We start from the raw sequence: 57,010 nt of genomic DNA on the forward strand, positions 1-57,010 counted from the left end.
GCGTGCCGGCATGACGGGCGGCACCATGATGCGTTTCTTCCGCTTCGGCGAGGGCACGGGCGAAGTGCCGGCCTCGCACATCGTTTCGCGCCGGCTGCTGGTGGCGCCCGCCGAGGTGGCGCGGCGCCTGGGCCTGGCACGCGGCGATATGGCGCTGCGGCTGCAACGCGTACGCTCGCTCTCGGGCCAGCCCTGTGTTTATGAGGAAATCTGGCTGCCGCCGGCCCTGTTTGCCGAGCTCGCCGAGAGCGATACCGGCAGCTGGGGCGACCTGCTCTACCCGATGTTTGCCGAGCGCTGTGGAGTGCACGTGGCCCGCGCGGTCGATGAAATTGGCTTCAGCGCGCTCACGGCGGTGCAGGCCGGCCACCTGGCCTTGTCGGCCGGCCACCCCTGTGCGCTGGTCACGCGCTGCGCCTACGACCTGGCCGGCCATTGCGTGGAAGTGCGTTACACGCGGGGCGATGCCCATGCCTTTCACTACACCGTCACCATCACCTGAACACCCCCTGGAACCGGAGAAAACCATGCCACACCCAAGCAACAAGCCTTCAACTGCAGCGCAGCCGCTGAACCGCTCACGCCGCCTCATGCTGCAGGCCACGGGCGCGGCCGTCGCCGCACCCTGGACCTTTGCCGCCCATGCCGCGGGCCAGATAGCCGGCGGCAAGCCGATCACGCTGGTTGTGTCCTATGCTGCGGGCGGCGGCGCCGACCTGATGGCGCGGTTGATCGCACCGCGCATGGCGGAGTTCCTGGGCCAGACCGTGTTGGTCGACAACAAACCCGGCGCCGGCGGCCAGATCGCCGCGACGCAGGTGGCGCGCGCCGTGCCCGACGGCACGCAACTGCTGGTCGATGCCTCGTCCTTCGCCGTCAATCCCGCGCTGTATCCCAAGCTGCCCTACGACACCGACACGGCTTTCACGCCTCTGGCCGTGTTGGCGCAGTTCCCCAACGTGTTGGTGTGCACGCCCGGTTTTGAAGCCAAAAATGTCAAGGACCTGATACGCCTGGCCAAGGCCAAACCGGGGCAGATCGCGTATGCCTCCTCCGGCAACGGTTCGGCCCAGCACCTGGCCGGTGCGCTGTTTGAGGACCTGGCAGGCGTGAAGCTGGTGCATGTGCCTTACCGCGGCGGCGGTCCGGCCATGAACGACGTGATGGCCGGCCAGGTGCCGCTGTTCTTCGCCAACGTGGCCTCCTCGTTGGGGCAGATCCAGTCGGGCCGGCTGCGCCCGCTGGCGGTGACCAGCCGGCGCCGCACGCGCTCGCTGCCCGACATGCCGACCATGGAAGAAGCCGGCGTGCCGGCTTATGAGGTGCTCGAGTGGAACCCGGTGCTGGCGCCCGCCGGCATAGACGCCAAATCCAAGGCCGCGCTGGTCGCCGCCATCCGCAAGACCATGGCCGACCCCGAAGTGCTGGGCCGCATCCGCAGCCTGAGCGGCGAAGCTTTCCCTGAGGGCCCCGAAGCGCTGACCCAGGCTTTCCTCAAGGCCCAGCAGCTCAAATGGGGCCGCATCATCAAAGACCGCAAGATCACCACGGGTTAAGCGGTGCTGAGCTTCACGCCCGACCCGGTGGCGTCCGGCTGGGACAGCCACGTCCACGTCTTTGACGCCGCCGCGGCTGTCGCGACTGGCCATTACCAGCCCGCGCACCGGCCGCTGGCCGACATCGAGCAACTGGCCCAAAGCCATGGCTTCGGCCACCTGGTGCTGGTGCAGCCCAGTGTCTATGGCACCGACAACAACGTGCTGGTGGACGCGTTGCGCGCCGGCGGCGGGCGGCACCGCGGTGTGGTCGTGCTGCCGCCTTCCATCGGCGATGCGGCGCTGCAAGCCATGCATGCGCTCGGCGTGCGCGGTGTGCGCTTTAACCTCGTGTCTCCCGTCGGGGACAGCCTGAAAGCCGGGGAGGGTGACGGCGCCCGGGATAGCTTCCAGGCCCTGGCGCCGCGCCTGCGCGCGCTGGGCTGGCATGTGCAGTGGTATGCCGCGCCCCAGGACCTGCCCGTGATCGCGGCCCTGCATGCGGCCAGCCCGATACCGGCGGTGCTGGACCATCTGGCGGGGATGCACGCGGGCGTGGCCGCGGATCACCCGGCCTGGCTGGCGCTGGAGCAGCTCGCCGCCCAGGGCGCCTGGGTCAAGCTTTCGGGCTGGTACCGCCTGGGCGCGCAGGCGCCGTACGAGGCGCTGGACGAGGTCATCCGCAAGGTCGCGGGGCTGTTCGGCAGGCGCCTCGTCTGGGGCTCCGACTGGCCGCACACCGCTTTTGCGCCCGACGCGCTGCCTGCCTATGCCAGCACCTGGGAGCCCGTGTCGCGCGTGTTGACGGAAGCCCAAAAGCAGTGCGCCAGGGAGCAGGCGCCGGCTTCCCTGTACGCCTGATCAGGCGCTACCGGGGCTAGGGCCCCGGAGTGGCTTAAAATCACGGGCTACGCCATTTTTAACCCGGAGTCTTCCATGCCCAAGAAAATCAGAGTCGAAGCCGACATCTGCGCCCCCAAGCCAGTCCCTCCCAAGGGCTACACCATCACGACCGGCCGCGGCCAGAAGATCAGCCTGGAGCGCGGTTCGCACACCCGCAGCAAAAAGAACCCAGGCAAGCGCCCTCACCAGGGTTGAGCCGGTTTGCCGATGCGGCCCCAGGCCGCATCCTTGAAAAAAGCGCCTCTTCAGGCGCTTTTTTCATGGCCAAAATGGCTGGCGTCCGGTGAATTGGGTTCGATGCGGTATCCAATCCAGCTAAAAAACTCCTCTTGATGGAAGACGGCCATGATGTTTAATCCATGGATAACGTCAACGGGGGAGTACTGAAAATGTTGTCCAGAATTGCAGTTTTTTTGGCATTGATCCTGGGACTTGGATGTTTTTCCATTTCAAGCAGCCAGCCAGTTGCAAAACCCGTCGTAACAATAAATCCCTGGGTGCCGCACGCATTCCCCGTGGCGATTTACCGCAACATCAGAGCGGATCATTTGAGTCAAATGCTGGTTGATTCATTTTCGGAATTCAATTTTTCCCTGCTTGCTAAAAGAAAAGATGCGGATGACAGCACGGTCTTCCAGTTCTCCTATCCCATGGATAAGAACGGCAAATCCGGAACCGTGATTTTTGAATTCAAGGTCGACGGCACCGTTGTCAAGAACAAGTGCATGAATTGCTTCTTGCGCAGGGGACGAATACTGAATGAAAGGGACATGGGGAAACTGCCATGGATGGCCCAGTACGATCTCAGCAGCCGGCTCTACCCGGACATCGATCAGGCGTATGCGTCGATTAAAAACAAGTCGCAGAACTACCTGGATCCCCAACACGGGTTTGAGTACAAAAACATGTGGAGCGGGGAGCGTAACCGCCCGGGTTACGACAACTCCTACGTCAAGGTCAAACTGCCGGATCTGAAGCGGGAGGTAGCCCGTGCCTTCACGGAGTCCGGATTCATTTTGCTGCGTGACAGCAATCCTGCCGCCGATGCGGCTGATTCGGTTCTGGCGTTTTCATTCCCGATTGACAGCGACAGTCCCAATGGTGTGGTGTATTCGATTCAATTCGCAAGCCAGTTTGATGCCGACGACTTTTGTTTCCCTTGCGAAACAGTGCGGCTGTATGACCCCTATCAAACACTGCAGCCCGCTGGTTTGTCCGCCATGTCCGGCAGGCTGACACTGGCTTCGCGGTTTGAGTCCGGACTCAATGGCGCCTACGAGAAAACCAGGGCGTCAACGGAACGGTATCTTCGGCCGGGAACGCAGTACATTCGGCCGCCAAAAGCTGCTTCGCTGGGCTCCGCACGGCCACCACCACCTCCTCCAACATGAGTCTGCGCTTGCTGGTTGGTCCAGCCAATCACGGCCCGCTCCTCTATGGGCCGTGGTTTGACAGGCTGTTCCTCTTTGGCACCGCCGGCATCGCGCTGGTCCTGGGCGCTTTGGCAACCATCTCGCCCGCGATGTTTGTGGCGGTGGTGCTGGTCGACGTCTGGCTGTTCGCCAGTCCCCACGTCATTGCCACCTATACCCGCATCGGGTTTGACAAAGCCCATGTCAAAAGGCACTGGTTCCTGATTTTTGGGTTGCCGCCCATCGTGCTTGTCGGGGTCACGATGGTGGCCCTGGCCTATGAGTTGGGTGGCTTGTTTACTTTGTATTTCATCGCCCAGACCTACCATGTCACCCGGCAGTCCTTCGGCATTGCAAGGGCATACAGAAGGGCCGACCCGCAAGCCGCGGGACCGGATCGTCTGGCGGAGAGCCTGATCTACCTCTTTCCGCTTTGGGGCTTGATGCACCGGTGCACAACGGCCCCTGAATTCTTCTATGGCTACCCCATCTACCTTCCTCCTGTCGACGCCGCGCTGACAGGCGCAACAGGCATCGTCGCCGTCTTTTCGTGCGCGTGGTGGGGGTACCGGCAGCTGCGCCTTGCGCTGGCCGGGCGGCTCAACGCGGGGCATTGCCTGTTTGTGGCATCGCACCTGCTTGTCACCGCGGTTGCCTACCTGTGGGTCACCGACATCACGTCGGGGTGGCTGGTGGTGAATATCTGGCACAACCTGCAATACCTGCAGTTTGTCTGGCTGCAGAATGTCCGCCGTGACGCACAAGGGCCCATAGCTACCCAGGAGCTTCAACGCCTGGTGAAGCCATTCAAAAATGCGGCCAAATACCTCGCCGTATGCCTGGTGCTGGGCGCGGTGATGTACGAAGCGCTCTCGGTGGCCGGCCGGCAACTGATCTGGCTGGGCTTGCCCACCGTGTTCATCTTGCATTTCACCGTGAATTTCCACCACTACCTTGTGGACGGCGTGATCTGGAAAAGGCCTAAGTTCGCTGCTTGATGCATCCGGAGCAGGCGTACGTGGTGAATGCGAGTTTGCGTCAAGCCTGCGCCCAGCCTTGGGCAATCTTCACAAGGGCATCCACCGACGCATTCGGCCTGTGCCTGTTCCAGGCAACCGCGATGGTCACAACGTCGACCGCATCCCGCAGCGGCTTGATGCTCACCCCTGTTGTATTCATCTTCCCCAGCGCGGAAGGCACGACGGCCACGCCCTGTCCGCACGCCACAAATGCCAGCTGGGACGCGACCGACATCGCTTCGTGAAGAATCCGGGGGGAAAAGCCGGCATCCCTGCACGCGGTCACCACGTCGTCGAAGTATGCGGGGCTGATGGAGCGGGGGAACAGCACGAAGTTTTCCTCCGAAACATCCGCCAGCTTGATCGACTTGTGCCTTGCCAGTTTGTGGCCGGACGGCAGGGCCACGGCCAGCCGGTCCTTGATCAAGGGCACCGCGGTCACGGCGCCGTAGCTGCCGTTTAGCCGGACAAACGCGACGTCCATGTCGCCGCTCTCCAGTGCGGCGAGCGCGCTGGCTGTGTCCGCCTCCTTTAGCGAGACTGTGATGCCCGGGTGATCTTTCTTGACGAGTTCAATGATCTCGGGAAGCACATCGAACATCGCCGAGGTGATGGTTCCCACTGTCAGCACGGCGGTGCGGCCGCCCGTCGCCTCCCTGACGGAAAGCTCAAGGCGCTGCACCTGCTCCGCAAATTTCTGCACGGCTGGAAGAATCGCCAGCCCGGCCGCCGTCAGCGTCACTCCACTTTGCGAACGCTCAAACAGCCTGGCCTTCAGGGCATGTTCCAGGACCTGTATCTGCTTGGTCAGGGGCGGCTGGGACATCCCCAGGCGCTTGGCCGCCTTTCCGAAATGGCGCTCTTCCGCAACCGCCAAAAACAGCCACAGATGCCGAAGGATTCTGAAGTTGATCATTTCGATTCCTTTTGTGTATGGATTCAATAGTCTCAAGGCAATAGACACCCCTCTTCAAGAGAGAGAGACTGATGTCATGCAAAGGAATCGATTTGATCCATTGCAAGAAAAATGTAGCCGAAACAGCGCAGACATCCAACTTCAATCCAACACATGACCGAAGAAAAACTTCTCCAGCGGCTCTACCAGCTCGACACGAACACCGTCTCCGACGCGCTTGATTTCCTTGAACTCAAAGGCGCCACTTTCGGCCTGCGCCCTCTCTGGAACTGTCCCAAGATCGTCGGGCTCGCCACCACGATCCAGCTGGGGCCCAAAACCGATCCCCGCGCCACGGTCCACCCCATCACGCCCGTGATCGCCGAGGTCAACTCGGCGAACCGCGTCCTGGTGATTACAGGGGGACTTGAAGGCATCTCCTCCTGGGGCGACCTGGTGGCGAACGCGTCCCAACTGAAAGGCATCAAGGGCACCGTTCTCGACGGCGTCTCGCGGGACATCGAGGGCAGTGAATCCATTGGCTACCCCGTTTTTGGGCGGGGCATCACGATGATCAGCGCCAGGAACAGGGTCGCGCAAATCTCCTCTGGCGAACCGATTCAAGTGCAGGGCGTGACGGTCCACCAGGACGACTATGTGATCGCCGACCGCTGCGGAACCGTGTTCGTTCCCGCCGGCCGTATTGAGGAAGTGGTCGCCCTGGGCGAAAAGATCGCCGCGCGGCAGGATGGCATGGTCCAGGCCATCCGCGCCGGCCGCTCCGTCTCCGAAGTCATGCATGACAAGGAGTTCGCCGCCATCGTGGTGGAGAAACAAAAATGAGCATGGAAATGAGTATCGAAGACAAAGACCTTGTGGCGCTGTTCGAGGGCCTGGATACGCCGGGTGTGTCGGACGCCATGGACAGGCTCGGCCTCCCAGGTCAGTGCCTGGGCATCGCGCCCTTGGCCAACTACGCCAAAACCGTCGCTGGCCCGGCCTTTACGGTGCGCTACGTTCCAACCAGCAACCCGCCCGGCACGGCCGGCGACTTTATTGACGACGTGGCCGAGGGCGACTTCGTCGTTATCGACAACAGCGGCCGGACGGATTGCACGGTCTGGGGCGACATCATGACCCAGGTCGCCGGCACGCAGAAGTTCGCGGGCACCGTCATCGACGGCGTGTGCAGGGACGTGATGAAAGCGATTTCCGACGGCTATCCCATGTTCACCCGGGGGCGCTATATGCGGACCGGGAAAGACCGGGTCGAATTCCTGGAAGCGAACGTCCCCGTCTCCATAGGCGGCGCCCGGGTCAGGCCTCGCGACATCGTTGTGGCCGACGCGAACGGCGTGGTCGTGGTGCCGCGGGAGAGAGCCAGGGAAGTCGCCGAGGCGGCCCAGAAGATTGAAGGCGTTGAGCGGAAGATCAGGGAGGAAATTTCCGGAGGCAAGACGCTGAAAGAAGCCCGGGCGGCTTTGGGGTACCACACCCTGCAAAGGAAGGCCTGATGAACTCCAAGCTGTTTGCAACGGCCGGCGAGCTCGGCTCTTCGACGCTTTTCGAGGCATCGGGCCTGAGATGCGCACTGGACCGGAATATTCGTCCCATCCGCCCCGGCCAGGTGCTCGTAGGCGAGGCCTATCCGCTGTCGTGCGCACCGGGTGACAACCTCGCCATCCACATTGCCCTGGAAAAAGCGCCGGCGAACAGCGTCTTGGTCGTCGACGCCAGTGGTTTTGTCGCCGGCTACTGGGGAGAGGTATTGACCGTCGCCGCCCAGGCCAGGGGCATCGCCGGACTGGTCATGGACGGCGGCGTGCGCGATATCGCGGCCATGAATCGGCGGAGTTTCCCCGTTTTTACGAGAGGAATTTCAGTCCAGGGAACGGCCAAGGCAAGGTTTAACTCCGTCGGGGAATCCATTCAGATAGCGGACTGCGGTATTTCCCGGGGTGACCTGGTGGTCGCCGACGACGATGGCGTCGTGGTGATTCCCCGGATGCACGTCGAACGCGTCATCAGCGCCGCAAAGGAGCGCGCCGGCAAAGAGGCCCTGATGATGGAACAGCTCGGAGCAGGCGCCACGACCCTCGAACTTCTGGGCTTGCAGAAATGGCGCTAGAAACTACCCTGGCGGATGGCGGCCCGCTCAGCGCACGGCTGGCGGCCGTCCAGCCGTCCGCGACCTACGGGATGCTTGCGCGGGCCGCCGCGCTGAAGGAATCCGGCCGCGATGTGATCTCGCTGAGCGCGGGAGAGCCGGACTTCGACACGCCTGCCAATATCCGGGAAGCCGCCATCGCGGCCATCAACGCGGGCCACACACGCTATCCGCCGGTTGCGGGGATAGCACCTCTACGTGCGGCCATCGTTTCAAAGTTCGAGCGCGAAAACGGCTTGCGCTACGGCGCCAACGAGACCATGGTGTCGAGCGGCGGGAAACAGGTCATCTTCAACGCCCTGATGGCAACGCTCGATCCGGGCGACGAGGTGGCCATTCCGGCGCCTTACTGGGTGAGCTACCCCGAAATCGCGCTGCTCTGCGGCGGCCGGCCCGTGATCATCCCGACCCGAATGGAGAACGGCTTCAAGCTGGCGGAGAAAGATTTACGTGCCGCGCTCACACCCCGGACCAAATGGCTGATCCTCAACTCCCCCTCGAATCCCTCGGGCGCGGTCTACAGCCGGCAGGACCTGCAGGTGATCGTGAATGTATTGCGGGACTACCCCAAGGTACTGGTCATGTCCGATGACATCTATGAGCATCTCGTCTTTGACCAGCAACCCTTTCACACCATTGCCCAGCTCGGAGAAGACATCCAACGCCGGACCTTGATCGTCAACGGCGTCTCAAAAGCTTACGCGATGACCGGCTGGCGGATTGGCTATGGCGCCGGGCCTGAGTGGCTTCTAGGCGCAATGGAAAAGATCCAGGGGCAACAGACCTCCGGCGCCAGCTCGGTCTCGCAGTACGCGGCCCTCGAGGCGCTCAACGGGCCGCAAGATTTCATTGCGCTTGCCAGGAAATCCTACGAGCGAAGAAGGGATCTCGTCGTTTCGATGCTCAATACGGTCCCTGGACTCAGCTGCATCAAGCCGGAAGGCGCGTTCTACGCCTACCCCTCCTGCGAAGGGTTGATCGGCAAGAAGACGCCGGATGGCGCGCACATCGCGGATGACGAAACCTTCGCCAATCAGCTCCTGCTGCAAACCGGTGTCGCGGCGGTTCACGGCAGTGCCTTTGGCCTGGGCCCGCATATCCGTGTCGCCTTCGCCGCGGATGACCAACTGCTGGTGGAAGCCTGCAATCGCATCAAGCACTTTTGTTCGTCCCTCACCTAGTTTTTACCTGCAACCTGGAGCACTTATGAAACGACTCAAACCAACGGCATTGCTGGTCGCCGCGGCGATGTTTGCAATGCCTGTCCTTGCGCAGGTCAGCACACTGGAGAAGATGCGAACCACCGGCAAGCTGACGATGGGGGTGAGGGACGGATCCGTCCCGCTGTCGTATACGCTGGGCGACGGAAAGTACGTGGGGTTTCACATTGATATCTGCCAGCAGATCATCAATGCCGCCCGGCGACAACTCAACCTGGGCATGATCGAAGTCGGCTACCAGCTGGTCTCGTCCCAAAACCGCATTCCACTCGTGCAAAACGGCACGGTTGATCTTGAGTGCGGTTCCACGACCAACAACGCGGCACGGCAGAAAGACGTCGCATTCGCCGTGACAACCTACATCGAAGAGGTTCGAATGGCTGTCAGGGTCGATTCGGGGATCACCTCCATAAGCCAGCTCAACGGAAAGACAGTCGTCACGACGACGGGTACCACCTCGGTGCAGCACCTGCGGAAACACAAGAGGGCTGCAGGCCTGGACTTCAAGGAAATTCAGGGAAAGGACCACCAGGACAGTTTCCTGCTTCTGGAGACCGGCCGGGCCGATGCCTACGTCATCGACGGTGCCATGCTGGCAAGCCTGATCGCCACATCCAAGACACCCAGGAACTTCGCGGTGGTGGGAGAAGTCCTGAATGTGGAGCCCATCGCCATCATGATGCGAAAAGACGATAAGGAACTCAAAAAGATAGCGGATGAAACCATCCGGTCCATGGCCGCGTCGGGCGCCCTGCGCGACCTGTGGACGAAGTGGTACCTCAAGCCCATTCCGCCAAAAGGCGTGGCCATAGGCCTGCAAACCCCCGAATCGATCAAGGCAGCATGGGCCAAACCCAATGACAGGCCGATGGAGGACTACCAGGCGGCGCCGGCGGCGGCGAAACCCTAACCAGTCCCTCCCAAGGGCTACACCATCACGACCGGCTGCGGCCAGAAGATCAGCCTGGAGCACGGTTCGCACACCCGCAGCAAAAAGAACCCAGGCAAGCGCCCGCATCAAGCCTGGCCAGTTTCAGGTCTCGAGCGCAGCCGCCATGCGGTGCGGCATGAGGCGTTCGCGCGGCGCTTCGCCGCCCCACAGGCTCAGCATCAGGTCCACGATGACCGGTCCGAAATCCTGATGCGGAATTTCGACCGAGGTGAGCCACGGGGCGAGCCAGGCATTGATCGGGTTGCCGTCGATGCCGACCAACTCGCAATCGGCGGGCACCCGGATCCCGCTCTCGCGGGCCACGCGGTGCAGCCCATAGGCGACCTGGTCGCTGATGCACATCGCGCCACGCGGCCAGGCGCCGGGCGCCGCGAACTGGGCCCCGGCGGCGTAGCCGATTTCCAGATGCGAGATGCCCGGGGCCTCCACCCGGCGGATCCGGTCGGCTGACAAGCCTCTTGCGCCGGCCCGCTCGCAGAAGCCCTGCACGCGTTCCCTGGTCGTGGACGATCCGCGCGACGGAAATACCACGGCCGGCGCGTCGATGCCGCGGTCGAGCAGGTAGTCTGCGGCGGCGGCGCCGGCCGCCAGGTTGTCCGGCCCCACGAAGGCGCAGGTGCCGAACGGGCTGCGCCGGCTCACGAAGACTATCGGCGCACCGCGCTCCACGAAGTCGCGCAGGCCGGCACTGGGCTGGGCCGCGACCATCACGTAGCCCTGCACGACCTGCGAACGCATGGCGTTGAGATAGTCGTCCTGCAGCTCCGGCCGGTCGTGCGTGTCGCACAGGATCATCGTATAGCCGGCCTCGCGCAACGCGGCCTCGGTGGAGGCGGCCAGCGTGGCCATCACCGGGTTGTCGAGGTTGGCGGCCAGCATCGCGACCAGGCGGCTCTCACGGTTGCGTAGCGCGCGCCCCAACTGGTTCGGGTGGTAGCCCACGGTCTTGATCGCCTCGCGCACGCGCGCCAGCGTTTCCGGCGAAGCCCGCCGGGTCTCGCCGTTCACGATGCGCGAGACGGTGGAGATTGAGACGCCGGCCTGCACGGCGACTTCGCTCAGCGAAACCGGGCCGACGCCCTTGCGCCTGCGCGGGGTGTCGTCGGTCATTGGTGCTGGCGGCAGGCCTGCCGGGTCTGGACGCCGCAGCGAATGACGGGTTGGCGCGAAGGCCGGTCGTGCGGAGGGCCAGGCGGGAGTCCGGCGAGGGGAAAGCGAAGCATCGATGGGTCGTATTTTGGGAAAACAGGGGGTGACGGCGAGGGCCGACCGGTGGCGCGATTAGTGCGGGCCAAGACAAAACATATAACCGAGAAAGCCGCGACTGACAAGTATGGCAAACGATTGCCAAGCGTTGGCAAACGTTTGCCATAATAGCCAAAACCGCCAACGATCGCAACACAACGGCACAGGACGACATGGTTTTCACTTCCAGCAGCACGCACAGCGACGGCAAGTCCCTGTCGGTGCGCCTGCTCGATCCGTATCCGCGCGCCGAGGAAATACTGCCCTGCGCGACTGGCGCGAGACGCCCGCGGATTTCGCCCTTGCGCCGGCGGCTGACGCGCATTCATGAAGCCGACGACCGATCGGCCCCTCCCTTCCTTTTTTCCAGAAAGAGACAACCATGAACTTCCAGCTTCGTTCCCTCGCCAGGCGCGCCACGCGCGCCGGCCTCCTGGGCGCCGCCGTCGCCACGCTGGCCACCAGCGCCTTCGCCGACATCCGCGTCATGTGCTACCAGGACGGCAATGAATGCGATGTCACGGCCGACCTCATCAAGCGTTATGAAGCCCAGAACGCCGGCGCCAAGGTGATCCTGGATGTGGTGCCTTACAAGACGGTGGTCGAGCAGCTGCCGGTGCAGCTCGCGGCCGGCCAGGGGCCCGACATCGCGCGTGTCGCCGAAATCGGCGGCCTGTCGAAGAACTACATCGACATCAGCGCCCACGTGAAGGACCGCAAGTACTGGGAAGACAACTTCGGCAGCACCTTGCCCTGGATGCGCAACAAGGCGGGCGACAAGGGCATCTACGGTTTCCTGTCGCAAATGACCATGACCGGCCCCTTCGTCAACAAGACCTTATTCGAGCAGGCCAAGGTACCCATGCCCGGCCCCAAGGCCACCTGGGAAGAGTGGGCCGACGCAGCGCGCAAGGTGGCCAAGGCCACGCAGACCCCGGCGGCCATGGCCTGGGACCGTTCGGGCCACCGCTTCGCCGGCCCCGCCGTGAGCTACGGCGCGAAGATCTTCGACGCCAAGGGCAACCTCACGGTTGACACCGGCTACAAGACCGCCGTGGGCAAGTTCGTCGCCTGGCACAAGGATGGCACCATGCTGAAAGATGTGTGGGGCGGCTCGGGCGGCTCCAGCTATGCCGATGCGGTGGGCGAGTTCAAGAACGGCCGCGTGGTGATGATCCTGTCGGGTTCCTGGCAGATCAACCGCATGCAAAAGGAAATCGGCAACGCCTTCGACTGGGTCGCCGTGCCCAACCCCTGCGGCCCTGCTGCCTGCTCGGGCATGCCCGGCGGCGCGGCCTGGGTGGCGCTGAAAACCACCAAGTCCCCGAAGGAAGTGGGTCGCTTCCTGGACTTCATGGCGCAGGAGGCCAATGTCGCCGAATTCGCGTCCCGGACCAACAACATCCCGGCGCATGCCGGCGTGGCCAAAAAAGGCGTGGACTACCCGAGCGCCGGTCCGGCGGCGCGCGCCGCGCTGGGCGTGTTCACCAGCGGCACCGCCACCATCGCGCCGCCGGCCTACGCGCTGCAAGGCTACAAGTACAACCGCGCCCTGATGCTGCCGACCGTGACCCGGGTCACCCAGGCCATCGTGGGAGAAATCAGCGTGGACGAGGCCGTGACCAAGATCGGCACCGACATGGCCGAGGCGGTCAAACAAGCCGAGAAGTAGAACACCCCCGTGGCGCGCACTGCGTGCGCGCCTCCCCCCTTGCAGGGGGCGACACCTGCGGCCTGGCGGAGCCAGTTCCGCGCTGTCACTGGCATAAGGCAATGCGCTAGCGGCGTCATAGGTACAGATCGGAGTCGGTATGTCGGTTTTTTCGGCCTTCCTGGGCTTTTTGTTCAACCTGTTCGAGCCGGTCTTCCGGCTGGGCCAGAAATGGCTGGGCGCCTCGCGCATAGGCTGGTTGTTCGTCGGGCCCAACCTGGTGGTGATCAGCCTCTTCACCTTTTTGCCCATCGTGGTGAACCTGGTGTATGCGGTCACGGGCGGGGTGAACCTGCTGCCCACGCAGCGGCCATTCACCGGGCTGGAGAACTTCGCCATCCTGCTTGAATGCCGCGACTACACCGACCTGCAGACCTGCCGCACCGACATCTTCTGGCGCTCCATCGCCAACACGGTGAAGTTCAGCCTGATCCAGGTGGCCTTGATGGTGTTCTTCTCGCTGGTGACGGCCCTGGTGCTGAACCGCAAGATCATCGGCCGCGGTTTCTGGCGCGGCGTGTTCTTCTACCCGGTGCTGCTGTCGCCGGTGGTGGTGGCGCTGATCTGGAAATGGCTGCTGCAAAGCCAGGGCGTGTTCAATGCCGCGCTGGTGTCCATGGGCGCCTCGCCGATGGACTGGCTGCTGGACCGGCACTGGGCTTTTTTCTGGGTGGTGGTGGTGTCGATCTGGGCCCACATGGGCTTTTACACGCTGATCCTGCTGGCCGGCCTGCAGGCCATTCCGAAAGACGTTTATGAAGCCGCCGAGATGGACGCCGCGCCGCCGTGGCGTGTGCTGAGGCGCATCACGCTGCCGCTGCTCATGCCCAACCTGATCGTGGTGCTGGTGCTGGTGATGATCCGCGCGGTGCAGAGCTTTGACGAGGTGTTTGTGCTCACCGGCGGCGGCCCGGGCTCGGCCACCACCTTCATCGTGCAGTACATCTACCAGACCGGTTTCGCCGAGCAGATCCACCTCTACGGCCTGGCCGCCGCGGCCTCGCTGATCCTGGCCGCCGGCCTGATGGCCCTGACGCTCGCGCAACTGCGGCTGTCCAAAGCCGGCGAGGCCGGAAAAATCAAGAAGTAAGGAAAAAGCCATGGCCAATTTCTTTACCCGTACCCAGGGTCACAAGCACGGCGGCAGCCGCCTGCATTGGACCGACTGGGTCTCTTACGCCTACCTGCTGGCCGGCCTCATCGTGATGTTCGGGCCGGTGCTGTGGCTCGTGATGTCGTCCTTCAAGACCGAAAGCGCGCTCAGCCAGTTCCCACCGACCTTCCTGCCCTACAGCCAGAAGGAAGCGGTGGTGGCCGGTTACGACAAGCCCCTGCCGCTGTTCCGTGCCAAGGACGAACAGGGCAACATCCGCGAACTGGCCCAGGTGCGCCGCATCGGCCTGGTCGCCACCATGGTCGACCCCGCCGCGCCGCAAGCCGAGCTCCGCGTCAACATCAACGACCGCAAGCCGGTGAATGAACTCAAGTTCGCCGGCGGCAACTACACCGAGCTGTTCGGCAAGTTCGCCTTCGGCACCTACCTGTGGAACAGCGTGTTCATCACCGTGGTGGCGACCATCCTCACGTTGCTGTTCAACTCGATGGCGGCCTTCGCGCTGTCCAAGTACCAGTTCACCGGGCAAAAGACGGTGTTCGTGCTGATCATCGCCACGCTGATGATCCCGCCCACCATCATCCTGGTGCCGGCCTTCCTGGTGATCTCGGAACTGAACCTCTTGAACAACCTCTGGGGCGTGATCCTGCCCGCGGTGGCCACGCCCACCGGCGTGTTCCTGCTGCGCCAGTACATGCTGACCATTCCCGACGAATTGCTGGAGGCCGCACGTATGGACAACGCCAGCGAGTGGCGCATCTACTGGAAGATCATCCTGCCGCTGGCGGCCCCCGCCATGGCGGTGCTGGCCATCTTCTCCTTCATGTGGCGCTGGAACGATTTCCTCTGGCCGCTGATCGTGCTGTCCAAGTCTGAGCACTTCACCCTGCAGCTGGCGCTCAATGCCTTCCAGGGCGAACTCAACACGCAGTGGCACTACCTGCTGGCGATGACCGTGATCACCCTGATCCCGATCACCCTGGTCTTCGCCTTCCTGCAGAAATACATCGCGACCGGCATCGCCAGCGCCGGCGTCAAATAAACCAAGGACTCTCCCGTGGCCACTCTTGAACTCGCCAGCGTCGTCAAAACCTTCGACAAAGCTACCATCATCCATGGTGTGGACCTGACCGTTACCGACGGTGAATTCGTAGTCTTCGTCGGCCCCTCGGGCTGCGGAAAATCCACGCTGCTGCGCATCATCTCCGGGCTGGAGCCCGCCAGCAGCGGCGACATCCGTATCGACGGCCAGCGCGTCAACGAGGTCAGCGCCGCGCACCGCGGCTGCTCCATGGTGTTCCAGTCCTATGCGCTGTACCCGCACATGAGCGTCTACGACAACATGGCTTTCGGCCTGGAGAACCTGGGCGTGGCCAGGCCGGTCATCGAAAGCAAGGTCAACGCCGCCGCCGCCCTGCTGCAGCTCACTCCGCTGCTGCAGCGCAAGCCCACCCAGCTTTCCGGCGGCCAGCGCCAGCGCGTGGCCATAGGCCGCTCCATCGTTCGCGAACCCAAGCTCTTCCTGTTCGACGAGCCGCTGTCCAACCTCGACGCCGAGCTGCGCGTCTCCATGCGCGCCGAGATCCGCGACTTGCACGCCCGCCTGGGCGCGACCATGATTTACGTCACCCACGACCAGGTCGAGGCCATGACCATGGCCGACAAGATCGTGGTGCTGCGCGCCGGCCGCATCGAGCAGGTCGGCTCGCCGCTGGAGCTGTACAACCGGCCCTGCAACCAGTTCGTGGCCGGCTTCATCGGCAGCCCACGCATGAACTTCGTGCCGGCGGCGCAGCTGCCCGGCGCCAAACCCGGCGCCCAGACCGTGGGCATACGGCCCGAGCACGCGCGGCTGTCGGACGACGGTCCGCTGCAACTGGCGGTAACCCAGGTCGAGCAGCTCGGCAGCACCAGCATCCTGCACGGCAAGGTGGTACCCGATGCGCCTTTTGAACTGATCCTGAACGGCCAGACCACGATCAAGCGCGGCGACACCGTCAGCGTGAGCGCGCCCGCTGAGCAGCTGCATTATTTCGACGCCAACGGCCTGCGCCTTTGAGCGCCATGCCCGGCTGACCCCATTTCCCTCCGATTCCCCCACCATGCGCCTGGACCATCCCCCCGTATTCGCCCTGCAATCTCGCACCGACAACCACCTTGTGCTGACCAGCGACGGCGCCGCCGTGGCCCACATCTGGGTGCTCGAAGAGGACATCGTCCGCGTGCTGGTGCTGCCGCAGGGCCGGCTGCAGATGCCGCGCAGCTGGACGGTGGCGCCCGGCCTGGAAAACCTGCCCGTCGAAGGCCGCGACCGTTTCGACGTGAGCGGCTTTTCGCTGCCCGCGTTCGAGCTCAAGGAAGAGGGCGCACAACTGCAGATCACCACCGGTGCTGTGCGCCTGAGCATCGCGCTCAAAGGTTTTTTCTGCCACTGGGAAAGCCGGCACCAGGGCCGCTGGCAGGCCAGCGCCGCCGACCGTTCCACGCAAAGCTACAACTTCGGCTGGTGGGACGAAAAGGTCTACCACTACCTGCAGCGTGATCGCGGCGAGGCTTACTTCGGCCTGGGCGAGCGCGCCGGCGACGCCAACCGCGCCGGCCAGCGCTACCGCATGTGCAACCTGGACCCCATGGGCTACAGCGCGCGCAGCACCGACCCGCTGTACAAACACATCCCGTTCTACATCACACGAAAACCAGGTGATGGTGGCGAACAGGACGCGGGCCTTTGCTACGGCCTGTTCTACGACACCTTGTCCGACTGCAGCTTCGACATGGGCCGCGAGATGGACAACTACCACGGCCACTACCGCTACTTTGTGGCCGACCACGGCGACCTCGACCTGTATTACATCGCCGGCGACGGCCCGGCCGCCATCACGCGCCGCTACACCTGGCTCACCGGCCGGCCCATCTTCCCGCCGCGCTACGCGCTGGGCTATTCCGGCTCGACCATGAGCTACACCGACGCGCCCAACGCGCAGGAGCGCATGGGCGAGTTCCTCGAGCGCTGCGAAGAGCATGACATTCCCTGCGACTCTTTTCACCTCTCGTCGGGCTACACCTCCATAGGCAACGGCCGCTACGTCTTCAACTGGAATCGCGAGAAATTTCCCGACCCCGCCCGCTTTGTGAAGAGCTACCTGGATCGCGGCGTGCGCCTGGTGCCCAACATCAAGCCCGCGCTGCTCGGCAACCACCCGCACTTTGAGGAAGCCAGGCAGGCCGGCCTGTTGGTGCAAGACCCGGACGGCCGGCCCACCGCCATCCAGTTCTGGGACGGCACCGGCGCCTACCTCGACTTCACCAATCCCAAGACCATCGCGTGGTGGAAGCAGCAGGTCACGGAGCAGCTGCTCGACTACGGCATCCCCGCCACCTGGAATGACAACAACGAATACGAAATCTGGAGCGACAAGGCGCTGGCCCACGGCTTCGGCGCGCCGCGTGCCGCGCGAGAGGTGCGCCCGCTGCAGACCCTGCTGATGATGCAGGCCTCGCATGCCGCGCAGTCCGAGTTCGCGCCCGCGGAGCGGCCCTACCTGGTGTCGCGCTCAGGCGCCGCCGGCATGCAGCGTTATGTGCAGACCTGGTCGGGCGACAACTACACGTCCTGGGAAACGCTGCGCTACAACATCCGCATGGGCCTGGGCCTGGCGATGTCCGGCGTGTCCAACACCGGCCACGACATCGGCGGCTTCTCCGGCCCCGCGCCGGGGCCTGAGTTGCTGCTGCGCTGGGTGCAGCACGGCATCTTCCTGCCGCGCTTCAGCATCCATTCATGGAACGACGACAAAACCGTCAATGAACCCTGGATGTACCCCGAGGTGACGCCCCAGGTGCGCGAACTGATCCGCCTGCGCTACCGGTTCATGCCCTACCTCTACGACCTGGTGTGGCGTTACCACACTGCCTACGAACCCATCATCCGGCCGACCTGCCACGACTTCCCCGAAGACATACGCTGCCTGGAAGAAAACGACGACATGCTGCTGGGCGGCAACCTGCTGGTGGCCTCGGTGGTCGAGCCCGGCCAGACGCAGCGCCGCGTATGGCTGCCCGGCACCGGGGGCTGGTACGAAGTGCACACGGCGCGGCACTTCGACGCCGGCCGATCGGTGACGCTGGAGGCGCCGCTGGACGGCGCGCCTCCGCTGCTGGCACGCGAAGGCTGCGCCATCCCGCTGAACCTCGGCGAGATTCATTTCGCAAAAGTCGAAGACGTGCGAGGCTTCCAGCTGTTTCCCTTCAGGGGCGACGGCAGTTTCGAGGCCGCGTGTTTTGAAGACGACGGCCATACCCAGGCCTGGCGCAGCGGCGCTTATGGGCAGTGGCGCTTGCGGGTCGAGTCCACCGCAGGGGCTCTGCACATCGCGGTTCATCGTGAGGGCGCGCAGCCGCCTGTGCAAGACAGTCTCATCCTGCTGATGCCGGCGGCCGAGCAGCGTGTGCTGAGCTTTGCTGGCGCAACGTTGGTGCAAGACCGGCTAGAAGAGGCAGGCGCCTGGAGGTGGCTGACCCTGAAGCTCTAGTCCGGCGGCGGCAGTGCCGAAGCTTTTTGTAAAGCAACGTCTTCTTCAATACGCTCTTTAAGCCCGATGAAGTATTCCTGCATCTGGGCGATGGTGGGCGGGTCCGGCAGCAAGATGTCGTATCCCTCGTCCGATTCAGGGATCGAATCCTTGCACATCCTCTGCATGGCAATGTCGAACTTCATCGGAACACCAGCTTCTTCAAAAGCAGCGTAGAAGTCGGCAGGCTTGAAGTAATTTCCGGTGAGCAGGACATACATGTCCAGCCAGTCACGGGATTTGGTCCGGTTGGCGCACGCTATGCATTTCAGTTTGAAAATCTCGTGCAGCGTTGCCAGCCTTGGCCTGTGGTCCAGGCCCGGCAGCAGCAGGGCCGAGACCTCAGGGTCGGGGGCGATCAATGTCAGCTTGACCGTGCCCGCCACGATGTAGTCCTGCATGTAGTCCCAATAGTCCATGCCCGTGTCTTCAAACTCCCTGACCCCGTCAATGCTGTCATTCGCCACGAAAGGAAATCCGGCTTCGCCCGCCATCCGGCGCAAGCCCTCAATTTGCCGGCGAGGCAGCCGGGTTTGCGGAATCATGAAGTCCAGGTCTTCGCTGATCCGGTGATGGAGATGGATGGAGAGCGCCGTCCCTCCGACCAGCACAAACCCTCTCAAGCCACGGTTTTCCTTCAGGTAGTCCCAGAGTTGTTCGGTATCAGGCCTGAGCACGGGAAATGCCTTTCTCGATGTTGCGCAGCATCCTTGCAAGCGCCTCGCCTGAATCGGTGGATGCCTGGAGTTCACCCGTCGCGCGGAGGGCCAGTAGTTGCTCCTGGACAAAAGGGCTTCCGTACTCGAGCACCGCCTGGAGGACCGGCGCGTAGTTGCCTTTTTTCAGTGCGTTCCTTACAAGCGCCTCCGGCTTCGGGGACTGGCTCGACCAGGACAGGCCCCACCGCGGATCCGAGAGCGGCGGGTTGGCGGATGCTTTGGGCTTTCGGGGCGGAAGTGCGGGTGCTGTGTGACCCTGTTGTTCGCGCGCCCGCGTTCCCTTTTGCTGGATGACCAATTCCAGGCCTGCCGCCTGCGCGAGTGCCGCAAGCGTCTGGACTTCCATCGACCTTCTTTTCTTGGACCTGGACAAGGTCTCCGGTGCCAGGCCTGCGACCTCGGCCAGTTTTGACTGGTCCATGCCGACCCTCCTGGCTGAGGCCAGCACGGCTTCCAATAGCGATTGGTGAATGGCCTTGTCCATCAGGATGAGGGTAGGATAAATTGACTTAGAAGTCAATTCTCCTCTGGCACTGCCACTAGCCCGCGTGGCTCTGGACCTTGTAGACCAGCCAGGCGCCCGACTTCTGCTTGCGCAGGTGGAAGCGAACCGAACAATCGAAAAAATCCACACTGACTTCCGCTGGATCGGGGTCCAGATTGCCGGCCAGGCGGCGCAGGCGATTGCCGTTTGTCTGGAAGGGTGTGAATGCGGTCGGTGTGGCGCAACGATGCAATCGGGCTTTCCAGCCGGCGTCCGCGTCCACGCCTTCGATGTAGGCATGCGTCGCGGCGATGGCCTCCGCGGGGCGGTGTTCGCGCTTGACCCAGAAGGCAAGCAGCGCCGCAGCGGCGAAAGACGCGGCGGCGATGGCCGTCATGGCTTTGTGCATGGCAATCCTGGTTACCGCAGTTGGTGGATGGAAAACCCCGGGTGAGGCTTCAGCGCAATTCAACGCGCTTGGCCTCCCGCCATGCCACCGGCGTAGCCCCCACTTCGCGCCGGAACACGGCGTTCAGGTACTGCACCGAGCGGAAGCCCGAGGCCTGCGCAATTTCCGCGATGCCGGTGTCCGTGTGGGCCAGCAGCTCGAAGCAGTGTTCCAGCTTGCGCTGCAGGATCTCGTCGTGCACGGAGCGCTTGAGGTCGCGGCGGAAATACATCTCCAGCGACGAGCGCGACATGCCCATCATCTCGGCCACCTGCTCGGTCTTGATGCCCTGGCAGGCGTACTGGCGTATGTAATAGAGCCCCCGCATCACCGCCGGGCTGTGCTTGACGTCGCGCGCGGTCGACGCCCGGCTCTGGACGCCGGCCGGCGGGACCACCACGCGGGTGCCGCGAACCGGCGAGCCGCTCAGCGCCTGGTGCAGCAGCTGCGCCGCCCGGCGGCCCATTTCGGCCGTGCCCTGGCTCACGGAGCTGAGCTCGATGCGGGTGAGGTGCTGCCCCAGCGTATCGTTGTCGATGCCGATGATCGCCACTTCGTCGGGCACGGCGATGTCGGCGACGATGCAGGCCTGCAGCAGCTGGCGCGCGCGCGCGTCGGTGACGGCGACGATGCCGATCGGCTTGGGCAGGCTGTCCAGCCAGGCGATCAGCTTCTTGGTGGCGCTCCCCCAGGTGGGTGCGCTGGTGGCCAGGCCGCGGTGGATCTCGCCCGAAGCGCCGTTGCGCTGCAGCCATGCCGAGAAGGCCCTCTCGCGCTCCTGGGCCCAGCGGTTGAGCGGGGATTCCGGAAGGCTGTAGCAGGCGAATCGCGTCATGCCGGCTTCCACCAGGTGCTCGAGCGCGCGGGCGACCAGCAGCTGGTTGTCCGTGGCCACGTAGGGGACCTGGCCCGGGTAGCTGGCGGGATCCTCGTACGAGCCGCCGATGGCGATCACCGGGACATGGGCGCCCGCGAGCGCCCGCGCGACGGCGGGGTCGTCGTAGTCCGCGATGATGCCGTCGCCCTCCCACTCGTGGATGCCGTCCAGGCGGAAGCGGAAGTCCTCCTCCAGGAACAGGTCCCAGGCCACTCGCGTCTGTTTCACATAGTCGCCGATGCCGATGAGGATCTCGCGGTCGTAGACCTTGCTGGCATGGAACAACAGGGCCACGCGCAGGACTGCGGGGCCGTTTGTCCGGCCGGGCCGGCGCGGGGTCGGGCTTTTTGTCATGGAGGGCCGATCTTGGCACATCGCGCCAATTGCTGCGATGCAGAAAGAAATTTCGTAAGCCGCACTCGGCAATTTCGCAAGCCGCCGCGCGGGCGCACCCGCTAGCATCGCCACTCTGCTTGTCGCGGTGGGGGCACTCCTCCCATCGCGTAAAGGCGCGCCCTCCCTGTGCGCGAAACGGAAAACGGCTTCCAGGAAACCAACGAGGAAATCGATGACTGAGCCAACCCGCTACCCGAGTCTCAACGGCAAGAGTGTGCTCATCTCCGGCGGCGCCACGGGGATAGGCGCTTCCCTGGTGGAGCATTTCGCCGCGCAAGGCGCCCGGGTGGGGTTTGTCGACATCGACACGGAAGGTGCCCTGGCTTTGCTGGCCAGGCTCGAAGGTGAAGGGCTGCGCGGCGTGCATTTCGAGGAATGCGATGTGACGGACATCCCCCGCCTGCGCGGCGCCATAGGCGCGCTGCGCCAGCGCATAGGTCCCATCCAGGTGCTGGTGAACAACGCGGCGAATGACCAGCGCCACCTGATTGAAGAGACCACGCCCGAGTCATGGGATGCCGGCGTGGCGGTAAACCTCAAGCACTACTTTTTCGCCGCGCAGGAGGTTTTCAAGGACATGAAAGCCCTGGGCGGGGGGGCCATCATCAATTTCGGCTCGGTGAGCTGGATGGTCAAGACGGGCGGCATGCCGGTGTACACCACCTGCAAGGCCGCGGCCCAGGGACTCACCCGAAGCCTTGCGCGCGACTTCGGCCCGCATCGCATCCGCGTCAACACGGTGGTCCCGGGATGGGTCATGACCGAAAAGCAGGTCCGGCTGTGGGTGACGCCGCAAGCGAAGATCGAACTGGCGAAGGCGCAGTGCCTGCCCGGCGAACTGGCGCCCAGCGACCTGGCGCGCGCCGTGCTCTTTCTCGCCTCCGATGACAGCAGCATGATGACCGCGCAAGACCTGGTCGTCGACGGTGGCTGGACATGAACGCTCCGGCGGCGCGCGATCTCATCCTGGTGACGGGCGCGACCGGAAAAGTCGGGCGAGCCTTCATCGAGCGCCTGCTGGGCGATGCGCGTTACGACCGGTTCCGGCTTCGCGCGCTGTGCCACAAGCGGACCTTGCCTCCGCATCCCCGGGTCGAATCGGTGCAGGGCTCCATCCAGCATAAAGACGACGTTCGCCGCGCGCTGGAAGGCGCCACGCATGTGCTGCATCTGGCGACCAGCAAGGAGACGCCGGACGATGTGATGGACGTGGCGGTCAAGGGCATGTTCTGGCTGCTCGAGGAGTGCCGCGCCAGCAGCACATTCCGCCAGTTCCTGCTGGTGGGCGGAGATGCCGCGGTCGGCCACTTCTACTATCCGCACAGCGCGCCCGTCGTCGAGAGCCAGCCGCACAGCGCCTACCCGGGATGTTATGCCCTGTCCAAGGTGCTCGAGGAAGTGATGCTGGAGCAATACCAGATCCAGTACGGGCTCGACGGCTGCTGCCTGCGCGCGCCCTGGATCATGGAAAAAGACGATTTCCGCTATACCTTGTCCTTCGGCGACGACGTGTTCGGCGGTCCCCGCTGGCAAGAGCTGGTGGGGGCGGCGAGGGCGCGGGACTACGTGGCCTCCGAGGCCGTCCCGGTGATGCTGGATCCGCAAGGCAAGCCGGTGAAGCGCAACTTCGTGCATGTGGACGATCTGGTGGAGGCGCTTTTGCTGGCGCTCGATGCGCCGCAGGCCAGGCACCAGCGCATGAACGTCTGCATGGACGAGCCCGTCGATTACGGGGCGCTGGGCGACTACCTGGCGCGCACGCGCGGAGCGCCGCTGGTTCCCGTGCCCACCCCCTACCACTCGACCTGGCTGGACAACAGCAAGGCGAAATTTCTCCTGGGCTGGCGCCCGCGCTACGACATGGCGCGGCTGGTGGAGGCCGCATGGGCCTACCAGCGTTCGGCCGAGGAACCCCGGGTCGTCTGGTATCCCGGATAGGAACACCGGCTCCGCCCGTTGCCGCACCGGGAGGAGCAGGGAAGGGAAGCCTCGAGTGCCGGCGCGCTTTGACCAAACCAATATCAGGAGACAAGACATGAGACTTCTTAAGCGACGCACATTCACGGCAGCACTGGCCGGCGCCGGCCTCGCGCTGGCATGGAGCCCGTTTGCCCGGGCCCAGGCCGCTGGCAAGAAACTGGTGATCGGCTTTGCCCAGACGGGCGCCGAGAGCGAATGGCGCACCGCCAATACCGACTCGGTCAAAGCCGCGGCCAAGGCGGCCGGCTACGAATTGAAGTTTTCCGACGCGCAGCAGAAACAGGAGAACCAGATCAAGGCGATCCGCTCCTTCATCACCCAGAAGGTGGACGTCATCATTCTCGCGCCGCTCGTCACGACAGGCTGGGACACCGTGCTCAAGGAGGCCAAGGCCGCGAAGATTCCCGTGATCCTGGAGAGCCGCAACGTGGTGGTGAAAGACCCGTCCACCTGGACCACTTTCATCGGTTCCGACTTCGTCGAGGAAGGCCGCCGGGCGGCGCAATGGCTTCTGGACAACACGAAGAGCACCACGGGGCCCGTCAACATCGTCGAGCTCCAGGGAACGGTCGGCTCAGACCCCGCGATCGACCGCAAGAAGGGATTCGACGAAGTCATCAAGGGGAACTCGCGCTACAAGGTCATCCGCTCCCAGACCGGCGACTTCACGCGCGCCAAAGGCAAGGAAGTGATGGAGGCCTTCCTGAAGGCCGAGGGCAAAAAGATCAATGTGCTGTACGCGCACAACGACGACATGGCCATAGGCGCGATCCAGGCCATCGAGGAGGCGGGCCTCAAGCCCGGCAAGGACATCCTCGTCATCGGCGTCGACGCCGTGAAGGGCGCTTTCGAAGCCATGGTGGCAGGGAAGATGAACGTGAGCGTGGAGTGCAATCCGCTTCTGGGCCCGCAGCTGATGGAGGCGTCGGCGAAGGCCGCCGCCGGCCAGCCGCTGCCACGCTGGATCAAGACGATCGAAGGTGTATTCCCGGCCGAAGTCGCGGCCAAAGAGTTTCCCAACCGCAAGTACTAGTGAAAGTACTAGTGAAAGAACCAGTGAAGGACCAGCGAAACGGTTTTGCATTCGTAGGGTGACGAGAAAGCGGCTGGCCTGGAAGTCGCGGCCCATTACGACCAACCCGCGCGGTTTCGCGATCGCGCGCATGCCGACAGGCCGGCAAAAAACGAGCAGGAGACAGCAATGCATACAAGACGAGACATCCTTGCCGCAAGCGCGGGCGCAGCACTGGCGGGTATCGCGGGAGCGGCGGGCGCGCAGACCTACGAGCCCGGCTGCTTCAAGCCTTTTGCCGCCAGCACCAAGACCATCCAGTACCCCGCCAAGAAAGGCCCCTACCGCATCGCCCTGGCCAACGGCTACGCGGGAAACAGCTGGCGTATCCAGATGATCAAGTCGCTCAAGGCTTATGCGGCGACGCCCGAGATGAAGCCCCACATCAAGGAGCTGAAGGTGGTTTCCACCGGCACCGACGTCGCCGCGCAGCTGGGCGCCGTCGACAACTTCATCAATGCGGGCTTCGACGCCATCCTCACCATCGCGGTGTCGCCCACGTCCTTCAAGCCGGTGATCAAGCGCGCCAAGGACGCGGGTGTGGTGCTGATCCCCTTCGACAACGTGCTGGACACCGACGAGGTGATCCAGGTCAACGAGGACCAGCTCGAGATGGGCCGCCTCATGGGGCGATGGCTGGAGAAAAACGGCGTCACCAGCGGCAAGGTGCTCGAAATCCGCGGGCTGCCCGGAAACTCGGTCGACCGCGACCGGCACCTGGGTTTTCGCGAGATCATGGAAAAGCACAAGGGCATCCAGATCGTCGAGGTGGTCGGCAACTGGGACGACGGCACGTCCCAGAAAGTGGCGGCGGACGCCATCGCCGTGCACGGCCGCTTCAACGGCATCTACACCCAGGCCGGCTCCAACGGCACGGTGCGTGCGCTCATCGAGGCTAAACATCCCTTCGTGCCTATCGGCGCCGAGGGCGAGAACGGCTTTCGCAAGATGGTTTATGCGCACCACAAGGACGGCCTCAAGGGCGCCTCGGCCGCGCAGTCCCCCGGCCTGGTGGCCGTGGCGCTGAAGGCGGCCATCGCCGCGCTGCAGGGACAGAAGCTGCCCCAGTACATCTCGGTGCCCATCCCCTACGTGGAATACCAGCAGATGGAGCCGGGAAAGAACTTCTATCCCGATCTGCCGGACACCTTTTATGTGGCCAATGAGTTCCCGCCGTGCAACATCAACATCACGGCGCCGGACATCATGAAACAGAGCGAAGGCAACACCTGAGGGAAGCCGCCATGCCCGAGGCCTTGCTGCAGCTCCAGGGAATCTCCAAGCGCTATGCGGGCGTGCGCGCGCTGGACGGCGCGGACCTCACCTGCCACGCCGGTGAAATCCATGCTGTGCTCGGTGAAAACGGCGCGGGCAAGTCCACGCTGATCAAGGCCATCGCCGGCGTGGTGCAGCCCGATGCCGGCCGCATCCTCATGGAGGGGGCCGAGCTGCGCCTGGTTTCGCCGAACGTGGCCCGCGACCACGGGATCGCCTGCGTGTTCCAGGAGTTGTCCCTGGTGCCTGACCTCTCGGTGGCGGAGAACATCTTCCTGGCGCGGCCGCCGCGCCGGCGCGGGCTGATCGACGCCAAGGCCCAGCAAGAGCAAGCCGTGGCCTTGCTGGAAATGCTGGGCTGCGGCGACATCCATCCCAAGGAGCGCGTGCGCGACCTGCCGCTTTCCAGGCGCCAGCTGATCGAGATCGCCAAGGCGCTGAGCCTGCGGCCGCGGCTGCTGATCCTCGATGAGGCGACCTCCGCCTTGAGCGGCGAGGACGTGGAGCGGCTCTACAAGCTGCTGTTCCAGCTGCGGGCAGGCGGTGTGGGCTGCCTGTTCATTTCACACCGCATGCATGAGGTCAAGGCGCTGGCCGATACCTGCTCGGTGTTTCGCAGCGGCCGGCGCGTGGACACTTTCCCCAGCGGAAGCCGCTCCGATGAGGAGGTGGTGCAGCTGATGATAGGCCGCGATGTCGCCAAGTCCTATCCGCCGAAAACCGGTCCCGCGCCCTGGGCCCAGCCCGCCATCAGCGTGGAGGGCCTGAGCTGGCCCCCCGAGCTGCACGACATCTCGCTGGAGATCAAGGCCGGCGAAATTGTCGGGCTGGGAGGGCTGGACGGCCAGGGCCAGCGCGAACTGCTGCTGGCCCTGTTCGGTGTGCTCAAGGGCGTCCAGGGCAAGGTGGAGGTGTTCGGCGAGCCGCGCGGCCTGGCGCCGCACCGGTGCAGGGATCCGGAGCTGGGCATCGCGCTGATCCCCGAGGACCGCAAGACCGAGGGGCTGATCCTGCCCATGAGCATCCGGGAGAACATGAGCCTGGCCAGCTTGCCGGCGCTCGGTCGCCTGGGCATCCTCAGCGCGGCGGCGGAGCATTCCGCCGTGGCGCGCATGGTGGAGCAGCTGCGCATCAAGATCGGCTCCACGCAGGACGCGGTGCAGACCTTGTCGGGCGGGAACCAGCAGAAGGTGGTGATCGCCAAATGGCTCATGACCCAGCCGCGCGTGCTGCTGCTCAATGACCCGACCCGCGGCATTGACGTGGCCACCAAGCAGGAGCTGTATGCGCTGCTGCGCCGGCTCGCCGCCGAAGGCGTGGCTGTGCTGCTGTATTCCACCGACTACGAGGAGCTGGTCGGCCTGGCCGACCGCGTGCTCATCATGTACGAGGGCCGGATCGCCCGCACGCTGGCCGGCGGCGAGATCAGCGAACACGCGATCGTGGCCTCTTCGCTCAACGTCTCGCTCAACGACTCACCCAACGTTCCCTCCGGCGGCGGGGAGGCCGCCATGGCATGACGCGGCGCGGCGAATGGGCCATGGCATTGCGGCGCAACGGCGGGCCGCTCGCCGCCCTGGCGGTGTTCGTCCTGATGTTCGCGCTGTTCTTGCTGGAGCATCCGCGCTCGATCTCCGTGGCCATCGTGACCACCGCCTCCAACAAGGCGGTGCTGCTGGCCATCGTGGCGATGGCGCAGACCCTGCCTGTCATCACCCGGGGACTGGACCTTTCCGTCGGCATGGTGATGGTGCTGACCGGCTGCCTCGCCTCCACGGTGGTGAATGGTGCGCCCTGGCAGGTGGCCCTGGGCATCGTGCTGGTGCTGGCCTGTGGCGCGGCGGCGGGCGCCATCAACGGCGCCATCGTGGTGTTCGGGCGCCTTCAGCCCATCATCGTCACGCTCGCCACCGGCGCGGTGTACTTCGGCTTTGCGCTGCTGCTGCGGCCCGCGCCCGGCGGCGAGGTCAGCGAGGGGCTGGCGGACGCCCTGACCGGCCGGCTGTTCGGGGTGGTCCCCGCCACCCTGGTCCTGCTGGCCGCGCTGGTCGTGCTGGGGTGGATGCCTTTCAGGCGCACGGTGATAGGGCGCGCGTGTTATGCCGTCGGCTCATCGGAGCAGGCCGCCTACCTTTCCGGCGTTCCGTCCGAGGGCGCCAAATTCCTCGCCTACACCCTCGCCGGGCTGCTGTCGGGCGTCGCCGGGCTGCTGCTGTCGTTGATCGCGCTGTCGGGCGAGGCCAGCGGACCGCAGGCGGGGCTGTACACCCTCAATTCCATCGCGGCGGTCGTGATAGGCGGCACCTCGCTGTACGGCGGCACCGGCGGGATGGTCGGCTCCATCCTCGGCGCCTTCGTGCTGCGCACCATCGGCGACCTGCTCTTCGTCTTCAACGCGCCGGCGCTGTGGCAGCCGCTGTTCGAGGGCCTGATCCTGCTGGGCGCCGTGTGCATAGGCGCGGCGCGCGTGCTGCGCGTGAGAAACCGCCTGGAGCTGTTCTGATGAACGCAAGCGACGTGATCGCCGCACAGCCTTCGTCCGGGGGGGCCGGGAAGCGGCCCCTACGCGCTCTGCAGCGGCTGCTGCTGAACCCGCCCGCCGTGGTCGCGCTGTGCTGCCTGCTGCTACTGCTGGCCGGCAGTGCCGTGAACCGTAATTTCCTGATGCCCACTTACCTGCTGCAGCAGCTGCAGATCGCCGCTTTCCTCGGGCTTGCCGCGGCGGGGCTGATGGCCGTCATCCTGCTGGGCCACATCGACCTGTCCGTGCCGTGGACCATCACCAGCGGCGCCATGATGGCCGCCGCCGCAGGAGCGGCCTTCGGGCCCGGGTGGGCCATTCCCGCCGGCCTGCTTTGTGGCGCGCTGATCGGGCTGGTGAACGGCCTGGGCGTGGCTTTCCTGCGGATTCCCTCGATGATTTTCACGCTAGGCGCGAATGCCGTGCTGCAGGGCCTGATGGTGCTGTACACCGGCGGCCATGCGCCCCAGGACGCGGCCACTCCGCTGATGCGCGACCTGGCAGTGGGCAGGACCGCGGGCTTGCCCAACGCGGTGCTGGCCTGGGCCGCCGTCTCGCTGCTGGTGTACCTGCTGCTGACGCGCACGGCGGCGGGCCGCTACGTCTACGTGATCGGCAACAGCGAGCGCGCCGCCTACCTCAGCGGCGTGCGCACCGCCGCGATGACGGTCGCCTGTTTCGTCGCCTGCGGCACGCTGGCCGCATTCGCGGGCGTGCTGCTGGCCGGGTATTCGGGCAACGCCTACCAGGCCATGGGCGACCCCTACCTGCTGCCGGCGATCGCGGCCGTGGTGCTGGGCGGCACCAACATCCTGGGCGGGCGCGGCAGCTACCTGGGCACGGTCGCCGGTGTGGTATTCATCGTGTTGCTGCAAAGCATGCTGGCGGTCCTGCAGATGCCCGAAGCGGGCCGGCAAATCATTTATGGAGCGCTGATCCTGGTCATGCTGATGCTGTACGGAAGATCGGCCAAAGTGAGGTAAGGTGAGGTAAGTTAAGGCAAGGTGAGATGAGCATGGGTGAACACTACGGCATTCGCGGCGAGTTCCGCCTGCACGACGCGCGCTTTCGCGGCGTGGCGCCGCCCAACGGCTTTGTTGAGAAGCTCTACACCGGCGCGCGCTGGGCCGAAGGACCGGTGTATTTCCCCGCGGGCGATTTCCTGCTGTTCAGCGACATCCCCAACAACCGCATCCTGCGCTGGGTGCCCGATGGCGCCGGGCCCGGATGCGTCGTGGAGTTCCGCAAGCCCTCCAATTTCGCCAACGGCAACACGCGCGACGGCAAGGGCCGCCTGCTCAGTTGCGAGCATGGCACGCGCAGCGTCAGCCGCACCGAACACGACGGGCGCCGTACGGTGATGGCATCCTCGTTCCAGGGCAAGAAGCTCAACTCGCCCAACGACCTGGTGGCCGGGCCCGACGGTGCCTTGTGGTTCTCCGACCCGACCTACGGCATCCTTTCCGACTATGAGGGTTACACGGCGGAGCCTGAATACGGAGGCCGCTACGTGTTCCGCGTCGATCCCGCCAGCGGCCGGGTGGATGCGGCCGCGACCGATTTTGTCCAGCCGAACGGGCTGGCATTCTCGCCTGACGGAAAGCGGCTGTACATCGCGGAATCGGGCGCCTCGCACGACCCCGGGGGGCCGCGCCATATCCGTTCATTCGAGGTGGAAGAAGGCAGGCTGCGCGGAGGCGAAGTGTTCGTCACGGTGGACGCCGGCATCCCGGACGGGCTGCGCGTGGACGCCCTCGGCAATGTGTGGACCAGTGCCGCCGACGGCGTCCACTGCTTCACGCCGCGCGGCGAGTTGCTCGGCAAGATCCTCATCCCGGAGCCTGTGGCCAATCTCGAGTTCGGAGGTCCCCGGGGTAACAGATTGTTCATCACGGCGACCACTTCCTTGTATGCCTGCTACCTGGCGGTGTCCGGCGCCGGCACCCACGCGCCGCGGCCCGGCTGAGTTCACGCCAATTGCTGCGATGCAGAAAGAAATTTCATAAGCCGCGCTCGCCAAATTCGCAAGCTTGCGCGGCGGCGCAAGGGCTAGCATCGCCTCTTTGATTGTTCTGACGCAGACATGACCTCCTTCGAATCCCTACCCCAGGTCCGCTATGAGGGCCCGCAGTCGACAAATCCGCTGGCCTACCGCCATTACGACGCCAAGGCGCGCGTGCTGGGCAAGACGATGGAGCAGCACTTGCGGCTCGCCGTCTGCTACTGGCATACCTTTGTGTGGCCGGGTAACGACGTATTCGGGCAGGGGACCTTCGCACGGCCCTGGCACGTGCCCGGCGACGAACTGACGCTGGCGCGCCGCAAGGCCGACGCCGCCTTCGGCCTGATCTCGCGGCTGGGTGTGCCCTTCTACACCTTTCACGACACCGATGTGGCGCCCGAGGGCGCGAGCCTGGCGGACTACCGCAGCAACCTCTCTGCCGTGGTGGACGTGCTGGCGCAGAAGCAGCAGGAGACGGGCATCCAGTTGCTGTGGGGCACGGCCAACCTGTTCAGCCATCCGCGCTACGCCGCCGGGGCCGCGAGCAATCCCGACCCGGAAGTCTTCGCCTATGCCGCGACGCAGGTTTTCAGCGCGCTCAATGCCGCCCACCGCCTGGGCGGCGCCAACTATGTGATGTGGGGCGGCCGTGAAGGCTACGACACGCTGCTCAACACCGACCTGCGGCGCGAGCGCCGCCAGCTCGGCCGCTTCATGCAGATGGTGGTGGAGCACAAACACAAGATCGGCTTCCAGGGCCAGCTGCTGATCGAGCCCAAGCCGCTGGAACCCACCAAGCACCAGTACGACTACGACAGCGCCACGGTCTATGGTTTCCTCAAGGAATTCGGCCTGGAGCACGAGATCAAGCTGAACATTGAAGCCAACCACGCCACGCTGGCGGGCCACAGCTTCCAGCATGAAATCGCCACGGCCGCTTCGCTGGGCATCTTCGGCAGCATCGACGCCAACCGGGGCGACCCGCAAAACGGCTGGGACACCGACCAGTTCCCCAACAGCGTGGAAGACCTCACCCTGGCGATGTATGAAATCCTGCGCGCCGGCGGCGTCGGCAGCGGCGGCTTCAACTTCGACGCCAAGGTGCGCCGCCAGAGCATGGACCCGGTGGACCTGCTGCATGGGCACACCGGCGCCATCGATGCGCTGGCCCTGGCGCTCAAGAGCGCCGCGCGGCTCATCGAGGCCGGTGAGCTCGAGCGCTTTCGCGCCGAGCGTTATGCCCGCTGGGAGGGCGACCTGGGCCGCGGCATCCTGGGCGGGGACATGAAGCTCAGCGAGGTCGCCGAATATGCCTTTGTCCAGGACATCAGGCCCAAGCCGGTGAGCGGGCGGCAGGAGTGGCTGGAAAACCGCGTGAACGCCGCGATCTTCGATCCGGTCGTCTGAATCACCGGCAGGAGCGCCCAGCATGAACCCGGCCGTCGGCTTTCAGCAGGTGACAAAGCGCTTCGGGCCCGTGCAGGTGCTGCATGGCGTGAGCTTCGCTTTCGCGCCCGGCCGCGTGTACGGTGTGCTGGGCGAGAACGGCGCCGGAAAGTCCACGCTGATGAAGATACTGGCCGGCTACGAGCAGGCCAGCGAGGGTTCGGTGGAGATCGCCGGCCAGGCCGTGAGTTTCCGCGGCCCGCGCGACGCCGAAGCCGAAGGCATCGTGATGATCCACCAGGAGTTCAACCTCGCCGACGACCTGACCATCGCCCAGAACATCTTCCTCGGGCATGAGTTGATACGCCATGGTTTTCTCGACGAGGCAGAGATGGCGCGCCGCGCCGAGGCGGCCATGCGCTCGGTGGGGCTGACCTGCAGTCCCGGCCGGCGGGTGCGCGACCTGATCGTGGCCGAGAAGCAGCTGGTGGAGATCGCCAAGGCGCTGAGCCGCAATGCCCGTGTGCTGGTGATGGACGAACCCACCGCCACGCTCACGCCGTCGGAAACCGATCGCTTGTTCGGCCTGATCGCGCAATTGCGCGACCGGGGCGCCACGGTGCTGTACATCTCGCACAAGCTGGACGAAGTCGAACGCATCACCGATGAGGTGCTGGTCATGCGCGACGGCCGCCTGGTGGCGCAGCGGCTCACGGGCAGCGTGAGCCGGCACCAGATGGCCAGCCTCATGGTGGGCCGTGAACTCAGCGACCTGTTCCCGCCGCGGCAACCCGTGCCGGACGGCGCACAGGTGCTGCTCAAGGTTGAGGGCCTGCAGGTGCCCGGCTGGGCGAAGGACGTGAGCTTCCAGGTGCGCTCCGGTGAGATCCTGGGTTTCGCCGGGCTGGTCGGCGCCGGGCGAACCGAATTGTTCGAGGGCTTGCTGGGCCTGCGCCCGTCGAGCTGCGCGGCGGTGGAGATCACGGGCCGCCCGTGGACGCGGCGCAGCCCGCGCTCGGCCGCGGGCCGGGGGCTGACCTACCTGAGCGAAGACCGCAAGGGCCGCGGCCTGCACCTGCGCATGGGCCTGGCGGAGAACCTCACGCTGATGGCGCTGGAGCAATACGCCCGGCCCTGGCTCAATCCCGCGGCGGAGCGCGCGGCCCTCAAGCAGGCCAGCGAGGCCTTCGGCATCCGCGCCTCGGTCGGTGTGCCGGCCTCGGCGCTGTCCGGCGGCAACCAGCAGAAACTGGCGCTTGCCCGCGTGCTGCAGCCGAAGCCAGAAGTGGTGGTGCTTGACGAGCCCACGCGCGGCGTGGACGTGGGGGCCAAGCGCGACATCTATTTCCTGATCCAGCGCCTGGCCGCCGAGGGCCGCGCCGTGGTCATCGTCTCGTCCGAGCTGCTGGAGCTCATCGGCCTTTGCCACCGCGTCATCGTGATGCGCCAGGGCAGGCTGGCGGCCGAGCTGCCGCAGGACCAACTCACCGAAGAATTGCTGATCGCCCATGCAACTGGAACCCACTAAGCCCATGGCCGGCGCACCGCCGGGGACGATGACCGCGCGCCGGTGGTCCGGCCTGCGCGGCGGCGGCCCGCTGGCGGGCCTGGTCCTGGTGTGCCTGCTCGGCGCCATGCTGAACGAGAACTTCGCCAGCCTGGACAACGTCATGAACGTCCTTACGCGCACGGCCTTCATCGGCATCATCGCCGTGGGCATGTGCTTCGTGATCATCTCCGGCGGCATAGACCTTTCCGTGGGCTCGATGGCGGCGCTGATCGCGGGAACCATGATCCTGCTGATGAACGCCGCCGCGGGCGCCGGCTGGCCGCCGCTGGCCGCCATCCTGGCCGGCATGGCCTGCGCCATCGCGCTGGGTGCGCTGTTCGGCTTGGCCCATGGCCTGCTGATCACCAAGGGACGCATCGAACCCTTCATCGTGACCCTGGGCACGCTGGGTATCTTCCGCGCCTACCTGACTTACTTTTCCAACGGCGGCGCGATCACGCTGGACGGTGCGCTGGCCAGCGCCTACGGCCCGGTGTACTACGGCAGCTGGCTGGGCGTGCCGGTGCCGGTATGGGTTTTCATCGTGGTCGCGCTGCTGGGCGGCCTGATCCTCAACCGGACCGCCTACGGCCGCTACGTGCAGGCCATAGGCTCCAACGAGCAGGTGGCGCGCTACGCGGCTGTGGACGTGGACGGCGTCAAGGTGCTCACCTACATGCTGCTGGGCATCTGCGTGGGTGTTGCCACCGTGCTCTACGTGCCACGCCTGGGGTCGGCCTCGCCGGCCACCGGCCTGCTCTGGGAGCTCGAGGCGATCGCGGCGGTGATCGTCGGCGGCACTGCGCTCAAGGGCGGCGCCGGCAGCATCACCGGCACGGTGATCGGCGCGGTGCTGCTCTCGGTGATCAGCAACATCCTGAACCTCACCAGCATCATCAGCGTGTACCTGAACGCCGCGGTACAGGGCTTTGTGATCATCGCGGTGGCGTTCTTCCAGCGCGGGCGCAAATGATGGATTTCACCACCGGCACTGCCGTTTTTCAGCCAACCCAAAGAGGAGACAAACCATGAAACCGATCACCCAACTACTGGCGGCTGCCGCCGCCGTCCTGGCCTTGCTCGGCGCCGCGCCMGCGGCGCTGGCGCAGAACAAGCCGCACATCGGCGTGTCCATCCCGGCCGCCACCCACGGCTGGACGGGCGGGGTGGTGTACTGGGCCAACCGCACCAAGACGGAACTGGAAAAGCAATACCCCGGCCTGAAGGTCACCGTCAAGACCGCCGGCTCCGCCGCGGAGCAGGCCAACCAGGTCCAGGACCTGCAAACGGCCAACAAGATCGACACGCTGGTCATCCTGCCCTTCGAGTCGGCCCCGCTGACGCAGCCGGTGGCCCAGGTCAAAGGCAAGGGCGTGTACGTGACGGTGGTTGACCGGGGCCTGACCGACCCCAGCGCCCAGGACGCCTACGTCGCGGGCGACAACCCCGGCTTCGGCAAGGTGTCGGGCGAATACCTGGCCAAGGCGCTGGGCGGCAAGGGCAACGTCGTCGTGCTGCGCGGCATCCCGACGGTCATCGACAACCAGCGCGTGGATGCGTTCATGGCCGTGATGAAGGGCCAGCCGGGCATCAAGGTGCTGGACGCCAAGCACGGCAACTGGAACCGCGACGACGCCTTCAAGGTGATGCAGGACTTCCTGACGCGCTTCAAGCAGATCGACGCTGTCTGGGCTTCCGACGACGACATGGCCGTCGGCGTGCAGAAGGCCATCGAGCAGGCCAAGCGCACCGACGTCAAGCTGGTGCTGGGAGGCGCAGGCTCCAAGGACTACATCAAGAAGGTGATGGACGGCGACAAAACCGTGACGGCTGACGTCACCTACTCGCCCAGCATGATCGCCGACGCGATGAAGCTCACCGCGGCCGCGCGCGTCAAGGGCGAGAAGCTGCCGGCCTCCACCATCATCCCCTCGGTGCTGGTGACCAAGGACAATGCCAAGCAATACTATTTCCCCGACTCCCCGTTCTGAGGCAGCCATGGCCAGACCCGTCACACTTTTTACCGGACAGTGGGCCGACCTGCCGCTGGCCGAACTCGCACCCCTGGCGCGCGGCATGGGCTATGACGGGCTCGAGCTGGCCTGCTGGGGCGACCATTTCAACGTGCAGGAAGCGCTGGCGAGCGAAAGCTATGCGAAGGACAAGCGCGCGCTGCTTGAAAAGCACGGCCTGCGCTGTTTCGCCATCGGCAGCCACCTGGTGGGCCAGGCCGTGTGCGACCTGATCGATGAGCGCCACAAGGCCATCCTGCCCGCGCATGTCTGGGGCGACGGCGATCCGGAAGGGGTGCGCCAGCGCGCCGCGCGCGAGATGCAGGACACCGCCCTTGCGGCCGCCAGGCTGGGCGTGAAGGTCGTCACCGGCTTCACGGGCTCGTCGGTCTGGCATTCGCTGTACGCCTTCCCGCCGACCTCGCAGGAGTACTGGGAGCAGGGCTTTCGCGACTTCGCGCAACGCTGGAAGCCCATCCTGGACACCTTCGAGTCCGTGGGCGTGAACTTCGCCCTGGAAGTCCACCCCACCGAGATCGCTTTCGACACCGCCTCGGCGCAGCGCGCCGTGGAAGCCGTGGCGGGGCACAAGCGCTTCGGTTTTAATTTCGACCCCAGCCACCTGGGCTACCAGGGCGTGGACTACGTGAAGTTCCTGCGCACCTTCCATGACCGCATCTACCACGTGCACATGAAAGACGTGTGGTGGGGTAAAGGCGACGGCACCGTGGGCGTGTTCGGCGGGCATACCAGCTTCGGCGATGCGCGCCGCCACTGGGACTTCCGCAGCGTGGGCCGCGGCATGATCGACTTCGAGTCCATCATCGTGGCCCTGAACGACATCGGCTATGCCGGCCCGCTGAGCGTGGAATGGGAGGACAGCCGTATGGACCGGGTCCACGGCGCCACCGAGAGCGCGGCCTACTCCAAGCGCCTGGACTTCAAACCGGCGGCCGGCGCCTTCGACGCGGTCTTCGACAAGGCCAAACAAGGCGGGATGGCCGGATCATGAAAAAGCTGCGTTATGCCATGGTGGGCGGCGGGCAGGGCGCTTTCATCGGCGCCGTGCACCGCAAGGCCATGGCGCTGGATGGGCAGATGGAACTGGTGGCCGGTGCGCTGTCGTCCGATGCTGAGCGCGCGCGCACGTCAGGCCGGGAACTCGGCCTGCGCCCGGAACGCAACCACGGCCGCTGGCAAGACCTGCTGGCCGACGAGCTCAAGCGGCCGGCGCAGGACCGCATCGACTTCGTCTCCATCGTCACGCCCAACCATGTGCACTTCCCGGTGGCGCTCGCCTTTGCCGAGGCGGGCATCCACGTGGTCTGCGACAAGCCGCTGGTGCACAGCAGCGAAGAGGCCCAGGCGCTGGAGCGCGCCGTGCAGCGCAGCGGCTGCGTCTTCGGGGTGACCTACAACTACACCGGCTATCCCATGGTGCGCGAAGCCCGCGAGCTGGTGGCCAAGGGCGCGATCGGCGAAGTGCGCAAGGTCATCGTCGAATACAACCAGGGCTGGCTTGCCACCAACCTCGAAGCAACGGGCCAGAAGCAGGCCGACTGGCGCACCGACCCAGCGCGCAGCGGCCTGGCCGGCGCCATCGGCGACATCGGCTCGCACGCCGAAAACCTGGTGGCGACCGTCACCGGGCTGGAGCTGGACAGCATCTGCGCCGACCTGACGGCCTTTGTGCCCGGACGCCGGCTGGACGACGACGGCAATGCGTTGCTGCGCTTCAGCAACGGCGCCAGGGGGGTGCTCATTGCCTCGCAGATCGAAGTGGGCTGCGAGAACGACCTGCGCCTGCGGGTGTTCGGCACGCAAGGCACGCTGACCTGGCACCAGGAAGAGCCGAACCGGCTCATTCACTCGCCCATCGATGGGCCCGCGCGTGTGCTGACCCGCGGCTCGCCATGGCTGGGCGAGGCCGCGCGCCGCGCCACACGCCTGCCGACCGGCCATCCCGAGGCCTTCCTCGAAGCCTTCGCGAATGTGTACCTCGGCGTGGCCGCGCACATCCGCGCGCTGCAGGCGGGCCTGGCACCGGATCCGCTGGACGCCGACTATCCACGTCTGGCCGATGGCGCGCGCGGCGTGCGCTTCATCGAAAAAGTGGTGGAGTCCGCCGGCAGCCAGGCCAAGTGGACGCCGATGCGCTGACGCATGTTCCTAGGCATCGATCTCGGGACCTCCAGCGTCAAGGCTGTCGTGCTGGACCGCCGGCACCAGGTGCTGGCCGTCGGCACGGCGCCCCTGGCGGTCGACCAGCCGCAGCCGCTGTGGCGCGAGCAGGATCCGGACGCCTGGTGGCAGGCTTGTGATGGCGCCGTCCGGGAAGCGCTGGCCGGCTTGGCGGCGGCGGGGCACAGCCCCGGCGACGTGGAGTGCATCGGCCTGACCGGCCAGATGCACGGCGCAACCCTGATCGATGCGCAAGACCAGGTGCTGCGGCCCTGCATGCTCTGGAACGACGGGCGTTCCGCCGCGGAATGCGGGTTGCTGGAAAGCCAGGTGCCCCGCTCGCGGCAGATCACCGGCAACATGATGATGCCCGGCTTCACCGCGCCCAAACTGTTATGGGTGGCGCGCCACGAGCCGGCGGTGTTCGAGCGGGTGCGCCGCGTGCTCTTGCCCAAGGACTGGCTGCGCTGGCGCATGACCGGCGAATACGCCAGCGACATGTCGGATGCGGCGGGCACGCTGTGGCTAGACGTTGCCAGGCGCGACTGGAGCGACGAGCTGCTGGCGGCCTGCGGTTTGTCGCGCGAGCACATGCCGGTACTGCACGAAGGTCCCGAGGCCACGGGCAAGTTGCGCGCCGACCTCGCGCAGCGCTGGGGCTTGCGCCCCATCCCGGTGGCGGCCGGCGCGAGCGACAACGCCGCCGGCGCGCTCGGCGCCGGCATGTTCCGCCCCGGCGACGCCATGCTGTCGCTGGGCACCTCGGGCGTGGTCTTCGTCGCCACGCGTGAATTCGTCTCCAATCCCGGACAGGCCGTGCACAGCTTCTGCCATGCCTTGCCGCAGGCCTGGCACCTGATGTCGGTCATGTTGTCGGCGGCGTCCTGCCTGGATTTCACCGCCTCGTTGGTTGGCGAGCCCGACGTGGAACGGCTGCTGGCCGAGGCCGAAGCGCGCGGCTTGAGATCGTCCACGCCGCTGTTCCTGCCCTACCTGAACGGGGAACGCACACCGCACAACAACCCGCATGCCCAGGCCGTGTTCTTCGGCCTGAATGCCGGCACCTCACGCGCCGACATGGTCAATGCCACCCTGGAAGGCGTGTGCCACGGGCTGGCCCAGGGCATCGCAGCCTTGCAGGCCACCGGCGCCGGGCTCGAACAGGTCAGCCTGATCGGCGGCGGCTCGCGCAGCGCGTACTGGGCCCAGATGCTGGCCGACGCCACGGGGCTGGAAGTGATACGGCGCGAGGACTCCGCCGTGGGCCCCGCCCTGGGCGCGGCACGGCTGGCCTGGCTTTGCGCGGACAAGGCGGACGCGCAGGACGTCCTCAAGGCGCCCGCGGCATTGGACAGCTTCGCGCCTCGGCCCGCCGAGCAAGCACGATGGAAAGAGCGCGCGGCGCGTTTTGCGTCGCTGTACAACAGTGTTGCGCCTTTGTACGGACCGGGCGCTGCGCCTGGTTGAGCACTTTTTTTTGGAACCCCGCTTCGTTCATTGTGCGGAGGTGAAAGTCACACTGTCAGCCTAGAATCGGTCCGCGGGGTTCCCCCGACCGATCACCAGCGTTCAGGCTTTACCCATGAATGACCTTGTTAACGAGTATCGAGCCATGCCCTGGGCCACGGATCACTTGCCAGATTCAGGCATGAACCATCGCAAATGCGAAATCATCCGGGCGCTTGATTCGGAGGCGAACCAGGGCGATGTCTCCCAGCTGCTGCTTGATGTGCTCCGGGAACCCCTGGAGGTTGACCTGGCGCGCGTTGAGGCCATCCAGGTTGTCGGGCTCTACGTCGATGAGAGCAGCCCCCTGCGCAATGAACTTTTCAACGAGGTCATCCGTATATTCAACAGCGAAGACGAGGATGAGATGCTCCAAGGCTGGGCTGAACGGTATGTGGAGCGCCTGGAGCAAGCTCTGGGCAGCAATGGTTCTTGAGCCGGGCGCGGTAAACCAGAGGCGAGAATATCTGTAAAGACAAAAAGATTTACGCCCAATGAAATCAGGTCGAATGACGTTCCCGGGCAACCCGTGGCTTGAAGGCCATGCCCTCAAGCAGTTTCGGTGGTCCGCCGAGCGCAGGGGCTACGACGTCTGGTTTCACTTCCACTTGGAAACCGAGGATTACGACGCTGAAAGAGATATCGAAGAAGAGGAGGACGAGGACCATCCCTCGGCTTGGGAGGCCCCGGGAGTCTGGTGCAACTACGGCAGTTGCACCATCTCCTCCGACCAGTGGCATCAGGGCGGCTTTCGAGGCTGTTCCCTCGCACAGTTCGCGCCCGGGTCTGTTGATGGACTTCGGCTCCATGTGGACCCGCCTCCCTATGACCTGAAGGAAGCCTATGAAGCGCGTGCATTCCATATCTATCTGCTCGGGCATGATTGCGTGGTGGATCACACAATCGCCTTTTCCCGTGTGGAGGGTACGGACCTGTTCGATATCATCTGGGAAGGCAAGATTGCCCTGACGTATGTGGGTGACTTTGAGCCGAAACATCGCTTTCTTGCCGAGATCAAAGGCGTTCCGTTCCCGAAGGTCATGGATGGCTCCTTATGACACCGGCTACTTCACTCGCTGCATTTGAGCAGCGCCTCTCGCCTGGCGGTCGCCCCGCGGCGGCACTCACAGCCTCCGAAGGCGTGGAAGCCATGCTTGCCTTCTACGCTTCCGAACGATGCGATGGATGCGTCCTCGAGGAAGATGGAGACATGCTGCTCTTTCAGTGGGGCAGCTATAACTGGGGCGACTCGACGCACTTTGAGCTCAACATCACTCGCCAGCTAATGCCGGGTGGCGACGGTGGCGGCGACGAGGATGAAGATGATGACGAGGGCATTCTTCAGCTGTCCCTGACCTTTCGATTCCCACCTACGGCAGAACTCCAAGCCCTGGGAAGCGGCAATGAATGGTGCGCTACGCCGTCTGGCCTGCCCGCATTTCGGGCCTGCATCGATGCTTGCCCCGCTTTCCAACGGGTCGGCAGCCGGATCCCTTCCGAGGTGGTGCTTCATCTCGACCCGGTGTGATCGCCGCCGCACCGGCGCCGAACTGGCGCATGCGGCAGAGCGCGCGCAGCGTGAGTTGGTTCTGTGCTCTTGCTGCAGTCGTGCCTGCATCGACGATGTGTGACGTTAGACACATAAAGTTACTCGTCATGACGTTTCTTTAGCAAGGCTCGTGTCAGCGTAGCGCTGGAGTATGGGCAGTTTTTTCACGCAGGCGATGCATGACTGTTCATGCGTGGCCTCTCATCATTAATAAATCAGGGAGGAATGTGATGTCTACGATGTCCATCGTTATTTCAGTTGCATGTGTGTTTGCTGTGTACTTTGCCGTGCTTTTTGTCTACATGAAGAAAAAAAAGGCCCGCCAGCTCGACGAATTCAAATCAAAGCACTCCGGCAATCCATTGGATGAAAAGCAAAAAAGAGCCCTGGCATTTGGTGGAATCCTGTTCAGCAACCGGTTCGAAAAAATCCTGACCATTCTTCCAGAAGATAGCTTGGACACATACGTTGCCGGGCTCAAGAATCAATGGGAAATCGAGAATTCCAACGACGCCAAAGAGGCGCTCGAAAACCTGCTCAATCTCAATAAAAGCAAAGACATCGATTCCTTCGTCGCAGGCTCGTCAGAGCAGGTCAAGACAGCGCAAAAAGAGATTTCAAAAGAACTGGGTATTCCCCTGGCGACCGTGGAAGCGACGCGGTCGACTTTCGGCTGGGACACCATGAGGGCGGTGTCATTGGCCAGGTGGTGCTATTGGGCGGGCTATCTCACGGAACAGGAAACCTGGGAGTTCATCCACAAAGCCGCGGGCATCGCCAGCACGCTCGGCAAAAGCTGGGAAGACTATACGGTTTCGTTCCTGTTGGGCAGAACCATTCATGGGTTTGACCTGGAAGACATCGGCTCAATGGCCAAATACATCCTGAATGGGAAAACAAGAGGCGATGAGAATACCGATATTTATTTGAAGTATTCGTACAAATAAAACAGCTTGCCTGACCCGGCGCCGGAACTTTGAAGGAGCGCCGGCGCATAGCGCCGCTTCTCGCTAGATTCCCAATCAATCAATGACAGTAAGGGCAATCCGTGCGCAATACCTGCATCGCGATAGCGGTGAGTTCAATTCTCGCCGCTTGCGGTTCGCACGATCCCCAGCCGTTTGAGCGAACGCCACCCGCGCCTGTTGCCTACAACACGGTGGTACTGCCGCCCGTCGTGTACGGGTATTACCAGGGCCGCCAGATGTCTGAGTCCGATGATGCGTGCGGCGTGCCGGACCCATTGCGCCAGGCGGTGCAAGATCGGTTGAAAGCGCGGCATGAAGTGGTGCTTCCCGCGCTGGGTGCCGGCAGGGGTGCGGCCCCTTTGCTGAAAATCGAAATCATGGACATCGTGACCGTCAGCGCCGGCGGCCCCACGATCATGGTCATCCACGCTGTGCTCGAACGGCCGGGACTGCCGGCCGTGCACTTCAAAGGCATGCGCCAGATGCACATTCAGCATTCCGATATCAAGGCGGAGACCACCGAGTGCAGCGCAATGGATGCGGTGATTCAGGGCTTGGGGGCGGACCTTGCAGAATGGATGCTCAAGCCGGTGGACGGGGTGTCTCTGGCGAATGGAGCGTGAATTCCGTCCAATTCATGGAGCTCGGTCCGCGCACGGGGCAACGGCATAGTTGTGCGTGTGGGGGCCCGGGTTCTTCTACAGCCTCGTTAGGCCAAAACTTACTTTCATGCCCACACATGTTGAATTCCGTCGAAATCTGATCCACTGGGGATGCGGACAATTACTTGGACTGGTTATGCCGTAAGTCCAAGTAATTGTCCGCCCCTCCCTCGGGTCAGACTTCAGCGGAATTCAACAGTGTGAGGCTTATTTGAGTTCCGTTGCACTGCGACTGCGCATGTAGTTGTCAAACTTGCTGCCACCCAGTGCGTGCAGGGCGACGGGGTTCCAGACAAAGCTCGCCTCGACATTCACCCGCTGGGGATCCTTGGCTAAGATGGTGTCGTCATCCAGGAAAATGATTCCCGACAGATGCCGGACCACATGACCCACGGTAATGTCCGACTGGAACTTGCCGTTGAATTTGCTCGCAGGTTCTGGCGAGTCCAGGAGTCCGGAGAAAAATTCCTCACCGAACGCTTTGCAGAACTGCATCTTCGGCTCTTTGAAGAGGAAGATGCTCTCGCCAGCCCACGGGAACAGCACGAAGATGATCACGGTCGGCTCAACGCGGGAGAACTTCTTCGCGTGACTGAATAGCAGGCGCTGATGATTTTTCGCGTGGGTGCTCGGTGAATATGTGCTCGCACCGGCTGTGACACCCGCTTCCCACGCAAACTCGTACGACAGATCGGGGATTACTGCGCTGGACAGCTTCCGGGGTCGCACGGTGGTATCGACCCCGTTCACCAGTTCCGCGAGCAGTTGCCTGCGATTCGCCTGATACACCGCGAAGTCGTTATCCTGGTCGTAGGATGGAACGATCGTGAGGCGACGGATTCCCTTGGCGCGGCGGAAGTCATTGAAGACGCCCTCGAGAATGCCGCCGATCTTGTCCGACAGGAGCTTCGTGTCCATCACGACGCCAAGGCCCGGGAGGCTCATGTCGTAATTGGTGTTTTGCATGCCCATCGCAGAGGCCAATGTCTCCTTGGCGGGTACGGTGCGATCAAGCACAATATTTCCGGGGCCGCTGGCAGCCGCTGCTAGGAAGTAGTCGAGCGCCGAGAGCTCAGCATACGCACCATCCCAGCCGGATCCCACGATTCTGTTCACGACGGCGAGTATCTCCTTGCGAAGGCTCGGGTCAGACTGGATCGCGGCATTCAGGCGATGCAGGCGATGCTGGAAATTGGCCTTAAATTCGACAAAGCTATTTGGGCTCGCAAGAGCGCCTATCACGTTGTTCGTATCCGCCACAGACTTGTCGAATTTGGCCGAGCCCGCGCCAAAAATCGTATCGACAAGCGCCGCATAGTGGACCCGGTGCGTGATGCGCTTCGGGTCGATCTCGACGCGGAATTTCTCTAGCGAACGAGTGAGCTTGTCCGTTCCGAGTTCTACGGCAGCTTCAACCGCGTGCTCTAGTCCCACGCTCATCCACCCGCCGAGCTCGATTTGCTGAAGGTCTTCGGCGAGCGATTGCAGCGGCACGCGATGCGAATCGAGCAGGGAGCCAATGAAGTTCTCGTCGATGGCCTTGTGAGCCTTGTCATCGCCGTCGATGGAGTTCAGCATCATGACGAGACTGCGCTGCAGAGGCGACAGCGGATCCATCCATTTCGGGTTGCGCCTGAGCTCAGACGTGACCTTCGGCCATTCATATGCCTGCGAAAGTTCGACTAGCGCGGCCGCGGCTTCTTGGTTGGTCGAGATATGGCCCAATCGCTCCGTGAGCGTGGCGGGGTCCGCTCCACCAATGCGATTGCGAAAGGCGCCCAAAGCGCCGGTAGCGAACTTCAGGAGTTCCCCCGCCAGCGACTTAGTCTGCGTCCCCTGCGCCTGCGCCGTTGTCGCGGCAAGGGGGCCTACCCATCCGGTGAAAATCCCTTGCGGTGAATACGAAGATGCGCGCGCCAGCGCCGGCGAGCGGGTCACGCCGGGCCCACCTAGGGCATCGGCTTGCGCAACGAGCAATTGCCAGCTACGCGCCAACAGCGGCGGACCGCTCAATTCCCAAAACGTGCGTGCGCCCTCATCCGGCTTATGGCTCCCCGTAGCAAGGCGCAATGCCGCTACATCCGGGAAGTTCTTTCCGAGCATGTCGCTCGTATTCGTGATGACTTCCTTGAGCGCTTTGGGATCCCCTGACGTGGCGATCAGGTGATGCGCGGCATAGAGCCCAAGAATCGGGTTCTGGAATTTTCCCTGGTACAGCACATCGAGCGTCTGTGGTGGCACGAACCCCCGCCCGTATGCCAGCGACTTGCGCACCGTCTCTGCGGCTACAAGCTCGGGTCGCGACGGATTGAACGAGCTGCCTAGCGTGTCATAAAAAACAGAGATCCCCGCGAGGTCCGGCTCCATCTGGCCGGAGCTGCCGGGCATGAGGTTTACGTAGACCTGCAGAGCCCAGCCTTTTGCCGCTGGCAACGAGAGGCTGATGTCACCGCTTTTCGTGCTGTACGTCAGGAAGTACGAACCCGCCGCGACGGACGCCGCCATCGCCGAAAACCCGAATCGCAATTTGTCATCATTGATAACCTCGGGCCACGCGACAAGTCCATCGGCCGTGTCACGCACGCTGAACTGCTCGAACACACCTGCATAACTTTGCATCCGCATGTCAGCCCGTGCATCGTGCGGGTCAAAGGGGCTCGGGTCCCGAACACAAACGATGATGCGCGACTCCGCTGTGCCTGCGGACTTGCGAGCTGCATCGATCACGCGTGCAGTTCCGTCTTGTTGGAACTGATGCCGGAAAGAGGAATTGTCCAGCGGTACAGGGCTTTCGAACAGCGGCGCCGCAAGCCAATGAGTGAAGCTATCCGGATCGGGCCGCACTTCCAGCACTGCTTCGGCCTGTTCGTCGCCGACCTTTACCTTCATGACGTACAGACCTGGTCGCACTCGCAAACGCAAGGGTGTCGCGCTGCGCGCGACGAGCTTGAATTCACCGTCCAGCAACAGGATTTCCGCCAGCGGGTTGTCAGTGGTGAGTTCGAGGTCTCTCTCAAAGGTTGACACGGCAATCACCTCCTTCGACCTTGATAGGAGCCTCCTTTGCCGGATCGCTCAGGCGGTAGAGGTACGGACCTGGACGCATGCGCAGTCTCAGTCCCTGCGGCACTCGCTCATGGTGTAGCACGGGCCCGTTGGCCGCAATCGTGTCGTTCGCTGCCCCGGCGAGGTTGAACGTTGCGACTTCCTGGAACTGATTGTCGATCAGGGTTAGTGTGGCGCCGTCGGTGGGCGGCTGTATCCAGACAAACTCTACCGAGGTGCCCTTGCCCACCAGCGGGAAGTAGATTTCCCCGTTCTGTGGCGGCAGCACTTCGGGCTGAGGGGCGGCATCTTCGCCGCAAATCGACTTCCAGCCGTTCCACAGGGCGTTGCGGAGGTCAACGGACGCAATGCCGGCAGCGTCCCGTGAAGGCAACTCCTCCAGCAACTTGACGAGTGCGTGCGTCAGCAGCCCGTGAACGGCACCGCCTCTTTCCGGGATGGCGCGCTCCTGCGCCTTACCGCCCTTGGGGGCCGCGTAGATCGCAAGGAGATGGACTTGGGCGGCCAGGCCGTCGTCGGGCGTGTCGCGATACGGGTGAGGTGTTGGCGTGCGCGCCAGTTCGGAGTCCCGGCAGCAGTCCATGATGAGCACTACTTCCTTGAAGAGAGCCTGGCCTTGTGCCACGCGCGCGAGTTGCGTGCCGAAGAGGTGTGGGTGATACGTCTTCGTGGCATTGGCACAATAAAGAGCGGCTTCGGGTGCGGCGTTCTGGCTGCGGTTGCAAAAGCCGTGACCCGAAAAATAGAGGTACAGCCTTCCGCTCACGCGAGCTCTTCCCATAGCAATGCGTTGTTGCAGCATTTCGTTGAAGATCAGGTCGAAATCGAGCCCCACCGGAGGTGCTTTTCCGAGGTCCACGGGGTCCGGTAGCGGCGAAGGCGTGACGACCTTCCTGATATTGCCGGGGTCCAATCCCGCCCGTTCCGTGAGCCATGTCTCCATCAACGCGATGTCATTCGGCGGCCCGTCGAGGTTGCTGTACCCGGGGTTCGGGTACCAACTGATGCCGGTAAGTATGGCGAAGTCGGCCATGGACTTCAGGCGTAGCCGGACTTGATGATAGAAACCACGCTCGCGAGCGTCGCCGCGTCATTGTCGAAGTCACCGTGCTTCACCGACGCGCTCCCCAGCCCTGGAGCGCCCGCCGCTATCGACCACACGCCGCGTGAAGCCATTGCTGCGAGGTACTGGCGCACGGCATCAACTGCGGGGAACTTCTTGGCGTCCTGGAAGGGCTTGTCCTTCAGGAAACGCTGCATGCCGAGCAGGGGCGCGTCGACCTCCGCCTCTACCACGCCGGACACGAAGTAGAGCAAGGAGCGCGGATAGAGGATGGGCACCAGCACGTCGTCCCTCTCCTTCTCATCCTGCATCGCGAATATGCGTACGTTGCTCATTGCCTTCGCATGCTCCTGCATGACCTTTGCGAACTCATCGGTCACGCAGGCAGGGGCGAGCAAAACGATGTCGTACACGAGATCGGGTGCGACCACTGCCGATGCGCGGATCCAGTTGATGATGTAGACGGCACCAGTACTGTGGCCCACCAGCACCACGCGTGGCGGAACTTCACCCTTAACGATGCGCCCGGCCCAAGCCTGGAGAATCACGTTGCCGGCACCGGTCTCGCCCACAAATGCGTCGGCCGTGTCTTTTTTCATCTGCCCCCACGCTATGCCACCGGCCTTTGCGAGATAGGCGGCGCGGAGCACTTCTTCAATCACGGTCACGTACACACCATGGTCTCGGCCTGAGATGAGGCGGCGTGTCACGGCCATCACAACCTTCGCGATAAACTTGGCGGTGGCCACCCAGCTGAGTACACCCTTGGTGGTGATGCCGTGCGAAGCGGCGCCGCCGGGTAAAAGCTGATCCAGCGCAGCATCGTCAACCAACACACGACTGATGGGACGTGGCGTCGTCGTCATGCCCTTGGTGGTCGCGCCGGGCGTACTGGCCGCTGCGGCGGCAAGGCCCGCGATCGTCATCTCGAAGGTGGGATCGTTCGGGAGTTCGGCTTCAATCTTGAGCGCCAGATCCTCCTCATCGGGCTCGGCATTCTTTAGACCGATGGCAGCGGCAGGTTTGGAGTCCACAAGTGGAGGCTGCGGGGAAGTGCCCGCGAACCACGCATCGAAGTCCTGCCGGTACTGGTCCACATCGATCGCCTTGCCTGCGGCACTTTTTGTACCGGCCTCGGGCGCGCCCTCGCGCAAGACCCATTCTCCTACTTTCTTCACTAACTCCTGGAAGACCGGATCTTGCAGAATGTCGCGCCAATTGTTGCGCAGCGTCTCGATTAGGCCCGCTTCCCACACTGAGAAGATCGGGTAGGCGCCCGCCTTAGTCGCGTAGGTCTCGTAGAGGCGTTCCGCTCCTTCGCGTGCGGCCTTCTCGTTGACGAGGCCACCGTGGAAGTGCATGACGATGGGGCCTTTCTTGGTGAGCCCATAGTCCCAAGCTTGCAATGCAATGCGCTTCGCGTCGTCTACGCTGGTGCGGCTGCGGCCGAGTTGGCCGGAGCCGGAATGGATGATGTGGTCGCCGGGGACTGGCATGATTCCTCCTCGAGGGTCTTTTGTTGATGCGGCGAGAGCCGCCAACGGCATTTGTGGTTCAGTTTAAGAGCGGAACAGGCGACTGTCATCCTGCAATGAGAGGAGTCGCGTCTCAATCGGAAGCGCACCAATTTCAAAGATTCCCAAGAAGCGACGCACTATAGTGTGGTTAATGGCGAGCGAGCCAGGAGTGGCAAGGGTGCTTCAACTGTCAGGGGACGATCGTTCATGATCTGGCGACAGGAAAGTTTGCCCCCGATCTGGCCAATCTCCAGACGTTTCGCAAGGCCTACGATAGTCTCAGGCCTCTACTGGAAAAGCGACTTCGCCGTTAATCTTCGAAAAGAACAAAAAAGCCCAACTGATCGCCAGTTGGGCTTTTTGCTTTGTTGTGCCGATCTTTTGGCCTCATCCGCTGAAAAGCGAAATGAGGCATAGATTGGCCGAGACTTAAATGAAGTTAACGGCAGATTTTTGGAAAGACTATGGGTTAAGTGGCAATGCTCCCCCGCCGGCCTACATATTCCGCCGGTACTGCCCACCCACCTCAAACAGCGCGTTCGTGATCTGCCCCAGCGAGCAGACACGCACGGCCTCCATCAGCACCTCGAAGACGTTGAGGTTCTCGATCACGGCCTGCTGCAGGCGTTTGAGCATGGCCGGTGACTCGTCCGCGTGGCGGCGGTGGAAGTCGTCCAGGCGCTTGAGCTGGCTTTGTTTTTCTTCTTCGGTGGAGCGGGCCAGTTCGAGCTTGTCCTGCACCGCGTCGCCGTGCGGGTTGCGGAAGGTGTTGACGCCGATGATGGGCAGCTCGCCGGTGTGCTTGAGCATCTCGTAGTGCATGGACTCGTCCTGGATGCGGCCGCGCTGGTAGCCGGTTTCCATGGCGCCCAGCACGCCGCCGCGCTCGGCGATGCGTTCGAACTCCAGCAGCACGGCTTCTTCGAGCAGCTCGGTGAGTTCCTCGATGATGAAAGCGCCCTGCGAGGGGTTTTCATTTTTGGCCAGGCCCCATTCGCGGTTGATGATGAGCTGGATGGCCATGGCGCGGCGCACCGATTCTTCGGTGGGGGTGGTGATGGCTTCGTCAAATGCGTTGGTGTGCAGCGAGTTGCAGTTGTCGTAGATCGCGATCAAGGCCTGCAGCGTGGTGCGGATGTCGTTGAACTGGATCTCTTGCGCATGCAGGCTGCGGCCCGAGGTCTGGATGTGGTATTTCAGCTTCTGGCTGCGTTCGTTGGCGCCGTACTTCTCTTTCATGGCCACGGCCCAGATGCGGCGCGCGACGCGGCCCATCACGGTGTATTCCGGATCCATGCCGTTGCTGAAGAAAAAGCTCAGGTTGGGCGCGAAGTCGTCGATGTGCATGCCGCGCGCGAGGTAGGCTTCGACGAAAGTGAAACCGTTGGACAGCGTGAAGGCCAGCTGGCTGATCGGGTTGGCGCCGGCTTCGGCGATGTGGTAACCGCTGATGGAGACGCTGTAGAAGTTGCGCACGCGGTTGTGCACGAAATACTGGGCGATGTCACCCATGACTTTCAGGCTGAACTCGGTCGAGAAGATGCAGGTGTTCTGGCCCTGGTCTTCTTTCAGGATGTCGGCCTGCACCGTGCCGCGCACGTTTTCCTGCACCCATTCGCGTATCTTGGCGGCTTCGGTCGCTGTCGGGTCGCGGCCGTTGTCTTTCTGGAATTTGGCGATGTTCTGGTCGATCGCCGTATTCATGAACATCGCGAGGATGGTGGGCGCCGGGCCGTTGATGGTCATGGAGACCGAGGTCGAGGGGTTGCACAGGTCAAAGCCGTCGTACAGCACCTTCATGTCGTCCAGCGTGGCGATGGACACGCCCGAGTTGCCGACCTTGCCGTAGATGTCGGGCCGCAGCGCCGGGTCGTTGCCATAGAGCGTGACCGAGTCGAAGGCAGTGGACAGCCGCTTGGCGGCCATGCCCTCGCTGAGCAGCTTGAAGCGGGTGTTGGTGCGGAAGGGATCGCCTTCGCCGGCGAACATGCGGGTCGGGTCCTCGCCCTCGCGCTTGAAGGCGAAGGTGCCGGCGGTGTAGGGGTAGCTGCCGGGCACGTTGTCCAGCATCAGCCACTTGAGGATTTCGCCGTGGTCTTCGTATTGCGGCAGCGCCACCTTGCGGATGGTAGTGCCGGAAAGCGATTTGGTGGTCAGCGCGGTGCGGATTTCCTTGTCGCGGATTTTGACCACGTACTCATCGCCGGCATAGGCGGCCTGCATGTCGGGCCATTGGGCCAGCAGGGCGCGGGCGTCGGCGTCCATGCGGGCCTTGCGATGGCCGGCCAGGTCCAGCGCAGCCTCGGCGGCGGGCGCGCGGTCGGGCTTGTCGATCTTGAGCATGGCGGCTGCCGCCTTGAGCTGCTGCACTTCGCGCGCCAGCTGGGCCTGCGCGCGGGCGCGTTTTTTGTAGCCGCGCACGGTGTCGCTGATCTCGGCCAGGTAGCGGGTGCGCGCGGCGGGCACCACGGGTGTCTGGTTGGTGCTGTGGCGCACCTCGGCCGCGGGCAGCACGCCGCCCTCAAGCGCCAGGCCCAGCGCGGCCAGGCGCGGCTTGAGCGCCTGGTAGAGCGCGGTGACGCCGTCGTCGTTGAAGCGCGCGGCCATGGTGCCGAAAACCGGCATCCTGTCGGCCGGCGTGCTCCAGGCTTCCTTGTTGCGCTGCACCTGCTTGGAGACGTCGCGCAGTGCGTCGAGCGAGCCCTTGCGGTCGAACTTGTTGATGGCGATGAACTCGGCGAAGTCCAGCATGTCAATTTTTTCGAGCTGACTGGCCGCGCCGAACTCGGGCGTCATCACGTACATGGGCACGTCGACGTGCGGCACGATGGCAGCGTCGCCCTGGCCTATGCCCGAGGTCTCCACGACGATCAAGTCAAAGCCTGCGCATTTGCAGGCGGCGATCACGTCGGGCAGGGCCTGGCTGATCTCGGAGCCGAAGTCGCGTGTGGCCAGACTGCGCATGAAGACGCGTTGGCCGCTGTCGGCGTTCTTCTGGCCGGCAACGGGAACGGTCCACGGCGAAATAGCATTCATCCGGATGCGGTCGCCCAGCAGCGCGCCACCACTCTTGCGGCGAGATGGATCGATGCTGATGATTGCCACGCGCAGCTTGTCGTTCTGGTCCAGGCGCAGGCGGCGTATCAGTTCGTCGGTGAGCGAGGATTTACCGGCCCCGCCTGTGCCGGTGATGCCGAGCACAGGGATCTTGCGGGTGGCGGCCTGGGCGCGCACCTTGTCGACCAGCGCTGCATCGGCTTTGCCGTTCTCAAGCGCGGTGATCAGCTGGGCCAGCGCCCGCCAGTTCATCTCGCCGTGGCCTTCAATGGCCTTGACGTTTTTGGGCGCGAAGCCGGTCAGGTCCTTGTCGCAGCGCATGACCATTTCGCCGATCATCCCGGCCAGGCCCATCTTCTGGCCGTCTTCGGGGCTGTAGATGCGGGTGACGCCGTAGGCATGCAGTTCGCGGATCTCGGGCGGCACGATGACGCCGCCGCCGCCGCCGAACACCTGGATGTGCTCGCCGCCGCGGCTCTTGAGCAGGTCGACCATGTACTTGAAGTACTCGACGTGCCCGCCCTGGTAGGAGCTGATGGCGATGCCCTGGGCGTCTTCCTGCAGGGCGGCCGTCACGACCTCGTCGACGCTGCGGTTGTGGCCCAGGTGGATGACCTCGGCGCCCATGCTCTGCAGGATGCGCCGCATGATGTTGATGGCCGCGTCATGGCCGTCGAACAGGCTGGCGGCAGTGATGAAACGCACCTTGTGGGTGGGGCGGTAGCTGGCGAGCGCTTTGTATTCAGCGGACATGTCGGTCATGGTTGTCTCCGGGAGGGGCGGGTCGGCGCCCTCGCTCACTGTAGTTGACGTTTACGTAAACGTCAATCTTACTCCGTAAGCGGAGGCTGTTCAAGCGCCCGCCCGGGCGGGGGGTATTCGAGGGGAAGCGGGGGCGCGGCGGGCGGCCCCGCGAAAGGGGCCTGCCTGCCGTTCAGCCGCCGCCGTACAGGAACTTCGGCAGCCAGAGCGTCATGCCCGGCCAGACATACATGAACACCATGCACAGGATCACGATCAGCATATAGGGCATCATGCCGGCGAAGATCTGGTTCAGGGTCACGTGCGGCGGGGAAACGCCTTTGAGGTAGAAGGCGCTCATCGCGACCGGCGGCGACAGGAAGGCCGCCTGCAGGTTGACGAAGACCAGCACGCCCCAGAGGATGGGGTCGATCTGGAAGTGCGCCAGCAGCGGAAGGAAGATGGGCACGAAGATCACGATGATCTCGGTCCACTCCAGCGGCCAGCCGAGAATGAAGATGATGGCCTGCGATACCAGGAGGAACTGCAGCGGCGTCAGCTCCATGGACAGAACCCATCTTTCGATCACGGCCTGGCCGCCCAGCAGGGCGAACACAGCCGAAAACAGCGCTGAGCCGACAAACAGCCAGCACACCATGGAGGTGGTCTTGGCGGTCAGGAAGACCGCTTCCTTGATGCGCTGGAAGTTCAGGGTCTTGGCGTGCCAGGCCATCAGGAAGGCCCCGGCCGCGCCGACCGCCGCCGATTCGGTGGCCGTCGTGATGCCGAACAGGATCACCGCCAGCACGACGAAGGTCAGGATGGCCAGCGGCATGACGGACGACACCAGCATGCGCAGGATCTCGAATTGCTCTGCGTCGAACTTCCAGTAGTACCAGGCCAGCAGCAGCAGCGTGATGCCGCAGGCGATCCAGAAGCCGGTGAAGAACATGGCGGGAACGGCGGCGGTGTGCGGGCCCTCGGCCGACGGGTCGCCAAACTGTTGCATGGGCTCGTCCCTGGCGGGGCCGGCGGCCGGCTCCTCGATGGCGCCAGGCGGGGCCGAAAGTTCCTGCAGGCCGCTGGTTTCGGCCGGCGGTTCCTGGATACCACCGGCAGCCGGCGGCGCCTGGACAGCCGCTGCGCCGGGGGCCTCCTGCAGGCCGCTGGTGCCGGCTGCGGCGGGAGCGGGCGCCTGGGCCCGCTGGGTGACCTGCGCCGCGGCGCTGGCGACGTTGTCTTCCTGGGAGTGGATCACGACATACCACCACACGGCGCCCAGGGTGATGGCCGACAGCGCCAGCGGCACCAGCGCCAGGCCCAGGCTGCGGGCCAGCAAACCCCGGGAGATCTTCATGCCGTCCACGCCGGCTTTCAGGGCGCGGCCGGGCGACGCGGTGGCGGCCAGCAACGCGGGCAGCATGCGGCGCGAATAGGCGCCGGCGACGGCGTGAAGCCAGGGCGGCACCGGCACCTGCTGCTGCTCGGGCGGCAGCCTGGGCGCGATCTTCGGGTTGATCAGTACCCAGCCGATGATGTAGACGAGGTACAGCAGCGCCAGGAAGAAGCCGGGGAACATCGCGGCGGCATACAGCTTGACCACCGACTGGCCGGCGACCGCCGCATACACGATGATCATCACCGAGGGCGGGATCAGGATGCCCAGCGTGCCGCCGGCGGTGATCACGCCGGCGGCCAGCCGGGTGTCGTAGCCGGCGTTGAGCATGGGCCGCATGGCGATCACGCCCATCAGCACCACCACCGCGCCCACCAGGCCGCTGGCGATGCCCCAGAAGGTGCAGATGATCAGCGTGGTGACGGCCAGCGAACCGGGGACGCTGCGAAACGCGAGCTGCACGCTGTGGAACATCTTGTCCACCAGCGCGCCGCGTTCCATCACGTAGCCCATCAGCACGAACAGCGGGATGGATAACAGCGTCTCATTGGTCATGGCCCCGAAGGCGCGCTGCACCATGAGGTCGAAGATCTTGTTGTCGAGCCAGTGGGCCGACGGGTCGTAGAAAGCGACGAAGCCGAACATGATGCCCAGCCCCATCAGGGTGAAAGCCGTGGGGAAGCCCAGCATGATCACCACCACGATCAGGCAGAGCATGGTCATGCCGAGTGCTGCGTTGCTCATCATTTATCCCTTCATCCCTTTGGACTTTTCGATGGCGAGCTGCTTGGCGTCCTCATCGACGAATTCGCTGCCGGCCAGTTGCTGGGCCACGACGTCGGCTTCCTCGGCGTCCTTGAGCCGGGGTGTCCATGCGCCGGTCCTGATGCACACCACGCAGCGGATCATCTCGGCGATGCCTTGCATCAGCACGATGGAGCCGGCCAGCGGGATCACGAATTTGAAGGGGTAGAGCGGAATCGGGTCGGCGTTGAAGGTCTGCTCGTGGATGGACCAGGAGTCGTTGAAGTAGGTCCAGCCGGCCCAGGTCAACGCGGCGATGCCCGGCACGAAGAACAGGAGGTACAGCACCAGGTCCAGCGAGGCCTGGGTGCGCGGCTTCATGCTGCCGTATAGAAAGTCTCCGCGTACGTGGCCGTCGTGGGCCAGGGTGTAGGCGCCGCCCATCATGAACAGGGTGCCGTAGAGCATGTTGTTGGCGTCAAAGATCCAGGCCGTCGGCGCATTGAGCGCATAGCGCTTGAAGACCTCGGCGCAGACCAGCAGCATCAGCGCCACGATGAGCCAGGCAAAGGCCTTGCCCACCCAGGTGCTGATGGCGTCGGCGGTGTGAAGGAGACGTTGAACGTTCATGGCGGTTCCGGTGGCAGGCTGCGACAAAGAAAAGCAGCCATCCAGGCGGAACCGGATGGCTGCTGTACTTCAGGCTCAAGCGCTGGCGGTCAGGCTTTTTTGCCGGAAAAATAATGGTTGTAGGCCATCTTGAAGTCGACGGAATAGTCGTTGTGCCAGGACACGGCCCGCTGGGCGAAAGCCTTTTGCGAATCCAGCACCTTCTTGAACAGCGGGTTCTCGCCGGCTTTCTTGGCGATGGTTTTGTCCCAGGCGTCCAGCTGGGCCCTCAGCACGGCATCCGAGGTCTTGTAGAACTTGATCCCCTGCTTCTTCATCTCGATGTAGTCGGTCGAGTTGCGGTCTATCATTTTCCAGCTCATGTCGGCGCTGGCCGCTTGCACCGCATAGTCGATGATGGATTTGAGCTCGGCCGGCAAGGCGTTGTATTTGGTCTTGTTGAACAGGATCTCGAACTGCTCGCCGCTCTGGTGGAAGCTCTGCAGCATGCAGTTCTTGACCACGTCCGGAAAACCCAGTATCCGGTCGGAGGTGGCGTTGTTGAACTCGGCCGCATCGATCAGGCCGCGGTCCAGCGCCGGCACGATCTCGCCGCCCGGCAAGGGATTCACCGCGGCGCCCATCAGCGTGAACATGTCCACGGCCAGTCCCACCGTGCGGTATTTCAGGCCCTTGAGGTCCTCGGCCTTGGCGATGGGTTTCTTGAACCAGCCCAACGGCTGGGTGGTCATGGGGCCGTAGAGGTAGGACACCACGTCCATGTTGATGGTCTTGTAGATTTCCTCGAGCAGAGCCTTGCCGCCGCCGTAGTTGTGCCAGGCCAGGACCATGTTGGAGTCCATGCCGTAGCCGGGGCCGGAGCCCCACAGGGCCAGCGCCGAATTCTTGCCGTAGTGGTAAGCCACCACACCGTGGCCGCCGTCCAGCGTGCCCTTGTTCACGGCTTCCAGCAGCTGGAAGGCCGGCACCACCGCGCCCGAAGGCAGCACTTCGATCTTCAGGCGGCCGCCTGCCATGTCGTTGACCTTCTTCGCGAAGTCATTGGCGAATTCATGGAAGATGTCTTTGGCCGGCCAGGTGCTCTGGAAGCGAAAGGACGTTGTCTGCGCCATGGCGACCATCGGGGCGGACAGGGCGCCCGCGGCAATCGCGGCGCCTTTCAGCAGGCCGCGCCTGCGGGGGCTTTTGCTCTCGGTCATGACTTGTCTCCTGTTGTTTGGGAAAGTAAGAACACTAAGAACACTCATCATTCCGTCTTGCCCAAGCCTTACAAAGAGGGTTTCCACCAACGCAGGCGGCTGATTGGCGTTTCGATTACCCCCGATCCGGGTGAAACAGTTTTGGCCTCACGGGCGGGAATCCCGCGGCGACCTTCAGCCTCAGCGGACTTTCAATCCTTCAAGCGCGGGGTCGCCGGGCGGAAAGCGTAGGCCCAGCTGCACCAGCGTGGCGCGCACCACGGTGGCGATCATCAGGTTGCGGTGGGTTTTGGAATCGGCGGGCACCACCGTCCATGGCGCCCAGGGTGTGCTGGTGGCGCGCAGCAGGTCTTCGTAGGCTTGCTGGTACTGCTTCCACTGCTTGCGCGCCTCCAGGTCGTCCGCATTGAATTTCCACTGCTTGGCCGGGTCCTCGAGCCGCGCCTGCAGGCGTTCGCGCTGCTCATCGCGGCTGATGTGCAGCATGAACTTGAGGACCACGGTGCCGGTCTGCGCGAGCAGGCGTTCGAAGTCATTGATGTGCCGGTAGCGCTCGGCTGTCTGCGCCGGCGTGATCCAGCCCTTGACGGGCGGCACCAGCACGTCCTCATAGTGGCTGCGGTTGAAGAGGGTGATCTCGCCGGCCGCGGGCACCTGCTGGTGGATGCGCCACAGGTAGTCGTGCGCGCGCTCCGCTTCGTTGGGCGCCCGCCAGCTCACGGTGTGCACGCCCAACGGGCTGATGCGGCCGAACACACCGCGCAGCGTGCCGTCCTTGCCGGCGGTGTCGGTGCCCTGAAGGATGACCAGCAACTTGAAGCGCTTGTCGGCATAAAACAGGTTCTGCAATTCGTCGAGTTCGGCCGCCAGCGTGTCGACCAGGGTTTTGTCCTGCTGCTTGTCGCCGCTGGAAAAAGGCTTGGCGGCCGGGTCCAGGCCGGCCAGCGCCCAGGCCTTCGCTTTTTTGCCGGACGGCGGCAGGCCGTCGGCATCGGTCTGCGGCGGCTGCCATCGGGACAGCAGCCTAGCCAGGGTCTTGAGGTCCGCCTTGCCGGCCGAGGCGTCGGGAAAAAGGGGAATGTCTGTGCGGGTAGAGGGCATGGGGTCTCCTGTGTCCGGCTGAATGGCTGGGACGGCTCGTCGCCGTCCGTTGTGATTGTGCATGGCGCTTGGCTTTTGCGGAGTGATGGCTATGACGCCTGGCTTTTCTCCCTGCTGTTGCCGGGGGCGACGGCCCGGGAATAAACTTGGCTTGGCGGTTTCATC

General features: G+C 64.0%; 50 protein-coding genes (1 of these 50 running past the window's edge). 36 read left to right on the forward strand and 14 right to left on the reverse strand.

The annotated features are described in order from the left end of the window. The 6 genes from AC1D1F_RS04470 to AC1D1F_RS04495 form a co-directional block, all read left to right on the forward strand. A protein-coding gene (locus tag AC1D1F_RS04470) for a GntR family transcriptional regulator (protein ID WP_477677617.1) crosses the window boundary here: on the forward strand, positions 1-502 show its 3' portion. Its footprint begins 248 nt before the window's first position; the window shows 502 of its 750 coding nt (coding positions 249-750); its start codon lies beyond the left edge, outside the window; the stop codon is at positions 500-502. Positions 503-527: 25 nt separating this feature from the next. Next, a complete protein-coding gene (locus AC1D1F_RS04475; protein WP_477677616.1) occupies positions 528-1,556 on the forward strand; it encodes a tripartite tricarboxylate transporter substrate binding protein in 1,029 nt (342 codons plus the stop codon). Positions 1,557-1,562: 6 nt separating this feature from the next. After that, positions 1,563-2,396 carry an amidohydrolase family protein gene (locus AC1D1F_RS04480; RefSeq protein WP_477696107.1) on the forward strand — a complete coding sequence of 278 codons (834 nt, stop codon included), beginning with the start codon at positions 1,563-1,565 and terminating at the stop codon, positions 2,394-2,396. Between the two features lie 75 nt (positions 2,397-2,471). Then, on the forward strand, positions 2,472-2,633 hold the full coding sequence (locus AC1D1F_RS04485; protein WP_007863796.1) for a hypothetical protein: 162 nt from the start codon (positions 2,472-2,474) through the stop codon (positions 2,631-2,633). 164 nt (positions 2,634-2,797) lie between these two features. After that, complete coding sequence (locus AC1D1F_RS04490) at positions 2,798-3,829, forward strand: hypothetical protein (RefSeq protein WP_477675741.1); 1,032 nt, start codon at positions 2,798-2,800, stop codon at positions 3,827-3,829. Next, positions 3,826-4,848, forward strand: coding sequence for a hypothetical protein (locus AC1D1F_RS04495; RefSeq protein WP_477696078.1), 1,023 nt, complete (start codon positions 3,826-3,828; stop codon positions 4,846-4,848). The genes AC1D1F_RS04490 and AC1D1F_RS04495 overlap by 4 nt, the downstream gene beginning before the upstream one ends. A gap of 40 nt (positions 4,849-4,888) precedes the next feature. On the opposite strand, the gene AC1D1F_RS04500 is transcribed toward AC1D1F_RS04495, so the two are convergent. Beyond that, positions 4,889-5,785: a LysR family transcriptional regulator gene (locus AC1D1F_RS04500; RefSeq protein WP_477696077.1), complete on the reverse strand. Its 897-nt coding sequence runs from the start codon at positions 5,783-5,785 to the stop codon at positions 4,889-4,891. Positions 5,786-5,938: 153 nt separating this feature from the next. On the opposite strand from AC1D1F_RS04500, the gene AC1D1F_RS04505 reads away from it, so the two are divergent. From AC1D1F_RS04505 to AC1D1F_RS04525, 5 genes are read left to right on the forward strand one after another with little or no spacing between them, the layout of a single operon-like run. Next, positions 5,939-6,607 (forward strand): RraA family protein, encoded by a 669-nt coding sequence (locus AC1D1F_RS04505; protein ID WP_477675738.1) that lies wholly within the window; start codon positions 5,939-5,941, stop codon positions 6,605-6,607. Positions 6,608-6,615: 8 nt separating this feature from the next. Then, positions 6,616-7,278 carry an RraA family protein gene (locus tag AC1D1F_RS04510; protein WP_477696076.1) on the forward strand — a complete coding sequence of 221 codons (663 nt, stop codon included), beginning with the start codon at positions 6,616-6,618 and terminating at the stop codon, positions 7,276-7,278. Then, positions 7,278-7,892 carry an RraA family protein gene (locus AC1D1F_RS04515; RefSeq protein ID WP_477675736.1) on the forward strand — a complete coding sequence of 205 codons (615 nt, stop codon included), beginning with the start codon at positions 7,278-7,280 and terminating at the stop codon, positions 7,890-7,892. Before AC1D1F_RS04510 ends, AC1D1F_RS04515 begins: the two co-directional genes overlap by 1 nt. Then, positions 7,883-9,112 carry a pyridoxal phosphate-dependent aminotransferase gene (locus AC1D1F_RS04520; protein WP_477675735.1) on the forward strand — a complete coding sequence of 410 codons (1,230 nt, stop codon included), beginning with the start codon at positions 7,883-7,885 and terminating at the stop codon, positions 9,110-9,112. Before AC1D1F_RS04515 ends, AC1D1F_RS04520 begins: the two co-directional genes overlap by 10 nt. A 25-nt stretch (positions 9,113-9,137) precedes the next feature. Further along, a complete protein-coding gene (locus AC1D1F_RS04525; RefSeq protein ID WP_477675734.1) occupies positions 9,138-10,061 on the forward strand; it encodes an amino acid ABC transporter substrate-binding protein in 924 nt (307 codons plus the stop codon). A 123-nt stretch (positions 10,062-10,184) separates the two neighbouring features. Here AC1D1F_RS04525 and AC1D1F_RS04530 read toward each other — a convergent pair whose 3' ends face one another. Next, positions 10,185-11,213, reverse strand: coding sequence for a LacI family DNA-binding transcriptional regulator (locus AC1D1F_RS04530; RefSeq protein WP_477696075.1), 1,029 nt, complete (start codon positions 11,211-11,213; stop codon positions 10,185-10,187). Between the two features lie 517 nt (positions 11,214-11,730). On the opposite strand from AC1D1F_RS04530, the gene AC1D1F_RS04535 reads away from it, so the two are divergent. The 5 genes from AC1D1F_RS04535 (at position 11,731) to AC1D1F_RS04555 (ending at position 18,705) form a co-directional block, all read left to right on the forward strand. Then, positions 11,731-13,020 carry an ABC transporter substrate-binding protein gene (locus AC1D1F_RS04535; protein WP_477696074.1) on the forward strand — a complete coding sequence of 430 codons (1,290 nt, stop codon included), beginning with the start codon at positions 11,731-11,733 and terminating at the stop codon, positions 13,018-13,020. A gap of 139 nt (positions 13,021-13,159) precedes the next feature. Continuing rightward, positions 13,160-14,149, forward strand: a complete 990-nt coding sequence (locus AC1D1F_RS04540; RefSeq protein ID WP_477675731.1) for a carbohydrate ABC transporter permease — start codon at positions 13,160-13,162, stop codon at positions 14,147-14,149. Between the two features lie 10 nt (positions 14,150-14,159). Continuing rightward, the gene (locus tag AC1D1F_RS04545) at positions 14,160-15,215 is read left to right on the forward strand and encodes a carbohydrate ABC transporter permease (RefSeq protein WP_477675730.1); all 1,056 of its coding nucleotides are present in this window, start codon (positions 14,160-14,162) and stop codon (positions 15,213-15,215) included. Between the two features lie 15 nt (positions 15,216-15,230). Next, positions 15,231-16,232 carry an ABC transporter ATP-binding protein gene (locus AC1D1F_RS04550; protein ID WP_477675729.1) on the forward strand — a complete coding sequence of 334 codons (1,002 nt, stop codon included), beginning with the start codon at positions 15,231-15,233 and terminating at the stop codon, positions 16,230-16,232. Between the two features lie 43 nt (positions 16,233-16,275). Continuing rightward, positions 16,276-18,705 (forward strand): glycoside hydrolase family 31 protein, encoded by a 2,430-nt coding sequence (locus AC1D1F_RS04555; protein ID WP_477675728.1) that lies wholly within the window; start codon positions 16,276-16,278, stop codon positions 18,703-18,705. Here AC1D1F_RS04555 and AC1D1F_RS04560 read toward each other — a convergent pair. The 4 genes from AC1D1F_RS04560 to AC1D1F_RS04575 are packed head-to-tail and all read right to left on the reverse strand — an operon-like array spanning position 18,702 to position 21,626. After that, entirely contained in the window at positions 18,702-19,421 is a 720-nt protein-coding gene (locus tag AC1D1F_RS04560) for a nucleotidyl transferase AbiEii/AbiGii toxin family protein (protein WP_477675727.1), read from the reverse strand. The genes AC1D1F_RS04555 and AC1D1F_RS04560 overlap by 4 nt on opposite strands. Then, a complete protein-coding gene (locus AC1D1F_RS04565; protein WP_477696073.1) occupies positions 19,408-19,947 on the reverse strand; it encodes a hypothetical protein in 540 nt (179 codons plus the stop codon). The genes AC1D1F_RS04560 and AC1D1F_RS04565 overlap by 14 nt, the downstream gene beginning before the upstream one ends. A gap of 55 nt (positions 19,948-20,002) precedes the next feature. Then, positions 20,003-20,356 (reverse strand): hypothetical protein, encoded by a 354-nt coding sequence (locus tag AC1D1F_RS04570; RefSeq protein WP_477675726.1) that lies wholly within the window; start codon positions 20,354-20,356, stop codon positions 20,003-20,005. A 49-nt stretch (positions 20,357-20,405) separates the two neighbouring features. Further along, entirely contained in the window at positions 20,406-21,626 is a 1,221-nt protein-coding gene (locus AC1D1F_RS04575; protein ID WP_477675725.1) for a XylR family transcriptional regulator, read from the reverse strand. Between the two features lie 214 nt (positions 21,627-21,840). Here AC1D1F_RS04575 and AC1D1F_RS04580 point away from each other — a divergent pair, with 214 nt between their 5' ends. The 20 genes from AC1D1F_RS04580 (at position 21,841) to AC1D1F_RS04675 (ending at position 42,292) form a co-directional block, all read left to right on the forward strand. After that, entirely contained in the window at positions 21,841-22,608 is a 768-nt protein-coding gene (locus tag AC1D1F_RS04580; protein WP_477696071.1) for an SDR family NAD(P)-dependent oxidoreductase, read from the forward strand. Further along, entirely contained in the window at positions 22,605-23,606 is a 1,002-nt protein-coding gene (locus tag AC1D1F_RS04585) for an NAD-dependent epimerase/dehydratase family protein (RefSeq protein ID WP_477675723.1), read from the forward strand. Before AC1D1F_RS04580 ends, AC1D1F_RS04585 begins: the two co-directional genes overlap by 4 nt. A 97-nt stretch (positions 23,607-23,703) precedes the next feature. Next, positions 23,704-24,681 carry an ABC transporter substrate-binding protein gene (locus AC1D1F_RS04590; protein WP_477680799.1) on the forward strand — a complete coding sequence of 326 codons (978 nt, stop codon included), beginning with the start codon at positions 23,704-23,706 and terminating at the stop codon, positions 24,679-24,681. Between the two features lie 168 nt (positions 24,682-24,849). Beyond that, positions 24,850-25,953 carry a sugar ABC transporter substrate-binding protein gene (locus tag AC1D1F_RS04595; RefSeq protein ID WP_477675721.1) on the forward strand — a complete coding sequence of 368 codons (1,104 nt, stop codon included), beginning with the start codon at positions 24,850-24,852 and terminating at the stop codon, positions 25,951-25,953. An 11-nt stretch (positions 25,954-25,964) separates the two neighbouring features. Further along, on the forward strand, positions 25,965-27,515 hold the full coding sequence (locus tag AC1D1F_RS04600; RefSeq protein WP_477675720.1) for a sugar ABC transporter ATP-binding protein: 1,551 nt from the start codon (positions 25,965-25,967) through the stop codon (positions 27,513-27,515). Then, positions 27,512-28,498, forward strand: coding sequence for an ABC transporter permease (locus AC1D1F_RS04605; RefSeq protein ID WP_477675719.1), 987 nt, complete (start codon positions 27,512-27,514; stop codon positions 28,496-28,498). Before AC1D1F_RS04600 ends, AC1D1F_RS04605 begins: the two co-directional genes overlap by 4 nt. Further along, positions 28,498-29,499, forward strand: a complete 1,002-nt coding sequence (locus tag AC1D1F_RS04610; protein ID WP_477675718.1) for an ABC transporter permease — start codon at positions 28,498-28,500, stop codon at positions 29,497-29,499. The genes AC1D1F_RS04605 and AC1D1F_RS04610 overlap by 1 nt, the downstream gene beginning before the upstream one ends. A 26-nt stretch (positions 29,500-29,525) precedes the next feature. Then, positions 29,526-30,482 (forward strand): SMP-30/gluconolactonase/LRE family protein, encoded by a 957-nt coding sequence (locus tag AC1D1F_RS04615; protein ID WP_477675717.1) that lies wholly within the window; start codon positions 29,526-29,528, stop codon positions 30,480-30,482. A 117-nt stretch (positions 30,483-30,599) separates the two neighbouring features. Further along, positions 30,600-31,925, forward strand: a complete 1,326-nt coding sequence (gene xylA, locus AC1D1F_RS04620) for a xylose isomerase (protein WP_477675716.1) — start codon at positions 30,600-30,602, stop codon at positions 31,923-31,925. A 22-nt stretch (positions 31,926-31,947) separates the two neighbouring features. After that, entirely contained in the window at positions 31,948-33,432 is a 1,485-nt protein-coding gene (locus tag AC1D1F_RS04625; protein ID WP_477696070.1) for a sugar ABC transporter ATP-binding protein, read from the forward strand. A gap of 4 nt (positions 33,433-33,436) precedes the next feature. Beyond that, on the forward strand, positions 33,437-34,426 hold the full coding sequence (locus AC1D1F_RS04630) for an ABC transporter permease (protein ID WP_477675742.1): 990 nt from the start codon (positions 33,437-33,439) through the stop codon (positions 34,424-34,426). Between the two features lie 55 nt (positions 34,427-34,481). Next, positions 34,482-35,444, forward strand: a complete 963-nt coding sequence (locus AC1D1F_RS04635) for an ABC transporter substrate-binding protein (protein ID WP_477675714.1) — start codon at positions 34,482-34,484, stop codon at positions 35,442-35,444. 7 nt (positions 35,445-35,451) lie between these two features. Beyond that, positions 35,452-36,477, forward strand: coding sequence for a sugar phosphate isomerase/epimerase family protein (locus AC1D1F_RS04640; RefSeq protein WP_477675713.1), 1,026 nt, complete (start codon positions 35,452-35,454; stop codon positions 36,475-36,477). Then, complete coding sequence (locus AC1D1F_RS04645; protein ID WP_477675712.1) at positions 36,474-37,625, forward strand: Gfo/Idh/MocA family protein; 1,152 nt, start codon at positions 36,474-36,476, stop codon at positions 37,623-37,625. Before AC1D1F_RS04640 ends, AC1D1F_RS04645 begins: the two co-directional genes overlap by 4 nt. A gap of 3 nt (positions 37,626-37,628) precedes the next feature. Then, entirely contained in the window at positions 37,629-39,113 is a 1,485-nt protein-coding gene (gene xylB, locus AC1D1F_RS04650) for a xylulokinase (protein ID WP_477675711.1), read from the forward strand. Between the two features lie 115 nt (positions 39,114-39,228). After that, positions 39,229-39,588 (forward strand): hypothetical protein, encoded by a 360-nt coding sequence (locus AC1D1F_RS04655; RefSeq protein WP_477675710.1) that lies wholly within the window; start codon positions 39,229-39,231, stop codon positions 39,586-39,588. A gap of 58 nt (positions 39,589-39,646) precedes the next feature. Further along, positions 39,647-40,210: a hypothetical protein gene (locus AC1D1F_RS04660; RefSeq protein WP_477696069.1), complete on the forward strand. Its 564-nt coding sequence runs from the start codon at positions 39,647-39,649 to the stop codon at positions 40,208-40,210. Between the two features lie 92 nt (positions 40,211-40,302). Continuing rightward, the gene (locus tag AC1D1F_RS04665; RefSeq protein ID WP_477675708.1) at positions 40,303-40,680 is read left to right on the forward strand and encodes a hypothetical protein; all 378 of its coding nucleotides are present in this window, start codon (positions 40,303-40,305) and stop codon (positions 40,678-40,680) included. A 251-nt stretch (positions 40,681-40,931) separates the two neighbouring features. Beyond that, positions 40,932-41,648 (forward strand): DUF1266 domain-containing protein, encoded by a 717-nt coding sequence (locus tag AC1D1F_RS04670; protein WP_477675707.1) that lies wholly within the window; start codon positions 40,932-40,934, stop codon positions 41,646-41,648. Positions 41,649-41,749: 101 nt separating this feature from the next. Beyond that, positions 41,750-42,292: a hypothetical protein gene (locus AC1D1F_RS04675; RefSeq protein WP_477675706.1), complete on the forward strand. Its 543-nt coding sequence runs from the start codon at positions 41,750-41,752 to the stop codon at positions 42,290-42,292. 246 nt (positions 42,293-42,538) lie between these two features. On the opposite strand, the gene AC1D1F_RS04680 is transcribed toward AC1D1F_RS04675, so the two are convergent. The 8 genes from AC1D1F_RS04680 to AC1D1F_RS04715 form a co-directional block, all read right to left on the reverse strand. Further along, entirely contained in the window at positions 42,539-45,358 is a 2,820-nt protein-coding gene (locus AC1D1F_RS04680) for a hypothetical protein (RefSeq protein WP_477700660.1), read from the reverse strand. Then, positions 45,345-46,430 carry a caspase family protein gene (locus AC1D1F_RS04685; protein WP_477675704.1) on the reverse strand — a complete coding sequence of 362 codons (1,086 nt, stop codon included), beginning with the start codon at positions 46,428-46,430 and terminating at the stop codon, positions 45,345-45,347. The genes AC1D1F_RS04680 and AC1D1F_RS04685 overlap by 14 nt, the downstream gene beginning before the upstream one ends. Positions 46,431-46,435: 5 nt before the next feature. Then, positions 46,436-47,956, reverse strand: coding sequence for a hypothetical protein (locus tag AC1D1F_RS04690; protein ID WP_477675703.1), 1,521 nt, complete (start codon positions 47,954-47,956; stop codon positions 46,436-46,438). Positions 47,957-48,472: 516 nt separating this feature from the next. Further along, complete coding sequence (gene icmF / locus AC1D1F_RS04695; protein ID WP_477696067.1) at positions 48,473-51,796, reverse strand: fused isobutyryl-CoA mutase/GTPase IcmF; 3,324 nt, start codon at positions 51,794-51,796, stop codon at positions 48,473-48,475. A 172-nt stretch (positions 51,797-51,968) separates the two neighbouring features. Next, a complete protein-coding gene (locus tag AC1D1F_RS04700) occupies positions 51,969-53,915 on the reverse strand; it encodes a TRAP transporter large permease (protein WP_477700661.1) in 1,947 nt (648 codons plus the stop codon). A 3-nt stretch (positions 53,916-53,918) separates the two neighbouring features. Beyond that, on the reverse strand, positions 53,919-54,545 hold the full coding sequence (locus AC1D1F_RS04705; protein WP_477675699.1) for a TRAP transporter small permease subunit: 627 nt from the start codon (positions 54,543-54,545) through the stop codon (positions 53,919-53,921). 89 nt (positions 54,546-54,634) lie between these two features. Further along, positions 54,635-55,744: a TRAP transporter substrate-binding protein gene (locus AC1D1F_RS04710; RefSeq protein ID WP_477653688.1), complete on the reverse strand. Its 1,110-nt coding sequence runs from the start codon at positions 55,742-55,744 to the stop codon at positions 54,635-54,637. A 180-nt stretch (positions 55,745-55,924) separates the two neighbouring features. Further along, entirely contained in the window at positions 55,925-56,845 is a 921-nt protein-coding gene (locus tag AC1D1F_RS04715; RefSeq protein ID WP_477696065.1) for a PPK2 family polyphosphate kinase, read from the reverse strand. Positions 56,846-57,010: the final 165 nt, after the last annotated feature.

This window comes from Polaromonas sp. P1_H6, from assembly GCF_056405195.1.

Bases quoted from the DNA above. Each gene is read 5' to 3' on its own strand.
- AC1D1F_RS04475 (WP_477677616.1), top strand. From the start codon at position 528: ATGCCACACCCAAGCAACAAGCCTTCAACTGCAGCGCAGCCGCTGAAC.
- AC1D1F_RS04485 (WP_007863796.1), top strand. From the start codon at position 2,472: ATGCCCAAGAAAATCAGAGTCGAAGCCGACATCTGCGCCCCCAAGCCA.
- AC1D1F_RS04490 (WP_477675741.1), top strand. From the start codon at position 2,798: ATGGATAACGTCAACGGGGGAGTACTGAAAATGTTGTCCAGAATTGCA.
- AC1D1F_RS04495 (WP_477696078.1), top strand. From the start codon at position 3,826: ATGAGTCTGCGCTTGCTGGTTGGTCCAGCCAATCACGGCCCGCTCCTC.
- AC1D1F_RS04500 (WP_477696077.1), bottom strand. From the start codon at position 5,785: ATGATCAACTTCAGAATCCTTCGGCATCTGTGGCTGTTTTTGGCGGTT.
- AC1D1F_RS04505 (WP_477675738.1), top strand. From the start codon at position 5,939: ATGACCGAAGAAAAACTTCTCCAGCGGCTCTACCAGCTCGACACGAAC.
- AC1D1F_RS04510 (WP_477696076.1), top strand. From the start codon at position 6,616: ATGAGTATCGAAGACAAAGACCTTGTGGCGCTGTTCGAGGGCCTGGAT.
- AC1D1F_RS04515 (WP_477675736.1), top strand. From the start codon at position 7,278: ATGAACTCCAAGCTGTTTGCAACGGCCGGCGAGCTCGGCTCTTCGACG.
- AC1D1F_RS04520 (WP_477675735.1), top strand. From the start codon at position 7,883: ATGGCGCTAGAAACTACCCTGGCGGATGGCGGCCCGCTCAGCGCACGG.
- AC1D1F_RS04525 (WP_477675734.1), top strand. From the start codon at position 9,138: ATGAAACGACTCAAACCAACGGCATTGCTGGTCGCCGCGGCGATGTTT.
- AC1D1F_RS04530 (WP_477696075.1), bottom strand. From the start codon at position 11,213: ATGACCGACGACACCCCGCGCAGGCGCAAGGGCGTCGGCCCGGTTTCG.
- AC1D1F_RS04535 (WP_477696074.1), top strand. From the start codon at position 11,731: ATGAACTTCCAGCTTCGTTCCCTCGCCAGGCGCGCCACGCGCGCCGGC.
- AC1D1F_RS04540 (WP_477675731.1), top strand. From the start codon at position 13,160: ATGTCGGTTTTTTCGGCCTTCCTGGGCTTTTTGTTCAACCTGTTCGAG.
- AC1D1F_RS04545 (WP_477675730.1), top strand. From the start codon at position 14,160: ATGGCCAATTTCTTTACCCGTACCCAGGGTCACAAGCACGGCGGCAGC.
- AC1D1F_RS04555 (WP_477675728.1), top strand. From the start codon at position 16,276: ATGCGCCTGGACCATCCCCCCGTATTCGCCCTGCAATCTCGCACCGAC.
- AC1D1F_RS04565 (WP_477696073.1), bottom strand. From the start codon at position 19,947: ATGGACAAGGCCATTCACCAATCGCTATTGGAAGCCGTGCTGGCCTCA.
- AC1D1F_RS04570 (WP_477675726.1), bottom strand. From the start codon at position 20,356: ATGCACAAAGCCATGACGGCCATCGCCGCCGCGTCTTTCGCCGCTGCG.
- AC1D1F_RS04575 (WP_477675725.1), bottom strand. From the start codon at position 21,626: ATGACAAAAAGCCCGACCCCGCGCCGGCCCGGCCGGACAAACGGCCCC.
- AC1D1F_RS04580 (WP_477696071.1), top strand. From the start codon at position 21,841: ATGACTGAGCCAACCCGCTACCCGAGTCTCAACGGCAAGAGTGTGCTC.
- AC1D1F_RS04585 (WP_477675723.1), top strand. From the start codon at position 22,605: ATGAACGCTCCGGCGGCGCGCGATCTCATCCTGGTGACGGGCGCGACC.
- AC1D1F_RS04590 (WP_477680799.1), top strand. From the start codon at position 23,704: ATGAGACTTCTTAAGCGACGCACATTCACGGCAGCACTGGCCGGCGCC.
- AC1D1F_RS04595 (WP_477675721.1), top strand. From the start codon at position 24,850: ATGCATACAAGACGAGACATCCTTGCCGCAAGCGCGGGCGCAGCACTG.
- AC1D1F_RS04600 (WP_477675720.1), top strand. From the start codon at position 25,965: ATGCCCGAGGCCTTGCTGCAGCTCCAGGGAATCTCCAAGCGCTATGCG.
- AC1D1F_RS04605 (WP_477675719.1), top strand. From the start codon at position 27,512: ATGACGCGGCGCGGCGAATGGGCCATGGCATTGCGGCGCAACGGCGGG.
- AC1D1F_RS04610 (WP_477675718.1), top strand. From the start codon at position 28,498: ATGAACGCAAGCGACGTGATCGCCGCACAGCCTTCGTCCGGGGGGGCC.
- AC1D1F_RS04615 (WP_477675717.1), top strand. From the start codon at position 29,526: ATGAGCATGGGTGAACACTACGGCATTCGCGGCGAGTTCCGCCTGCAC.
- xylA (WP_477675716.1), top strand. From the start codon at position 30,600: ATGACCTCCTTCGAATCCCTACCCCAGGTCCGCTATGAGGGCCCGCAG.
- AC1D1F_RS04625 (WP_477696070.1), top strand. From the start codon at position 31,948: ATGAACCCGGCCGTCGGCTTTCAGCAGGTGACAAAGCGCTTCGGGCCC.
- AC1D1F_RS04630 (WP_477675742.1), top strand. From the start codon at position 33,437: ATGGCCGGCGCACCGCCGGGGACGATGACCGCGCGCCGGTGGTCCGGC.
- AC1D1F_RS04640 (WP_477675713.1), top strand. From the start codon at position 35,452: ATGGCCAGACCCGTCACACTTTTTACCGGACAGTGGGCCGACCTGCCG.
- AC1D1F_RS04645 (WP_477675712.1), top strand. From the start codon at position 36,474: ATGAAAAAGCTGCGTTATGCCATGGTGGGCGGCGGGCAGGGCGCTTTC.
- xylB (WP_477675711.1), top strand. From the start codon at position 37,629: ATGTTCCTAGGCATCGATCTCGGGACCTCCAGCGTCAAGGCTGTCGTG.
- AC1D1F_RS04655 (WP_477675710.1), top strand. From the start codon at position 39,229: ATGAATGACCTTGTTAACGAGTATCGAGCCATGCCCTGGGCCACGGAT.
- AC1D1F_RS04660 (WP_477696069.1), top strand. From the start codon at position 39,647: ATGAAATCAGGTCGAATGACGTTCCCGGGCAACCCGTGGCTTGAAGGC.
- AC1D1F_RS04665 (WP_477675708.1), top strand. From the start codon at position 40,303: ATGCTTGCCTTCTACGCTTCCGAACGATGCGATGGATGCGTCCTCGAG.
- AC1D1F_RS04670 (WP_477675707.1), top strand. From the start codon at position 40,932: ATGTCTACGATGTCCATCGTTATTTCAGTTGCATGTGTGTTTGCTGTG.
- AC1D1F_RS04685 (WP_477675704.1), bottom strand. From the start codon at position 46,430: ATGGCCGACTTCGCCATACTTACCGGCATCAGTTGGTACCCGAACCCC.
- AC1D1F_RS04690 (WP_477675703.1), bottom strand. From the start codon at position 47,956: ATGCCAGTCCCCGGCGACCACATCATCCATTCCGGCTCCGGCCAACTC.
- icmF (WP_477696067.1), bottom strand. From the start codon at position 51,796: ATGACCGACATGTCCGCTGAATACAAAGCGCTCGCCAGCTACCGCCCC.
- AC1D1F_RS04700 (WP_477700661.1), bottom strand. From the start codon at position 53,915: ATGAGCAACGCAGCACTCGGCATGACCATGCTCTGCCTGATCGTGGTG.
- AC1D1F_RS04705 (WP_477675699.1), bottom strand. From the start codon at position 54,545: ATGAACGTTCAACGTCTCCTTCACACCGCCGACGCCATCAGCACCTGG.
- AC1D1F_RS04710 (WP_477653688.1), bottom strand. From the start codon at position 55,744: ATGACCGAGAGCAAAAGCCCCCGCAGGCGCGGCCTGCTGAAAGGCGCC.
- AC1D1F_RS04715 (WP_477696065.1), bottom strand. From the start codon at position 56,845: ATGCCCTCTACCCGCACAGACATTCCCCTTTTTCCCGACGCCTCGGCC.